Here is a 56,465-nt window from a genome sequence, read left to right as displayed (position 1 = left end):
GGCGGGCGTGCCGGTGCACTGCCTGGGCGGCGCGCCGGGGCGGCGCTGGCCGCTGCGGCTGCGGGCGCTGCTGGCGGAGCGCCGCTACGACCTGGTGCACACCCACATGCCGGTGCCGGCGGTCGCGGCGCGGCTGCTGCGGCCCGGCGGCGGGCGGCGGCCGCGGCTGGTGCACACCGAGCACAACCTGTGGGAGCGCTACCGGCTGCCGACCCGGTGGGCGAACGCGCTCACGTACGGACGCAACGACGCGGTGATCGCGGTGTCGCACGCGGTGGCGGCGGGGGTCGGGCGGCGCCGGGCGGGCGAGTGGCTGTCGGTGGTGCACCACGGCCCCGATCTGGGCGACGCGCCGTCCGACCCGGCGGCGCGGCGCGCGGCGCGGGCCGAACTGGGGCTGCCGGACGGCGCGCTGGTGGTCGGCACGGTCGGCAACCTGACGGCGAAGAAGGACCAGGCGACGCTGCTGGCGGCGTTCGCGCTGCTGCGCGGGCGGGAGCCGGACGCCCGGCTGGTGCTGGTCGGTTCGGGCCCGCTGGAGGCCGAGTTGAGGGCGCGGGCGGGGGCGGGCGTGCTGTTCGCGGGCATGCGCGCGGACGTGCCGGCGCTGCTGCCGGGCTGGGACGTGTTCTGTCTGAGCTCGCGCCAGGAGGGCCTGCCGGTGGCGCTGATGGAGGCGATGGCCTCGGGCCTGCCGTCGGTGGTGACGGAGGTCGGCGGCATGCCGGAGATCCTGGACGACGGCGTGCAGGGCCGGCTGGTGCCGCCGGGCGATCCGGAGCGGCTGGCGGCGGCGCTGGGCGAGTTGGCCGATCCGGTCCTGCGGGAGCGGATGGGCGCGGCGGCCCGGGCGCGGTCGGAGTCCTTCGACGTGGCGGGCGCGCAGCGGGCGATCGAGCGGGTGTACGCGCGGGTCCTGGCGAACTGAACCGACTGGTGGGGCGGAGCACGACGTGGGTGGTGGACTGGCGTACCGGCGGCTGGAGCCGGCGGACGTTCCGGCGGTGCTGGAGCTGTTGACGGCTTCGCTGGCGGGCGGCCCGACCGGGCGGCGCAGCGCGGAGTTCTTCGACTGGAAGCACCGGGCGAACCCGTTCGGGTCGAGTCCGGGCCTGGTCGCGGTGGCGGACGACGGGCGGATCGCGGGGGTGCGGCTGTTCCTGCGCTGGTCCTGGCGCGGGGAGGGCGGCCGCGAGGTGCGGGCGGTGCGGCCGGTGGACACCGCGACGCACCCCGACTTCCGGGGGCGCGGGATCTTCCGCCGGCTGACCACCGAGCTGCTCGAACAGGTGCGGGGCGAGGCCGAGTTGGTGTTCAACACGCCGAACGGCAACAGCCTGCCCGGCTACCTGAGGATGGGCTGGCGGGAGCTGGGCCGCGTCCCGGTGGCGCTGCGGGTGGCCCGGCCGGTGTCGTTCGCCCGGGGCGCCCGGGCGGCGCTGTCCCGCCGGCCCGGGCCCCCGGGGCCGCCGCGCTGCGAACTGCCTCCCGCCGCCGAGTGGTTGGCCGCGCCGGACGCCCGGTGGGCGGAGCAGCTCGCGGGGCTGCTGGCCGAGCGGGAGCGGGCGGACGCGGCCGATCCCCGGCTGCACACGGTGCGCACCGCCGGCTACCTGGCCTGGCGGTACGGGGCCGCGCCGGGCCTGGACTACCGGGTGGCGAGCGTCGAACGGGGCGGCGAGCTGGTCGGGTTGGCGTTCGGGCGGCCGCGGCGGCGCGGCCCGCTGGCGGAGTTCACGCTGGCCGAGCTGATCGTCCGCCCGGGCGACCGGGCCGCGGCGGCGCAGCTGCTGCGCGTCGCGGCGTCCTCCGGCTGCGACCACGCCGCCACCCACCTCTCCCCCGGCACCGAGGCGGCCGCGGCCGGCCTGCGGGCGGGTTGCGTGCGGGCGCCGCGCACCGGCATGGTGCTGGCCGCCCGCACCCCGGCCGGCCCGCTGCCGGCCGGACGCACCCTCGCCGACTGGCGGTTCAGCCTCGGCGACCTGGAGGTCTTCTGATGGCGCCCCTGCTCGCCGCCCGCGCGCGCCGCCGCTCCCGTCCGTCCGCCCGGCTGCGCGGGGCGCTGCGGCGCGGCCGGCCGGCGGCGCTGGCCTGGGTGCTGGTGCTGGGCTACGTGACGGTGTTCGTGCTGGCGATGGTGCACACCTCGTACGACACCTGGGGGGCGCTGCTGGTGGCGCCCGCGCTGATGGCGGTCGGGACGCCGATCCTGGCCAGGGTCGCGGCGGGCAACCCGGAGCGCGGGGTGTTCAAGCTGCTGGTGGTGGCGATGGCGGCGAAGCTGGCCTGCGCCTTCCCCCGGTACCTGATGGCGTTCGTGCTGTACGGCGGCGCGGCGGACGCCAAGATGTACCACCGGAAGGGCTCCGAGCTGGCCCGGTACCTGACCACGACGGACTTCTCGGCCGGGCTCCACTACGACCTGGGGATGAAGGTCGCGGGCACCGGTTTCGTCATCATCGTCACCGGGGTGGTGTACGCGGTGACCGGGCCGACCCTGGTGGGCGGTTTCCTGGTGTTCTCCTGGCTGGGCTTCTGGGGGCTGCTGTTCTTCTGGCGGGCGCTGCAGATCGCCTTCCCGGAGGCGGACTCGCGGCGCTACGCGAAGCTGGTGTTCTTCCTGCCCTCGCTGCTGTTCTGGCCGTCCAGCATCGGCAAGGACGCCTGGATGATGTTCTGCCTGGGCCTGACCGCGTACGGGGTGGCCCGGTTGCTGGAGCGGCGGTTCGGGGCGTTCGCGTGCATCGCGCTGGGTTCGCTGGGCACGGCGATGGTGCGGCCGCACGTGACGGTGCTGGCGGGCGCGGGCCTGAGCGTGGCGTACCTGCTGCGCAAGCGGCCGCGGCAGGTGTCGGCGCTGGGGCCGCTGCGGACGGTGCTGACGGCGGCGGTGCTGGCGGTGGGCGTGATGCTGATGCTGCAGCAGGTGTCGACCTTCTTCGGCACCACCGGCACCGGCGGGGACGCGGTCAACCAGGTGCTGTCGGAGACCTCGCGGCGGACCTCGCAGGGCGATTCGGTGATCAACGCGGCGGCCGCGGACGAGCCGGCGCCCGCGTTCAGCCTGAACCCGGTGAAGCTGCCGGTGTCGGTGGTGAGCGTGCTGTTCCGACCGTTCCCGTTCGAGGCGTCGAACGTCCAGAACCTGATCCAGTCGGTGGAGTGCTTCGCGCTGCTGGTGATGTTCGTCCGGGCCTGGCCGCAGCTGGCGCGGATCCCGAAGCTGTTCCTGCGGCGCTCGTACGTCGCCTTCACGGTGGTGTACACGCTGCTGTTCTGCTGGGCGTTCTCGACCATCAACAACATGGGCATCCTGTCGCGCGAGCGGGTGCAGGTGCTGCCGCTGGTGCTGGTGCTGCTGGCGATCCCCCGGCCGGCGGCCGGCCGGGTGCGGCGCCGCCGCGCGCCCGTGTGGCGGGCCCAGCCCGGCCAGTGGGGCGCCGCCCGGACCGGGCCCGAACTTCCGGTCGCCGTCGGCGCTCCGGATCCGTCACGAACCCAGGGGGGCTCGACCTCATGACGACCGACCAGAACCGCCCCGCCGCCCTCGGCGGCGCGCCCGCCTTCCCCGACGGCCTGCCGCTGACCCGGGTCGAGGTGCCCGACCGGGAGGGGCTGCTCGGGCGGCTCGGCGAGGTGCTGGACTCCGGGATGCTCACCAACGGGCCGCTGGTGCGGCAACTGGAGGAGCGCGCCGCCGAGTTGATGGAGGTGCCGCACGTGGTGGCGGTGTCCAACTGCACGGCCGGGCTGATGCTGGTGCTGCAGGCCGCGGGGGTGGGCGGACGGCGGCCGGTGCTGATGCCGGGCTTCACCTTCTCGGCGACCGCGCACGCCGCGCACTGGGCGGGCGGCAGCCCGCTGTTCGCGGAGGCCAGGGAGCAGGACATCACGCTCGACCCGGCCGACGCGGAGGCCCGGCTGAAGGCCGCCGACTCCCCCGCCGCGGTGATGGCCACCCATGTGTACGGCACGCCCTGCCAGACCGAGGAGCTGGGGCGGATCGCCGACGCGGCCGGGGTGCCGCTGGTGTACGACGCGGCGCACGGCCTGGGCTCGAAGCGGCGCGGCGTGCCGGTGGGCAACTTCGGCCTGGCCGAGGTGTTCTCGATGAGCCCGACGAAGGTCGCGGTGGCCGGCGAGGGCGGCCTGGTCGCCACCCGGGACGCCGCGCTGGCGCAGACCCTGCGCACCGCCCGCGACTACGGCAACCCGGGCGACTACGACACCCTGTTCCCGGGCCTGAACGCCCGGATGAGCGAGCTGCACGCGGCCGTCGGCCTGACCTGGCTGGCCGGCCTGCCCGAGCGGGTGGCCCACCGGGGCGCGCTGGTCGCCGAGTTCGCCCGGGTCGTCGCCGGCGTCCCGGGCCTGCGGCTGGCGCTGCCGGAGGAGGGCGACACCTCGACCTTCAAGGACCTCACGCTGATCCTGGACGCCGACGCCTTCGGCCTGGACAACCGGCGGCTGGCCGCCGCGCTGAAGGCCGAGGGCATCGACACCCGCCGCTACTTCTTCCCGCCCGTCAACCGGCAGCGCGCGTACGCCCACCTCGGGCAGGCGGAGGAGCTGCCGCGCACCGACCGGCTGGCGGCCTCGGTGCTGACCGTCCCGCTGTGGTCGCACATGGACGCCGCGACGGTCCGCCGGGTCGCCGACGCGGTGGTGCGTGTCCAGCCCTTCGCGGCGGAGGTCGCAGCCGCGCTCGGGCGCGTCTGAGCGATCCTCGCAAGGCGGTTCGGCCGTTAGTCGGATCAGGTGAACTCGGTTGGACCGCAGGGAGGTTGGACCGCCAGGATGGCCGTCATGTTCAAGGGATTCCGTAGCTTCCTGCTGCGCGGCAACGTCGTCGACCTCGCGGTCGGCATCGTCATCGGCGCGGCCTTCACGGCCGTCGTCACCGGTTTCGTCGCGGCCTTCCTGACCCCGCTGATCGGCATCGCCTCCGGCGCGGTCGGCGACTTCAGCAAGGAGTCGTTCACCGCGGCCGGCGTCACCTTCCCCTACGGCGCGTTCCTCCAGGCCCTGATCAGCTTCGTGCTGGTCGCCGCGGTGATCTACTTCGCCGTCGTGATGCCCGTCGGCAAGCTGCAGAACCGTTTCAACCCGGTCAAGGACACCCCGGTGGCCAAGGCCGACTGCCCCGAGTGCCTCAGCACCGTCCCGGCCGCGGCGACCCGCTGCGCCCACTGCACCAGCGAGTTGGCCGGCCGCCCGGGCTTCCCCGCCCAGGCCGCCGCCGCGTCCGCCCGCTGAGGCGCCCTCCCGCACCGCTCCCCGGCCCGGACGGCTCCCCGCCGCCCGGGCCGGAACCCGTTCCCGGCCGCGCCTCCCGGCGGCCGCCACGGCGGTCTGGACCACCACCGGCTTAACGGAACCTTGGCGGAGCCTTTCCCCCGACCGATCGGCGGCTTTTGTCCGGCACCGGGTGAGCGGGTGGTGCACGGACGATGGAGCCGGGATGACCGAAACGAACCCTCGTTTCGCCCGGATCTGCCCGGCAATGCCCGATTCGAGCGAGCGAAGAGTCTGTAAACAGTTGAACTCCAGGCCGCTCCGCTCTCCTCAGCAGGCACGTTGTGGGCTTACGGTATGCCCCATGACCTCGCCCCGCTCCTACGACGGAGTCGGCTACCCCCCTCCGTCCTTCTCCTCCGGCACGCCCATCTACGACAGCCTGGTCGCAGAACGCGGCATCCCGCAGATCGCACCGATCAACGTGCCCCCGGCCCTCCCGGCCCCCTCCTGGTCCTCCGCCTACGGCAGCGGTTTCGGCACCGGCTTCGACTCCCCCCAGTCGAACCTGCCCGCCCTGCCCCCGGCCCGTCTCGCGCTGGGCCCCGGCCCGAGCAGCACCCCGGCCCCGGCCCCGTACGTCCCGGCCCAGCCCGGCTACGGACACGTCCCGGCCCAGCCGCAGCACGGCTACGCCGCCGCGCCGCAGGGCTTCCTGCCCACCCAGCGCCCGACCGGCCAGTTCCAGCCGCAGCCGCAGCCGCAGCCCGCCCAGGCGTACCCCGCGCCGCAGGCCCCCGGCAACGGCTTCGCCACCGCCCCGCAGAGCTTCACGCCGACCTTCAACTCGCAGCAGTTCGGCGCCCAACCGGCCCCGCAGCAGCAGTCGTTCGGCGACCAGTCCTTCGGCGGCAACAACCTGCGCCCGGCGGCGGCCCCGCAGCAGTACCCGCAGTACCGGCAGTACCCGCAGGCCGGCTGAGAACCCCTCCCCGGGGGGCAAGGTCACCACGCAACGACGCGTTTCATCCCCCACACCGCCCGCCCGCGCACCCCGCCCGGGCGGGCGCACCGCATCGCCTGCACCGCACCGCGCTCCACCCCACCACCCGCTCCACCCCACCACCCGCTCCACCGCACCGCCCGCTTCCCCGCCTCCCGGCTCCCCGCCGGGGCGCGGGGAAGCGCCGTACCGGGCCCGGCCGTTCGCCTGGCAGGATGGTGGGCATGCCGAGTCTCGCCTCCCTCCACCTGTACCCGGTCAAGTCGATGTACCGGCTCAGCCCGCCGTCCGCCGCGGTGCAGCCCTGGGGCCTGGCCGGCGACCGCCGCTGGATGCTGGTCGGCCCCGACGGCACCGCCCTCACCCAGCGCGACGAGCCCTCGATCGGGCGGTTCCGCCCCGCCCCGTCCGCCGACGGCACCTCGCTCACCCTCACCGGCCCGGACGGCGCCGTCCACACCCTGGCCGTACCGGCGTCGGCCGCCGGCGCCCCCGAGGCCGTCGTCAGCGTCTTCGGCACGAGCTTCTCCGCCGTCGAGACCGGCAAGGAGACCTCCGCCTGGCTGGCCGAGCGGCTGCCCGCGAAGCTCGGCGAGATCCGCCTGGTGCACCTGGACCGCCCGGCCACCAGCCGCCCGATCGACCCGGAGTACGCCGCCCCCGGCGAGACGGTCTCGATGGCGGACGGCTTCCCGCTGCTGCTCACCACCACCGGCTCGCTGGACGAGCTGAACGCCCGGATCGCCGCCGACCACCCCGATGACCCGGTCAAGGGCGCACCCCTGCCGATGGAGCGCTTCCGCCCCAACCTGGTGGTCTCCGGCACCGCCGCCTGGGCCGAGGACGGCTGGCGCCGGATCCGGGTCGGCGGCCTGGAGTTCCGGGTGGTCAAGCCGTGCGGGCGCTGCGTGGTGACCACCACCGACCAGGAGAGCGGCGAGCGGCGCGGCCCGGAGCCGCTGCGGGCGCTGGGCCGGCACCACCGCCTCGGCCGGAAGCTGGTGTTCGGCCAGAACCTGGTGCCGGTCCGCGCCACCGGCGCGGAGGTGCTGGGGACGCTGTCGGTGGGGGACGGGGTGGAGGTGCTGGAGGAGGTCCCGGCGCCGCTGCCGGACCACCGCTGACCGGGTCCGGCCCGGGCCCGGTCAGCTCCGCGCACCCGGAACCACCCCCGGCCCCGGTCGTTGAACCGGGCGCCGGACCCGGACGGCGGTCCGCCGGGTCCGCCCCGCGCGCTACGGTGGGGCCGATCGCGCAGCGTCTCGGCGTAACGACGTAACCGACGAAGGCGGGGATGACAGATCGCCATGGGTGAGCTCAGGGTCCGGGTCACGCAGGACAGCGCCTCGCGTTGGCGCCGTCGCGGCGGGGAGTACGCGACGCTCCGCGAGGCCCTGGAGGTCGCCGAGCCCGGCGACACCCTGACGGTGCGCGCGGGGACGTTCCGCGAGGCGGTGCTGGTCGACAAGCCGGTGACGCTGGTCGCCGAGCAGGGGCCGGGCAGCGTGCGGATCTCGCCGCCGGAGAGCGCCGTGCGCGGCGGCACCGCGCTGACCGTGACCGCGGCGGCGACCGTCCGCGGCCTGGTCGTGGAGGGCTCGGACCGCTCGGCCCCGGCGGTGCTGCTGGCGGGCGCGGACGGCGCGGTGCTGGCCGACTGCCGGGTGGAGACCTCGTCCTCGGTGGGCGTGGAGCTGACCGACGGCGCCCGCGCCCGGTTGGTGAACTGCGTGGTGGAGAACCCGTCCGGCCTGGGGGTGCGGCTGCGCGCCCAGGCGCAGGCCGAGCTGGTGGACTGCGAGGTGGTCTCGGCCGGACAGAGCGGGCTGGCGGTGCTGGCGGGCTCGCGGCTGCGCGCGGAGCGGGTGAAGGTCCGCCGGGCCGGCGGGGCGGGCGTCCTGCTGGCGGACCCGGGGACGCTGGCGGAACTGACCGGCTGCGAGGTCTCCGAGGTGCGCGGCTCGGGCGTGCAGGCCGAGGCGCAGGCGGTGGGCCGGCTGACCGACTGCGCGGTGCACCGGGTCTCCGGCAACGGCCTGAGCCTGGACACCGGCGCCGAACTGGAACTGACCTCCTGCCGGGTGCACGAGGTGCCGGAGAACGCGGCGGACCTGCGCGGCGGGGCGAAGCTGACGCTGCGCCAGGTGACGGTGCAGGGCTTCGGCCGGGGCGCGCTGTCGATCTGGGACAACGGGACGAAGGTGCTCGCCGAGGGCTGCCGCTTCCACTCCGCGCAGGGCGACTACCCGGCGCTGTGGGTGAGCGACGGCGCGGCCCTGGAGCTGGCCGACTGCTCGCTGGACGACCTCCCGGACGCGCTGTTCGTCCTCGACCAGGGCTCCTCGGCGGCCGTCCGGGACTGCTCGTTCACCAACATCCGCTCCTCGGCGGTCTCGGTCAGCGGCGGCGCCGCCGCCGACCTGTCGGGCTGCCGGATCCAGGGCGCGGGCACCGGCCTGTGGTTCCGCGACCACGGCTCGGGCGGCCTGCTCACCGACTGCGAGATCGCGGACGTGGCGACCGGCGTGATCGTCACCAAGGGCGCCGATCCGGTGCTGCGCGAGTGCACGGTGCGCGGCGCGAGCGAGGCCGGGGTGTACGTGTCGGCGCAGGGGCGCGGCGAGTTCGACGCGGTGCGGGTCTCGCAGGGCGGCGGCTTCGGCTTCCACGTGATCGACGGCTGCCGGACGAAGCTGGTGCGCTGCCGGGCCGAGCGCAACGCCCGGGCGGGCTTCGAGTTCTCCGAGCCGGGCCCGGTCGCCGAGGGCTGCACCTCGGACGACGCGGCGCCGCTGCCGGCCCTCCCGTCCGTCCCCGCCCCCGTCCCCGGGCCCGCCGCGCCCCCGCTCGCCGCCCTCGTCCCCGCCACCCGCGTCCCCGCCGTCCAGACCACCGCGCCCGCGCTGCCCGCCGCCGCCGTGATCGGCCCGATCCCGGACTGCCGCCCGGCGGAGGTGGCGCTGGCCGAACTGGACGCGCTGGTCGGTCTGGCCACCGTCAAGCAGGAGGTGCGCACCCTGATCGACCTGATCTCGGTGGGCCGGGCCCGGGAGCGGGCCGGCCTCAAGGCGCCCTCGCCGCGCCGCCACCTGGTCTTCACCGGCGCCCCCGGCACCGGCAAGACCACGGTGGCCCGGCTGTACGGCGAGATCCTGGCCTCGCTGGGCGTCCTGCAGCGCGGCCACCTGGTCGAGGTGGCCCGGATGGACCTGGTCGGCGAGCACATCGGCTCCACCGCGATCCGCACCGCCGCCGCCTTCGACCGGGCCCGCGGCGGCGTGCTGTTCATCGACGAGGCGTACGCGCTCGCCCCCGAGGACGGCGGCCGGGACTTCGGCCGGGAGGCGATCGACACCCTGGTCAAGCTGATGGAGGACCACCGGGACGCGGTGGTGGTCATCGTGGCCGGCTACACCGCCGAGATGGAGCGCTTCCTGGCCGCCAACCCCGGCCTGTCCTCGCGCTTCTCGCGGACCGTCACCTTCCCCGACTACACCGCCGACGAGCTCCTCGACATCGCCCGGGCGCAGGCCGCCGAGCACGAGTACCGGCTCTCCGACGCCACCGAGTCCGCGCTGCTCACCCACTTCACGTCCATCGACCGCTCGGTCGGCTTCGGCAACGGCCGCACCGCCCGCCAGGTCTTCGAGACCATGGTCGAACGACACGCCTCCCGGGTCGCCCAGCTGCCCTCCCCCACCACCGAGGACCTCCAACTCCTGGTCCCCGCCGACCTGCCGGGCGCGTAGGCCGTCGGGCCTAGGGCCGGGCCGGCAGTTCGAACCAGACCTTCCGGCCCGAGGTCTCGTGTTCGGCGCCCCACCGGTCGGCGAGCCTGCTCAGCAGCAGCAGGCCCCGGCCGGATCCCTCCTCCGCGAGCGGGTCGACCTCCGCCAGGACGGGCAGGACGCGGTGGTCGTCGGTGATCTCGACCAGTAGCCGGTCGGTCCACACGAGGCGCACGGAGACCGGCCCGGTCACCAGCGCCACCGCGTCGGCGACCAGCCCGCCGATCAGCAGCTCCGCCGTGTCGGCAAGGAACTCCAGCCCCCAGGAGGAGAGTTCGTCCCGCACCTGGCGGCGCAGCCGCGGCACCTCGTCAGCCCGGGGGAGCATCGCGAAGTAGGCCTCCTCCGTCCGTGGGGCGCCGTCGAACGCGGCGACCAGCACGGCGAGGTCGTCCCGCCGCTCCACCGCGCCGGGCGCTTCGAGGACGAAGTCGCGGAGCTGCTCGGGCGACCACCCCGCGCCGGTCGACTTGGCGCAGTGGTCGGCCAGTTCGACCTGGCGTCCGGTGCACAGCACCAGCGCGGAGCCGTCCGGCACCTCGATGGTGTGGGCGGTGAACGGGACGCCGCCGACGCCGATCGGGGCTCCGGCGGGCAGTTCGACCTCCGCGGAGCCGCCGCCGGGGTGCAGCAGGACGGGCGGCAGGTGCCCGGCCGTGGCGAGTTCGCAGGTGCGGGCGACCGGGTCGTAGACCGCGTACAGGCAGGTGGCGAGGTGGTCGTCGCCCAGGCGCCGGGCCAGGTCGTCCAGGTGCCGCAGCAGCTGGGCGGGGGGCACGTCCAGCAGGGTGAAGGCCTGCACGCCGGCCCGGAGCCGGCTCATCGCCTGGACGGCGGGCAGGCCGTGGCCCAGGACGGCACCGACCACCAGGGCGATCCGGTTGCCGCGCAGCGGGATGGCGTCGACCCAGTCGCCGCCGGCCCCGTCCCGGTGCCAGCCCGGCCGGAAGCGGTGCGCCAGCCGCACCCAGGGCGTGTCCGGCAGGGTGTCGGGGATCATCGACCGCTGGAGCGCCCGCGCCAGCCGGGCCTCGGCCCGGTGCAGCCGGGCGCTGTCGAGCAGCAGCGCCCCGCGTTCCGCCAGTCCGGCCAGCAGCTCGCGCTCGGCCCGCCCGTACGCCGCCCGGTCCGCACCGCCGAGCAGCCGCAGTACGCCGAACACCTCGCCCCGGACGGCCAACGGCACGGTCAGCACGGTCTGTCCGGCCGAGTCGGTGTGCACCGGCACACCCTCCCGCAGGGCGCGCTCCACCTGTTCGCGCGGCAGGGCGACCTGGCCGCGGGCGGGGCCGTCGAGCGGTTCCCCGGCGGCGGCGATCCGGTGCAGGATGACGGCGTCGGGGGTCCAGCCGTCCGGGGAGTCCTCGTCCTCGACGAACGCGGTCCGCACCTCGACGGCGGCCGAGGCGGCCCAGCCGGGGACGAACGCCGCACACAGCTCGGCGGCGGTGGTCTCCGGGTCGGCCCCGGTGCCGACCGTCCGGGCGAACTCCCGGGCGAGCACGGCGGCGGGCGAATCCAGCCCCGCCCGGTAGCTGAACTCCCTTTCGTGGCGGGCTTGTTGGGCGGCCATGGCGGCCTCGGCGGCGAGCAGCCTGGCCTCCAGCCGGACGCACTGCTCCTCGGCGTCGTGGCGCAACGCCTGGGCGCGGACGAGTTCGGCCCGCAACAGGTCCAACTCGCGTTTCAGCAGCCGCAGTTCCTCCCGGGCGAACTCGGCGCCGCTCCCGTCCGACCAGCGCTCCACATCGCCGGGGCCGCTCCCGTAGCGGGCGGCCGCCCGGTCGGCCTCCAGCTGCCGGTAGCGCTGTTCGGCCTGCGCGGCCTGGGCCTCGGTGGCCTCCAGCGAGCGCAGCAGGTGCCGTTCCCGGACGCCCGCCAACTGGAGTTCGCGCTCGGCCGCGCCGAGCCGGTCACGCAGCTCCTCCACCTCGTGCCGGGCCGCGTTGCGCACCCGCAACGCGGCCATCCGCAGCCGGTGGGCGTGCTCCTGGACGTCCGGCGCGACCGACCGGCCGGTGGTTTCGGCGACTTGGCACAGCAGCTCGTCGACGAAGTCCTTCGGGGCGATCCGGGCCCCGCTCAGGTAGCGCGAGACGCTGCCCTTGTCGCGGTTGCAACGGGCGGCGTACCGGGTGATCGAGAGGCCGCCGAAGGTCTGGAACAGCTGGTTCAGGAAGGCGGTGAAGGCCGCCACCTCCGGCTCCCCGCCCGGCAGTTCGAGTGTCATCACCCTCCTCCCCCGTTGCCGGGCATCGGCAATCCGTTGCGTCTGGCGCAACACCCGGCCCACCTCGAAGAGTAGGGGGAACCCGCAACGACCCGCAGCGAAAGGCCCCTTGATGTTCACCGAAGCCGTCCGCGCCCTGGCCGCCTGCCAGCGCCCGGTCATCGTCGCCCTGGCCCTGCTGCCCGTCACCCTGGTGACGGCGGCCTGCCTGCCCGCCGTCCTGCTGCTGCCCGCCTTCCCGGGCGGCGTCCGCCGGCTGACCACCCTGCTGGCCCAGCTCCGGCGCTGGACCGAGACCGTCCTGACCCGGGCCTAGGCAGTTCCTTCCGGAAGGGGGACGCGGGCACGGCCCCTGCCCCGCCGGCCGGCCGTCGCCGCGTTCCCCGCGGCGCCCACCCGGGCGGGCGCGGTTCATGCCGGGCGCGCGGCGGCGGTCCGACGGTCCGTCAGTCGGGTGTCGTGCCCCAGGACCCGGCGCAGGACCGGGCCCAGGTGCCGTTGCTCGCCGGCCTCGGCCCGCCAGGCGACGAAGCCGTCCGGGCGGGCCAGCAGTGCGCCGCCCGCCGGGATCTGCGGCAGGGTGACCGGGTGGACGGGCAGGCCGAGCGCGTCCGCGGCCCGCTGCCAGCTCCCGCCGTCCTCCGCGCCGGCCTCGGTGAAGAGGGTGAAGCGGGCGCCGACCAGGTCGAGGGTGGAGACGCCGTCGGCGACCCAGGCGTGCGGGAGCCGGGAGCCGGGAGCGCCGTCGAGGTCGAGGGCGACGTCCTCGGTGGAGGGCAGCGCGGGGACGGGGCCGGCCACGGCGGCGGAGTCGTAGCGGTAGCCGATCTGGACCACCTCGGCGGCCAGCGCTCCGGCCTCCGCCCTGGCCGCGGCGCCGGCCGGGCCCCGGTTCCAGTGCAGGGCGGGGTCGGTGAGGCGCAGCACGCTCTGCCGCAGGGCGGTCTCGGCGACCGGGCGGCGCTCGTCCTGGTAGCTGTCCAGCAGGGCGGGGCCGGCCTCGCCGCGCAGCACCGCGGCCAGTTTCCAGGCCAGGTTGTGGGCGTCGGCGATGCCGGTGTTCATGCCGAAGGCGCCGAGCGGGGGCACCGCGTGGGCGGCGTCGCCGACCAGGAACACCCGGCCCTCGCGGAAGCGGTCGGCGATCAGTGCGCGCACCCGCCAGGGCAGCCGGCTGAGGACCTCCACCTCCAGGTCCGGCCCGGCACCCAGGACGGCCCGGATGTGGTCGGCGTCCGTCTCGGTGCCGGCCCCGGTGTGCAGGACCCACTCGTACCGGCCGTCGAGGGTGACCAGCGTGCCGCGGGTGCGGCCCGCGCCGAGCTCGGCGGCGATGAAGCGGTGCGGGCCGAGGAGGTGCTCCAGGTCGGCCCGGAAGAGCGTGTTGACGAGCGGTTCGCCGAGGTCGCCGGGGCCGCCGAGACCGATGCCCAGGGCGGTGCGGACGGTGCTGCGGACGCCGTCGGCGGCGATCAGGTGGTCGGCACGGACGGTGCGGCCGTCGGAGAGGCGGGCGGTGACGCCGTCCGCGTCCTGCGTGAAGGAGAGCAGTTCGACGCCGTACTCGACCCGGGCGCCGCGTTCGCGGGCGGCGGGCAGCAGGACGGAGTCCAGTCGGTTCTGCGGGCAGGTGCCGCGCAGCCGGGCGGGCGTCCAGGCGCGGTCGCCCTCCGCCCGGGAGGATCGGGCCCGGACGGCCGGGCGGTCGGGGAGGCCGGCGGCGGCCAGCGTGGTGGCGGTGATCCTGCCGAGGTTGCCGGCCGTCATGTCGACGGCGACCTCGTCCACGGCCCGGTCGAGGCCGAACTCGCGCAGGATCTCGACGGTGCGCACGCCCACGCCGGTGGCGCGGGGGTGGATCTGCGGGCCCTGGAGCCGTTCTACGGCCAGGACGTCGACGCCCCGGGCGGCCAGGAAGACGGCGGCGCTCAGGCCGACCGTTCCGGCGCCGGCGACCAGGACCTGGGCGGAGACGTACTGCGGCATGGTTGCCCCCTTGATTCGGGAACAGCGTTCCCTAAGTTGGGAACACTGTACCCACACGGCTAGCATGAGCGCCATGGCCATCGAGGAACCGTCGCAACAAGCAAGCCCGGACGGGGACGCGCCCGCCGCGCTGGTCTGGAACCGGCCCGCGCGCGCACCCCGCCGCCGGGCGCTCACCGTCCACCGGATCGTGGAAGCGTCCGTCGCGCTCGCCGACGCGGAGGGCCTGGACGCGCTGTCGATGCGCCGGGTCGCCGCCGAAGTCCCCACCGGCACCACCTCGCTCTACCGCCAGGTCGCGAGCCGCGGCGAACTGCTGGAACTGATGACCGACGCCGTCCTCGGCGAAGTCCCGCCCGCCCCCCTCACCGGCGACTGGCGCACCGACCTGCACGCCCTCGCCACCGGCCAGCGCGCCGCCCTGCTCCGCCACGACTGGCTCGGCGCCGTGATGTCCACCCGCCCCGCCCTGGGCCCCAACTCCCTGCGCCGCATCGACCGCACCCTCGCCGCCGCCACCGCCCTCACCCGCGGTGACATCACCCTGGCCGGCGAGGCCGTCTCGATCATCGGCGACTACGTCGCCGGCCACGCCGCCCGCGAGGTCGCCGAACGCGAGACCCTCCGCCGCACCGGCACCACCGAAGAACAGTGGCGCGCCTCCCTCGGCCCCTACCTCCACCGCGTCATCGCCTCCGGCGAGTACCCAGCCTTCACCCGCCGCGTGGTCGAGGCCGCGGAGCGCAGCTTCGACGAACTCTTCGCCGCCGGCCTGGAGACCGTCCTCGACGGCCTGGCGGCGCGCTACGGCAACTGACGGCGGGAGCGCGGCCGGGGGCTCACCCGTGGACGTCGAGGGCCGCCGCCAGGCGGTCGCGGAGGGCGGTGAGCAGCGGCAGCAGGGCCCGGGCGAGCAGGACGGGGGCGGTCGGGTTGGTCGCCGCCAGCGCCTCGGGCCGCCGCCCGACGGCCACCACCCGCGCCGCGTGCCCTGCTCGGCGAAGGCCCGTGCCGTCGCCCGTCCGATGCCGCTGCCCGCTCCGGCGACCAGGGCCACCCGCTGTCCGTTCGCCATGCGGTGGTCCCGGAACCCTGCCGCCGGCGTCGGGGTCGAGCCGGCGGGGTCAGACCAGGCGGCCGCCGCCGTCCACGTGCAGGACGGTGCCGGTGACGTACGGGTTGTCGATGGCGTGCAGGACGGCCTTGACCAGGTCGTCGGGGGTGCCGACGCGGCGGGCGGGGTTGCGGGCGGCGACGGCGGCCAGGAAGGCGTCCTTGTCGGCACCGAGCCCGTCCCAGGAGCCGGTGTCGACGATGCCCGGGGAGATCGCGTTGACCCGGACGGGGGCGATCTCCACGGCGAGGGCCTGCACCAGGAAGGCCAGGGCGCCGTTGGTGGTCGCCATCACGGTGCGGGCGGGGGCGGGGCGCCAGGCGGCGACGCCGGAGAAGAAGGTGAGCGAACCGCCCTCGGCGATCTGCCCGGCCAGGTGCTTGGCGAGCAGCAGCGGCCCGATCACCTTGGCGTCGAACGCCCTTCGCACGTCGGCGAGTTCCAATTCGGCGAGCGGCCCGTTCGCGGGAAGTCCGGCGGTGGACACCAAGTGGTCGAAGCGTCCGAGCCGGTCGGCCAGCGCCTTGACGGAGGACTCCTCGGTGAGGTCGACGGGCAGCACGGTGGACGGGCCGGCCAGTTCGGCGGCGGTCAGCTCCAGCTTGCGCGGGTCGGGCCCGGCCAGGACCAGTTCCGCCCCGGCGGCGGAGGCCGCGCGGGCGAGGTGCCGGCCGGTGCGGGACCCGGCGCCGACGACGACCAGGCGGCGGCCGGACAGCGATCCGGGCTGCGACCCGGGCTGCGACCCGGACGGGGATTCGGGCAGGGATTCGGACACGGTGGTTCTCCTCGCTCGTCGGGCACGGCCGGAGCGTTCCCGGCCTCGGCACCACCCTGCTCCGACCTGCGCCGATAGGTCCAAGGCTTGTTTTCGACCCAACCGATAAAATCCGTGCATGGCGACGTTGCGACAGCTCGAGTACCTGGTCACCGTGGTCGACACCGGCTCGTTCACCCGGGCCGCCGAACGGCTGCACGTCACCCAGCCCGCGCTGTCGCACCAAGTCCGGGCGCTGGAGGCATCGTTGGGCGGGCCGCTGCTGGAGCGCCTGCCGCGCGCCGTCCGGCTCACCCCGCTCGGCCGGGCCGTCCTCCCGCACGCCCGGGCCACCCTCGCCGACGCCGGACGCCTGCACGCGGCGGCCCGCCGCGCGGCCGGCCTGGAGGAGGGCGAACTGGAGGTCGCCACCGTCCACTCGGTGGCGCTCGGCCTGCTGCCCCCGGTACTGCGGGCCTGGCGGGCCCGGTACCCGGGGGTGCCGGTCCGGCTGCGTGAGTACCCGCACGCGCGGCTGCTGCGGGACGCGGCGGCGGCCGGCCGGGCCGATCTCGCGGTGGGCCCGTCGCCGGACGGATGGGACGGCCCGGTACGGGAGTTGGGCGTCGAGGAGTTCGCCCTCGTACTGCCCCCGGACGACCCGCTGGCCGGCGCCCCGGACGGCGCCCTCCCGCTCGCCGCGCTCGCGGACCGCGACTGGGTGCACTACGCCCCCGGGCACGGCCTGGCCGAAGTCCTGGACGCCGCCTGCGCCCGGGCCGGCTTCCTCCCCCGCGCGGCCGTCCGCACCGAACAGACCTCCGCCGCACCCGTCCTGGCCGCGGCGGGCCTCGGCCCGGCCCTCGTCCCCGCGACCGTCCTGCCACCCGCGCTGGACGCCGCCGTCCTGCGCCAAGGCCAAGTACATCCAGTACGAGGCCTTCCACCCGGCACGCCGAGAGCACGCACCAGACGCCGCGGGGCCGCGACGGGAGTTTGAAGACGGGCCCTAGCGCCCGTTCCAGAAGTGGATCAAGGTCGTGCGATGATCACGTTCCATGGCCCGGGGAGATCTGACGGACACCCAGCGGGCAGTACTGGAACCGCTGCTGCCGCAGGGCGTCAAGCCCGGTCGGCCGCCGGCGCACACCGAGCGGCAGCTGACCGACGGCATACGGTTCCGCACCCGCACGGGCATGCCGTGGAGGGGCCTTCCCGAGCGCTACGGGCCGTGGGGGACGGTGTACGGGCTGTTCCGCCGCCGGCGGCGCGACGGCACGTGGCACCGGGCCCTCGAACAGCTCCAGGCCGGGCCGACGCGAAGGGCCTGATCACCTGGGACATCTGCGTCGACTCCACGATCGCCCGCGTCCACCAGCACGCGGCCGGTGCCCCCAAGAGGGGGACCTGCAGGTCGAGCCGCCCGGCGGGGTCTTCACCGAGCCCGACGACCACGGGCTCGGGCGCTCCCGCGGTGGACTGACCACCAAGGTCCACCTGGCGGTCGAGCAGGCCCAGGAGCCGATGCCGCTCGTGATCACGGCCGGACAGTGCGGCGACTCCCCGCAGTTCCAGGTCGTCCCGGGCCGCATCCGCGTGCCACGTCTCGGCCCGGGACGGCCGCGCACCCGGCCGGACAAGGTCCGCGCCGACAAGGACGACTACAAGCAGCGGCACGCCGTCGAGTGCGGCCTCAACCGCCTCAACCGCCTCAAGCGCCACCGCGCGGTGGCCACGAGGTACGACGAACCCGCCGTCCGCTACGAAGCGACCGTGCTGGTAGCAGCCCTCAACGAGTGGCGGCGACCAGCACGATCACCGCATCACTACTCAGTCTTCGGCCACTCCCATCCGAGCTGGAGGAAGAGGCCGAGGCGGTCACTCACGGCACGGATCTCGATGATCTTGCCCTCCGCGAGGGTGAAGATCCAGATCGCCTCGTTCTCGAAGCTCCGGCCGGTTGGCTCGGGCATGCGCGGGTGGGTTCCATCGTGGACTCCACGCTGAGTGACGCGAGCGACCACCTGGTCGCCCTCGCCGATCAATTCGTCCACATGGACCGTGAGCGGCTCGAACGCGACCAACTGCTGACGAAGACCCTCGAATGCGGCGCCCGGTTCGTCGACCTCCCCATGGATGATCTTGTTGTGGTCCACGACGTTGTGCGCCATGAACCGGGGAAGGTCCGCGAGCCGACGGTCGCTGACCGCTTCGAAGAAGCCCAGAACGACCTTCTTGTTGTGATCCACCACTGGCACCCCCGTCTAATCGATTGTCAGCCACCGGATCCTAATCACCTCGATCCACGGGCCCGTCAGCGCGTTCGTGGCCAGGACTTCCGCAGCAGGCCCTAGCGCCGCGCGCCGCGTCGGAGGGGGTCCCTCCCGGAGGCCCCGGAGGCCCCGGAGGCGAAACCGCCCGGCCGCCGGTACCGGAAGCTGTCAGAATCCCCGGATGGAGATCCGTCGCGTCACTCAGGCCGAAGCCGTCCACGCCGCCGGGCACCTGTTCGACACCGTCCCGGAACGGGAGGCGACCGCACGGTTCCTGGCGGACGAGCGCCATCACCTCCTGATCGCCTACGTGGACGACGCCCCGGCGGGGATGGTCACCGGCGTCGAGATGACGCACCCGGACAAGGGGACCGAGATGTTCCTGTACGAGCTGGGCGTGGACGAGTCGTTCCGCGGGCGGGGCATCGGCCGGGCGCTGGTGTCGGCCCTCGCTGACCTGTCGCGCGAACGGGGCTGCTACGGCCTGTGGACGCTCACGGACGGGGACAACGTCGCGGCACGGACGACGTACCGCCGCGCCGAAGGCGTCCCGGAGCCGGGACAGACGGTCTTCACCTGGGTGTTCGACGAGGCGTAGACCGGGACGCCCCCGGGGCCGGCCGGTCCGGGTTCAGGGCAGGGGCTGGTAGAACGGGCGGTCGGGTGCGAGGTTGCGCGAACACACCGTCACGTCCTCACCCCTGAGGTACGCCAGCAGCCATTCGCCGAACGTCATCTCGTGGAGCGTCCAGGCCGGACTGTCGAACTCCTGGACCACGACGCGCCAGGGCGACGAGGGACCGTCGGGAACGCGGAGGAAAACCGCCTCCCCCGTCGTGGCCGTCGCCACCGGCATCAACTCCCCGGGGCCCGGACCCACCGGAGCGGGCAGGAACTCCGCCATGTCCTCCTCCCGCCACATCTCGAGATCCCCCCTGATGGTCTCCCCCAGGCTGTGCAGGAGGTGACCGGCGGGGTGCTTCACGTACAGCTGCCGGTTGATCTCGATCGAGCCGTAGGCGTCCACGATCTCGCGGAAGTCCGCGGGGAACCCGACACCGAACTCCCGCTCCATCTCGGCCCACGGCGCCGGGTCCGACCAGTTGAACCGGGGTTCGCCCAACAGGGCTTCGACCTCCGAAAGCGTTGCCACCACCACGCCCCTCCCACCGGGTTCCGGGCGCCCCGGCCGGGGCCCCCGCCCCGGTAGCCTACGAGCCGCTCCCCCGCCCCGGCGGTGCGGAGCGGCCGGGCGGTCCGGGGGCGGTCACTCGTGTTCGGGGCGCTCGGGGCTCTCGATGTCGCGCCCTCCGCCGTCCACTTCGCTCCAGACCAGTTCGCGGGCGGTGCCGTGGTCGCGGGGCGGCGGGGAGTAGCCGTGCCCCCAGCGGTCGCCGAGGGCGAGCGCCGCCAGGACGGCCCGGTGGTCGCCGGAACCGCCCGCACCGTCGGGCCGGTTGATCGCGAGGGTGATCCGGTAACCGGTGGGGGTCGTGGTCAACCGGGCCTCCCCACCGCCGGCTTGCGAGAGCCGCTCGGCGATCTCCCACGCCCGCCGCCGTGACGCGCCGCTCACGAGGCGGCGTCCGGTGTCGGCCGGCCCTCGGGGCCGAGCTCGGGGAACGCCGTCCGGACGACGGCGGGGAACTCACCGCGGAACAGGGCCAGTTCGAGCAGTGACTCGGCGAGCTGCTGCGCCCACGGCAGCCCGACGCACCCCAGCGCGATCCCGGACGCCTCCGGCGGGACGTCGGGACGGTAGACCGGCGAGAGCCCCGGCGGCGGGTCGAGCCGGGCCGCCCGGAACGCCCGCTCCAACGAGTCCGCCGCCCGCTCGGAGTCGGCGAACCCCCCGCGCAGGAACCGCCGCAGGACCTCGGCGGTCACCAACGGCTCTCCGGTGTACAGCACGTGCTTCCCCTTTCGGATGGGTGGTGGAACGCGGTCACACCGCGTCGACGGGGACGCCCTCGGCGGCGGCGGTGCAACGCGGGCAGGCACAGGCCGGCCAGGTGAGCGCCGAGACCAGGGGCAGGACCTGTTCTTCGTCCGAGACGCGGAACGAGACCGGCACCCGGCTTCCGTCGGGCCGCAACCGGTAGACGCGGATCGTCAACCTGGCGGTGGAGCTGGGGTGTTGCTGGTCGGGCACGGCGGTGACCTCGCAGGTGACTGTGCGGGGAGGGACGGGGGCAGGGGCTCGCTCACGCCCCGGGGCACGCCACCCCTGGCCCTGTTTAATGACGCACGCTCACTCACAGGAGTGAGACCTTCCCGGCCGACGCCACCTGCCCACCGCTCCAACCTCCATGAATCCGGGAGCAGTTCTGCTGGTCAGCACTGGTAACGACGGGTCCTTCCGCCCCGACACGCACGGGGCACGGGAATACCGGCGCGCCATGGATCGATTCCACTCCGTAACGCGACGGCTACCGGGAGCGCCCACTGTCCTCTAAGCTTCGAGGCCGTTCAACCTGTCCCCAGCGGTTCGTTTGGTAGGTCGAATCACCGTGAACAAGAAGGAACTTGACCCCGAGGCGTCGCCGTCGGACGGGATCGGGGCACTGCTTCGCACGTCACGAGAGCAGCGGGAGTGGACGCAGGAGCACCTCGCGTCGCTGGTCGGCTGCACGTCGTCGTACATCTCGGCGGTAGAGCACGGCCGGAGAAAACCAAGTCAACGCGTCGCAACAGCACTTGACTGGGCGTTCGGATCCGGCGAGCAGTTCCTCAAGGGGCGGACCACGACAGGCCAGCAGGCACTGTTCGAGGGCTTCCCCGAGCTGGTGCGCAACGAGTCGAAGGCAACGACGATTCGGGTGTACGAGGTCAGTGTCATTCCGAGCCTGCTCCGCACCCACGACTACGAACGCGCATACCAAGCGGGGCCTGTACTGCGCGGTATCGCGACACAGGAACAGGCCGACGAACGGAGCGAGGCGCTGTTCCGTAGACAGCGGGATCTCGATCGGACACCGGCGCCGTTCTATCAGGCGGTGATCGACGAGGGGGCGCTACGGCGACCGGTCGGTGGCCGAGACGTCATGGCGGCTCAGCTCCTCCACTTGGAGGCCATGGCCTCCCGTCCTCGCTTCAGGATCCAGGTAGCACCGTTCTCCGCCCCCGAGGCAAGGTCGTTCACTCTCCCGGTCGTGTTGCTGACCATGCCGAACAGGTCCGTCATCGGCTACAGCGAGACACAGCGCCGCGGCTACCTCGAACGCGATCTGGAGACGCTGGAGGAGTGGATCAGTGAGTACGATTACCTCCAAGGCGAAGCATTGTCCCGGGCTGCGAGTATCGAGTTCATTCGCGAGGTACGGAGAGGCTTTGAACATGGATGACCTGCGCGACGCCACTTGGCGCAAGAGCTCCCATAGCGCCAATGGCGGCAACTGCGTCGAGGTCTCGGACAACTTCCCCGCCGCCGTCCCCGTCCGCGACTCCAAGGACCCGCACGGCCCCGCCCTGGTCTTCCCCGCCGCCGCGTGGTCGGCCTTCGTGACCGCCGTCCGCAACGGCGGACTCGACGCCTCGGCTTGAAACCGACGCTGGAGTCCAGGGGCGCGCCGCCGGCCTCCACCGCCCGCCAGGCGTCCCGGCAGGCATCCTCCGGAGGGGGTTGCGGCGTGGCGTCCGGTGTTCGGCCGTGGGAGGGTGCGCGAATGCCGATGTGGTTGCTCGATGTTGGCTTGACGCTGTTGCTCGTGCTGGGTGAGGCCCTGGCCGTCGCCGCGTGGTTCCTCCACGGCAGCTTCGAGGTCTGCCAGGGCAAGCGCCGGACCATGCCGTGGCCCGGGGTCGCGGTGAGGCTGGCGGGAGTCGCGGCCTTCCTGGCCGGGACGGCGATCGGGCTGTTGCACCTGGGCCTGCCCGTCGCCGCGAACGTCCAGAGCCTGCTGGCCGTCGTCGTCGCGCTGCTGCTCGCGACGGGGCTGGTGGGCACCTTCTGGCGCTGAGCGGCGGGGCGGCTCCGCCGGGGGCCCGGTGGTCGGGGGGAGGGCGGCTGAGGGCCCCGTGGGGGTGGCAGACTGGCGGTCGGGGGTGATCGCGTGCGGATCGGCGTGCTGGGGCCGTTGGAGGTCCGGGGGGCGGAGGTCGCGGGGGTGCGGCTGCGCGGGCTGCTGGTGCGCCTGGTGGTGGGTGCGGGGCGGGTGGTGTCGGCCGAGCGGCTGGTGGCGGACCTGTGGGGGGAGGCGCCGCCGGCGGTGCCGGGGAACGCGTTGCAGACGCTGGTGTCGCGGCTGCGGGCGCTGGGCGGGCGGGACGTGGTGGTGGCGGGGTCGGGCGGCTACCGGCTGGGGGTGGGGGCGGGCGAGGTGGACGCGGTGGAGTTCGAGCGGCTGCTGGAGGTGGCGCGCGGCCTGGCCGCACCGGCGGAGCGGGTCGCGGTGCTGCGGCGGGCGCTGGAGCTGTGGCGCGGCCCGGCGCTCGCGGAGTTCGCCGACGCCGAGTTCGCGGGGCCGGCGGCCCGGCGCTGGGAGGAGTTGCGCCTGACGGCCGTCGAGGACCGGCTGGAGGCCGAGTTGGCGCTGGGACGGGGCCGGGAACTGGTGGCCGGGTTGGAGGAGTTGGTGGCCGCGCACCCGCTGCGCGAGCGCCTGCACGGCCAGTTGATGCGGGCCCTGGCGGCGGCGGGCCGGCCGGCGGCCGCGCTGGAGCGGTACGAGGAGACCCGTCGCGGTCTGGCCGAGCGGCTCGGGGTGGACCCCTCCCCCGAGCTGTCCGCGCTCCATCTCTCGCTGCTGCGCGGCGAGTTCGCCCCGGCACCGGAGCCCTCGCCGAAGCTGTCGGCGGAACGGCCCTCACCGCGGCCCGCGCCGCGCCGCTCCAACCTGCCGCTGGCGCTGACCAGTTTCGTCGGCCGCGAGCGGGAGTGCGCCACCGTCCGCGAACTGCTGGGATCCACCAGGCTGGTGACGCTGACCGGGCCGGGCGGGGCGGGCAAGACCCGGCTCGCGGTGGAGGTCGCGGCGGGGCTGGCGGCGGACTTCCCGGACGGGGTGTGGCTGGTGCCGCTGGCTCCGGTCGCCTCGCCCGCCGAGGTGCCGCAGGCGGTGCTGCAGGCGGTCGGCGTCCCGGACGCGCTGCGGGTGGGCGAGCCGTCGGCCGGTCCGGCGTCGCCGGTCGAGCGGCTGGCGGGGGCCCTGGAGCAGCGCCGGCTGCTGCTGGTGCTGGACAACTGCGAGCACCTGCTGGACGCGGCGGCCGAGTTGGCGTCCGGCCTGCTCTCGCGCGCCCCGCACGTCCGGGTGCTGGCCACCAGCCGGGAGCCGTTGGGCGTCACCGGTGAGTCGCTCTGCCCGGTGCCCTCGCTGCCGCTGCCCCCGGCGGACGACGAGACGGCGACGGCGGACGGCGAAGCGGCGGCGGCGTACCCGGCGGTGCGGCTGTTCGCGGACCGGGCCGCCGCGGTCCGCCCCGGTTTCCGGATCGACGCGTGGTCGGCGCCGCTGGTGGTGGGCATCTGCCGGGCGCTGGACGGGATCCCGCTGGCGATCGAGCTGGCGGCGGCCCGCACCCGCTCGCTGACGCTGCGGCAGGTCTCGGAGCGGCTCGGCGACCGCTTCCGGCTGCTGGCCGGCGGCGACCGGGCCGCGCTGCCCCGGCACCGGACGCTGCGGGCGGTGATCGACTGGAGCTGGGAGCTGCTGGACGCCGACGAGCGCGCGGTGCTGGCCGCGCTGTCGGTGTTCGCGGGCGGGGCGACGCCCGAGCACGCCGAACTGGTCTGCGGCCCGCAGGCCCCGGGGGCGGACGTGATCGAGGTGGTCGCCGCGCTGGTCGACAAGTCCCTGGTGCGGGTGGTCGGCGACGGCCCGGGCGGCGAGGTCCGCTACCAACTGCTGGAGACCGTGCGGGCGTACGCCGCCGAGAAGTCGGCGGCCTCCGGCGCGGCGGCCCGCACCGGGGACGCGCACGCCGCGTGCTTCCTGGCGCTGGCCGAGCGGGCCGAGCCGCAGCTGCGCGGGCCGGGGCAGGCGCGCTGGACGGCCCGGCTGACCGCGGAACGGGACGACCTGCACGCCGCGCTCGGCCACCTGGTCGCGAGCGGCGACGCGGCGGGCGCGCTGCGGCTGGCGGGCGCGCTGGTCTGGTTCTGGACCATCGGCGACCACGCGGGCGAGGCCGCCGGCTGGGCGCGCGCCGTCCGCGAGCTGGTCGGCGAGCAGGCGCCGCCCGGCCTCGCCGACGCCCACGCGCTGTGCACCGCCATCGCCGTCCTGGTGCCCGCGCTGAACGGCGAGGACGGCCCCGACCCGGCGGCCGTCCGGCGGGCCGTGGCCACCGTGCTGTCGCACCTGCCCGCCCGCCCCGCCCACCCTGTGCTGCACCTGATCGCGGCCGGTTGCGCGCTGCTGCTGGACGACCGCCCGGCCGGCCTGCGCGACCTGCGCGGCCTGCTCGACCACCCCGACCCGTGGACCAGGGCCACCGCCCACCTGGGGCTCGGCCACCTCGCCCTGGACGACGGCCGGTTGGACCAGGCCGCCGAACAACTCGACCAGAGCTACCGGCAGTTCGGCCTGATCGGCGACCGGTGGGGGCGCAACGCGGCCACCGGCGGACTGCTCGAACTCGCCCTGATCCGCGGCGACGGCCCGGAGGCCGTCCGGCTCGGCGAGGAGGCGTACCGCGCCGGCGCGGACGCCGGGTCCGACCACTGCGCCCTGGTGCTCGTCCAGTTGGGCCGGGCCCGGGCCGAGGCGGGCGACCCGGAACGCGGGCGGCAGGACGTCGAACTGGCCGTCCGCACCGCGGAGCGGCTCGGCGAGCACACCGACGCCGCCACCGGGCTGCTCGCCCTCAGCGACCTGCACCGCCGCGCCGGGGACTTCGCCGCCGCCCGCCGACCCCTGCTGCGCGCCCTGGAACTGCTCGAACCGCGCACCGAACGGGCCGAACCGCGCCGGGCGGCGGCCCTGGTGCACAGCCGGCTCGGCTGCCTCGCCGAACAGCAGCACGACCTGGACACCGCCGCCCACTGGCACGCCCGGGCCCTGGCCGTCCTCGGCGAGGACCCGCACCGCCGCACCCGGGCCGCCGCCGCCGAGGGCCTCGCCGCGTACGCCGCCGCCCGCGGCGAACACCTCCGCGCCGCGGAACTCCTCGGCACCGCCCGCACCCTCCTCGGTTACCGCCCCGCCCACGGCCCCGACACCGCCCGGGCCACCGCCGCGGCGACCGCGGCCCTGGGCCCCGCCGCCTTCGCCGCGGCCTACGGACGCGGCCGCCAGGACACCGTGCTGCGCTGGCCCTGACGCCGGGGAGGACGGCGGGAGGCGGAAGCAGGGGCCCGGTTCACACCGCGACGGGTTCCGCCGCCCGCCCGGGCCGCGCCGCCCGCCCCGGCAGGAAGACCACCGCGAGGACGGCGGTCAGCAGGGCGGTCGCGCCGGACGCCACGAGGACGAGTTCCATGCCGTGGACGAAGGCGCCGTGCGCGGAGGAGAGCAGCGCGGTGTCGTGCAGTTCGGTGGCGACGGCGGCCGCGCCGGTGACGGAGTCGCGGGCGGTCGCCGCGGCGGGTCCGGGCAGGGCGGTGACGTCGATCCGGGCCAGGTAGCCGGCGCTGAGCAGGCTGCCGAGGGCCGCGACGCCGAGGACGCCACCGACCTGCTGGAGGGTCTCCAGGACGCTGGTGCCGACGCCGGTGCGCTCCTCGGGGATGGCGGCCATCACGAGGCTGGTGGACGGCACGATCACCAGGCCGAAGCCGACTCCGACCACGGACAGCCAGAAGGCGGTGAATCCGTACCCGCTGTCCGGCGCGGCGCGGGTGCCGAGGAAGACGCCGGCGGCCAGCAGCACCAGCCCGGCGGGGACCACCGCGCGGGCGCCGATCCTCGGCACCAGGCCCTCGCTGAGCGCGGCGGACACCATCAGCCCGCCGATCAGCGGCAGGACCCGCAGTCCGGTGCCGAAGGCGTCGTAGCCCTGGACGGCTTCCAGGTACTGGGGGACGACGAAGAGGATGCCCATCACGGCGAAGTTGCCGAAGACCGCCGTCAGCGTGCCCCAGGAGAACCGGCGGTCGGCGAACAGCGCCAGGTCGACCAGCGGTTCGGCGGCGCGGCGCTGCCGCCGGACGAAGATCACCAGCAGCAGCGCGGCCGCGGCGAGCGGGCCGAGGACCGCCGGGGAGGTCCAGCCGTCGGCCGGGACCAGGATCGTGCCGTACACCAGCGCGGTGGTGCCGACCGTGCCCAGGAGCGCGCCCGCCCAGTCGAACGGGGCGGTGCGGGTGCGGGCGCGCGGGCCGTCGGCCGGGAGCAGCAGGGCGCCCGCGAGCAGGGCCGCCGCGGCCACCGGCACGTTGAACAGGAAGACCGAGCCCCACCAGAAGTGGTTGAGCAGCCAGCCGCCGACCACCGGCCCGGCGGGCATGCCCAGGGCGGCGGCGGCCGTCCAGACCGCGATGGCCCGGGGCACTTCCGCGGCGGGGAAGATCCGCGACAGCAGCGCCATCGAGACCGGCATGATCATCGCCGCGCCGAGGCCCATCGCGGTGCGCACCGCGATCACCCCGCCCGCGGAGCCGGTGAAGGCGCCCGCGAGCGAGGCGGCGCCGAACAGCGCGACGCCCGCCGTCAGCACCCGGCGGTGGCCGAGCCGGTCGCCGAGGCGGCCGACCGGGAGCATCGCCACGCTGAAGGCGAGCAGGTAGCCGCCGCTGATCCAGAGCAACTGCTCGTTGCCGGCGTCGAGTTCCCGGGCCAGCGTCGGCAGTGCCACGTTGATGACCGTCCCGTCCAGGCCGACCACCAGCACGCTCGCCACCAACGCCCCCAGTGCCCACCACCGGCGGGCCGAACGGACCGTTTCCACCACCACGACCTCCAGGACTCGTCCACTGACGACCCCACCTTCGGGGGCACCCCTGGCACGCGGCTGGCATCCGGCTGGCACGGCCCCGGCCGGCACGGCCCGGCCGGAGCGGTCCGGAGACGGCCGCCGGTTCAGAAGACCGCGGTGAACGCGTCGATGCGGGGCTGGTCGAGGTCGGGGCGCAGGCGGCCGTTGCGGGCGAGGGTGACCATGCCGTGCAGGGCGGACCAGGCGAGTTCGGTGTAGCCGCCGGGGTCGTGGCCGGCGGCCTTGGCGCTGCGGGCGGCGGGTTCGGCGATGGCGGCGAAGGCGGCGTGCAGGGGGGCGGGGGCTTCGGGGGTGCCGAAGGGGAGGGTGCTGGGGAGGGTGAAGATCGCGTCGTAGAGGGCGGGGTTGGCCTCGGCGAAGGCGAGGTAGGCGCGGGCGACGGCGGCGAACGCCTCGCGCGGGTCGGTGACGTCCGCGGCGGCGGCCCGCAGCAGGGCGGCGAGTTCGGCGCAGCCCTCGACGGCGACGGCGGCGACGATGGCGTCCTTGCCGCTGAAGTGGCTGTACAGGACGGGCTGGCTGTACTCGATGCGTTCGGCGAGGCGGCGGGTGGTGACGGCGTCCCAGCCCTCGGCCTCGGCGAGTTCGCGGGCGGCCCGGACGATCAGCTGTTCCCGTTCGGCGCGTTCGCGCGCCCGGCGTTCCTTGATAGCCATGAACGAAATCCTAGCAGCGCTAGACATTCGACGACCCGTCGGTCTAGCATCATTCTCGTCGCTAGCGCCGCTAACCAAACGGCGGCGCGCACCGCTCCGCCACACACACCGCAGGGGGAACCACCATGTCCGCGACCACCACCACCGCCACCACCGCCCCGAAGACCGCCGGCCGACTGCGCGTCAACCTCGCCACCGCGTTCACGGTCCTGGTCGCGCTGGGCATCGGCTACGTCGGCGTCAGCTACCTGCTCGCCCCGGAGAGCACCGCCTCCGGCTTCGGAATGCCGGTGTGGCCGCAGGGCGAAGCCGCCGACTTCCTCATCGTCAAGGGCTTCCGGGACATCGTCTCCGGCCTCGTCCCGCTGGCCCTGCTGCTGACCGGGCACCGCCGGGCGCTCGGCTGGGCGCTGCTCGCCGAGTCGGTCACCCCGTTCGGCGACGCGGCCACCATCCTGACCCACCACGGCAGCACCGCCACGGCCTTCGGCGTGCACTTCGCCACCGCCGCCCTCGTGGTGGTCACCGCCGCCCTGCTGCTCACCGAGCGCACCGGCAAGCGCGCCTGACCGGCCCTCAGCCCTCCGCCCAGTCGCCGCCCGCGAGGAACTCCTCGAGGGCGGCGCGGTGCGGTCGGGGGTCGATCCGCTCGGCGGCGAGCCACTCGTCCGAGTAGTACTTGTCGAGGTACCGGTCGCCCGGGTCGCAGATCAGCGTGACGACGCTGCCGCTGCGGCCCTCGCGGCGCATCTCGGCGACGATCCGCAGCGCGCTCCACAGGCCGGTGCCGGTGGAGGCGCCGGCCCTCTTGCCCAGGACGTCGGCCAGCAGGTGGGCGGCGGCGATGGAGGCCGCGTCGGGGACCTTCATCATCCGGTCGATCGCGCCGGGCACGAAGGAGGGCTCCATCCGGGGGCGGCCGATGCCCTCGATCCGGGAGCCGGTGGGGCAGTGCGCGTCCGGGTCGTGGTGCACCCAGCCCTCGAAGAAGCAGGAGTTCTCCGGGTCGGCGACGCAGATCCGGGTGTCGTACTGCATGTAGCGGACGTACCGGGCGATGGTCGCGGAGGTGCCGCCGGTGCCGGCGGTGGCGACGATCCAGGCGGGTTCGGGGTGGGGTTCCAGCCTCAGCTGGGCGAACACCGACTCGGCGATGTTGTTGTTGCCGCGCCAGTCGGTGGCCCGCTCGGCGTAGGTGAACTGGTCCATGTAGTGGCCGCCGGTCTCGGTGGCGAGCGCGGCGGCCACCGCGTAGACCTCGCCCGCGTTGTCGACCAGGTGGCACCGGCCGCCGTGGAACTCGATCAGCTCGATCTTGGCGCGGCTGGTGGTGCGGGCCATCACGGCGATGAACGGGACGCCGATCAGCTGGGCGAAGTACGCCTCGGAGACGGCGGTGGAGCCGCTGGACGCCTCGATGACCGGGGCGCCGGGCCGGATCCAGCCGTTGCACAGGCCGTACAGGAACAGCGAGCGGGCCAGCCGGTGCTTGAGGCTGCCGGTGGGGTGGGTCGACTCGTCCTTGAGGTACAGGTCGACGCCCCACTCGCCGGGCAGCGGGAAGCGCAGCAGGTGGGTGTCGGCGGAGCGGTTGGCGTCGGCCTGGACGCGGCGGACGGCCTCCTTCAGCCAGGCCCGGTACTCGGGGTCGGTCCGGTCCACGTCCTGGGTCTGATCGCTCATCGCGCCACTCTCCTCGCCACCGCCGGTGCGCCACCGAGTGTAACAGTCAACTACGATAAGTGACGGTTACGGAAGCCCCAGCTTCCCCTTATGCGTACGGGTGCGCACGGCTGTGTACGGCTGTGCACCGCTGTGCACGGACGGGGAAGCCGGGGCCGACGGGGCGTCAGTCGCTCGCCACCGCCCGCAGGACGTCCAGCCGCGCCGCCCGCGCGGCGGGCCGCAGCCCGGCCAGCGCCCCGGCCGCCAGGCCGACCAGCGCGACCACGGCCAGCCGCCCGGCGGGCAGCGCGAAGGAGCCCGTCCCGGCGGTGTCGGAGGCCCGGGTGAGCGCCCAGCCCAGCAGCGCGCCCAGGGCCAGCCCGCCGGCCGTGCCGAACGCGGCGACCAGCACCGACTCCCAGCGCACCATGGCCCGCAGCTGGGCCCGGCTCTGACCGACGGCGCGCAGCAGGCCGAGTTCGCGGGTGCGCTCGTGGACGGCCAGGGTGAGCGTGTTGGCGATGCCGAGCAGGGCGATCAGCACGGCGAGCGCGAGCAGCGCGTAGACCACCGAGAGCATCATGTCGACGCCGGAGGCGGAGCTCTCCGCGTACTCGGCCCGGGTCTGCACCTGCGGGCCGCCGTACTCCTCGGCGAGCCGCCCGATCGCGGCCTTGCCCTGCTGCACGGTGACGCCCGGCTCCAGCGCGACGGCGACCAGCGTGTCGGCGTCCTGGACGCGGTGCGGCCGCCAGGCCTCGCGGCTGATCAGGTAGTCCCCGGCGACGCCGCCGCCCTGGTAGAGGGCGCGGACGGTGAAGGTGCCGGCGGTGTCGGTGAACCGCACGGCCACCGTGCTGCCCAGCCGCCAGCCGTGCGCCCCGGCCTCGGCGCGGGAGACGGCGAGGCCGTCGGTGCCGAGGGCGGCCAGCGAGCCGTCGATCCGGCCGAGGTCGGTGACCCGGGCCAGCTCGACCGGGTCGGCGACGCCCAACTGGGTGCCGCGGCCGTCGATCCGGGCGACGCCCCGGCCGAGGCCGACGGCGGTGCGCACCTCGGGGAGGGCGGCGACGGCGGGGGCCAGCTTCGGGGAGACGCCGCTGCCGCCGGCCCCGGTGGCGGGGGCGGTGACGGCGAGGTCGCCGGCGAAGGTGCGCGAGACGGTGTCGTCCAGGGTCGCCTTGACGGAGGCGCCGAACACGGTGAACAGGGTGACCACGGCGACGCCGACCATCAGCGCGGTGGCGGTGGCGGCCGTCCGCTTGGGGTTGCGGGCGGCGTTGCGGCGGGCGAGCGCGCCGGTGGTGCCGCGCAGCCGGGGCAGCGGCGCGCCGAGCACCCGGACGGCGAGCGCGGCGGCCACCGGCCCGAGCACGACCGTCCCGGCGAGCAGCGCGAGCGCCCCGCCGACGGTCAGCGTCAGCGAGGGGCCGTGCGCGGCCCCGACGACCACGGCGGGCAGCCCGGCCGCCGTCAGCACCGCCCCGACCGCCTTGCGCACCAGCGCGCTCCGGCCCCGCGCCGAGTCGTCCACGGCGGTGTCGCGCAGGGCGGCGAGCGGGGCGGTGCGGGCGGCGCGCAGGGCCGGGGCCAGTGCGGACCCGGCGGCGACCAGGGTGCCGGTGAGCAGCGGCAGCAGGATCGTCGCGGCGTGGACCACGGTGCCGCCGGTGGGCAGGGTGAACCCGATCGCGGCGAACAGCGCCTTCAGTCCGGCGGCGACGCCGAAGCCGCCGAGCAGGCCGAGCGCGGAGGCGAGGACGCCGATCGCGAGCGCCTCGCCGAGGGTGGTGCCGAGCACCTGGCGGCGGCCGGCGCCGAGGGCGCGCAGCAGGGCGTTCTCCCGGGTCCGCTGGGCGGTGACGATGGCGAAGGTGTTGTGGATGGTGAAGGTGGCGACCAGCAGGGCGACCCCGGCGAACACCAGCAGCAGGGTGGTGAACAGGCCCAGGAAGCGCCCGGAGACGTCGGCGGTGGACTGCGCGGTGGCGTCCGCGCCGGTCAGCGCCTCCACCCCGTCCGGCAGCAACGGCTTGATCTGCTCCACGAGTTGGCGCTGGCTCAGGCGGTCGGAGCGCAGCCGGACGGTGGACACCTGCCCGGTGCCCTTCGGCGTCAGGTGGGCCTGGGCGTCGGCGAGGGTCAGCGCGGTGAAGGTGCTGGGGCCCATGCCGTCGGCGTCGGCGCCGAAGGTGGCGATGCCGACCACGGTGATCCGCACCGGGTCGGGCGTGCGCAGCACCGTGCTGTCGCCGACCTTCAGCCCGCCCGCCTTCGCCGCACCCCGGTTGATCACCGCCTCGCCGGGCGCGGCGGGGGCGCGGCCCTCGGCGAGCCGGTACGGGTTGAGCTTCGGGTCGTCGATCCAGTTCCCGGCCAGGGTGGGCGGGCCCTGCCCGCCGACCGGCTCGCCGTCGGCGCCGATCAGCTGCCCCGCGCCCTGCACGGACGGCTCGGCGGCACCGACCCCGGGCGCCGTGCGCAGCCGCGCCGTCAGCGACTCCTCCAGCGGGGCGCGGACCCCGCCGGGGACGTTGGGCACGTCCAGCACCTGCGCGCTGCGGACGACGGCGTCCGTGCCCGCGTTGGCGTCCGCGAACAGGGTGTCGAAGTTGGCCCGCAGGGTGTCGCCGAGCACCATCGTGCCGGTCAGGAACGCCACGCCCAGGACGATGGACAGCACGGTGCCCAGCAGTCGGCGCCGGTGGGCGAGCAGCGAGCGCGCCCCGATCCGCACGCTCGCGCTCACCGGGCGACCGCCTTGCCGCGGCGGCCGTCGAGGGCCTTCATCCGGTCCAGCACCCGGTCGGCGGTGGGCCGCTCCATGGTGTCGACCAGCCGGCCGTCGGCCAGGAACAGCACGGTGTCGGCGTACCCGGCGGCGGCCGGGTCGTGGGTGACCATCACCACCGACTGCCGCATGGTGTCCACGGCGGAGCGCAGCAGGCCCAGCACCTCGCCGCCACTGCGGGAGTCCAGGTTGCCGGTGGGCTCGTCGGCGAACACCACCTGCGGCCGCCCGGCCAGCGCCCGGGCGACGGCGACGCGCTGCTGCTGGCCGCCGGACAGCTGGCTCGGACGGTGGTGCAGCCGGTCGCCGAGGCCGACCACGTCGATCAGCGCGTCCAGCCACTCCCGGTCGGGGGCGGCGCCGCCGAGGTCCAGCGGCAGGGTGATGTTCTCCCGGACGGTGAGCGTCGGCAGCAGGTTGAACGCCTGGAAGACGAACCCGATCCGCTCCCGGCGCAGCAGCGTCAGCTCCCGGTCGCCGAGCCCGGACAGCTCGGTCTCCCCCAGCCAGGCCCGGCCGCCGCTCAGGGTGTCCAGACCGGCCGCGCAGTGCATGAGGGTGGACTTCCCGGAACCCGAGGGCCCCATCACCGCGGTGAACCCGGCCTCGGCGAACTCCACGCTGACGCCGTCCAGCGCCCGGACCCGGGTCTCCCCCGCGCCGTACTCCTTGACGGCGCCCTCCACCCGGGCCGCGGCCGTCACCGCTTCCCCCCGTCCTCGGTCAGGACGCCCCTGCGCTCCCGGTACTCCGCCTCGTCGATCTCCCCCTGCGCGTACCGCCGCCCCAGCACCGCCAGCGGAGCGTGCTCCCCGCCCCCGCACCACCCGCGCCGCCGCCACCCCGCCCGCCGCAGCACCGTCACCACCAGCACCACCACCAGCAGCCAGAACAGCGGGAACACCAGCACCCACGGTCCGGGCCAGTGCCCGTACCCATCGGCCAGCAACGCCACCATCACCACTCATCCCCTTCGGTCGGGACCCCGGCTCCCTGCCGGCCCCTCCACCGTCCCCCCGCCACCCCGCCCGGCGCGTCCCCCACCGGGCGGCACCCGGCCTACTCCCCCCGCACTACCCCAGCCACCCCGGCCGGACCAGGCCCGACTCGTAGGCCAGCACCACCAGTTGGGCCCGGTCCCGGGCGCCGAGCTTGACCATCGTGCGGCTGACGTGCGTCTTCGTGGTGAGCGGGCTGACCACCAGGCGGCGGGCGATGTCCTCGTTGGTCAGGCCGAGGCCGACCAGGGCGAGCACCTCGCGTTCGCGGTCGGTGAGGACGTCCAGGCGGGTGGTGGCGGGTTCCTTGGAGCGGGCGGCGAACTCGCCGATCAGGCGGCGGGTGACGCCCGGGGAGAGCAGGGCGTCGCCGGCCGCCGCGACGCGGACGGCGCGCAGCAGGTCGCCGGGTTCGGTGTCCTTGACCAGGAACCCGGCGGCGCCCGCCCGCAGGGCCTCGAAGACGTACTCGTCGAGTTCGAAGGTGGTCAGCACCACCACCCGGACGTCGGCCAGCTCGGGGTCGGCGCAGATCCGGCGGGTCGCGGCGAGTCCGTCCAGCCGGGGCATCCGGATGTCCATCAGCACCACGTCCGGCCGCAGTTCGCGGGCCAGCGCGAGGGCCTGCTCGCCGTCCTCGGCCTCGCCGACCGCCTCCAGGTCGGGCTGGGCGTCCAGCAGGGCCCGGAATCCGGCCCGGACGAGCGTCTGGTCGTCCGCCAGCAGCACCCTGATCACGTCGCGTCCCCGCTCTCCGTCACCGGCAGCCGGGCCCTGACCCGCCAGCCGCCGGCCCCGTCGGGGCCCGCCTCGATGCCGCCGCCGAGCGCGGCGGCCCGTTCCCGCATGCCGGTGAGGCCGTTGCCGCTGCCGCCCGCGTCGCCGCCGCCGGGCGGCCCGGGGTCGGTCACCGTCACCGTCAACTCGCGTCCGCTCCAGTCGAGTCCGACGGTCGCGGTGCGGGCCGTCGAGTGCCGCAGCACGTTGGTCAGGGCCTCCTGGACGATCCGGAACGCCGCGAGTTCCAGCCCCGCGCCCGTCCGCGCGGCCCGTCCGCGCCGTTCGACCGTCACCGCCAGCCCGGCGTGCCCGGCCTGTTCGACCAGTTCGTCCAGCCGCCCCAGGCCGGGCGCGGGGGTGCGCGGGGCGGCGGAGCCGGGGCCGCGCAGCGTGCCGAGCACCTGGCGGACCTCGCCGAGCGCCTCCTTGCTGGTCGCCTTGATCGTGGTGAGCGCTTCCCTGGCCTGTTCGGGGCGGGCGTCGAGCAGTTCCAGCGCGACACCGGCCTGCACGTGGATCAGCGAGATGGAGTGCGCCAGGATGTCGTGCAGTTCCCGGGCCATCCGCAGCCGCTCCTCGTCGTGGCGGCGGGCCCGCGCCTCCTCCTCGGCGGCCCGCACCGCGGCGATCCGCTCCTGCCGGAACCTGGCCAGCTCGGCGCCCGCGAAGACCAGCAGCAGCCAGGCCGTGACGCCCAGCTCCTGCCACCCCCGCACCGCGTGGTCCGAGGACCGCAGCCAGCTGTCCGGCAGCGCGTAGCTGGTCAGCAGGTGCACCAGGTAGAAGCCGCCCGCGCTGAGCCAGGCCGCCCGCCGGTGGCCGTGCCGGACGGCGGTGAAGAACGCCACCACCATCGCCAGGAACCCGGGGCCGTACGGGTACCCGGCCCACAGGTACCCGGCGGTCACCGCCGAGACCGCCGCCACCGTCGCCGCCGGCCACCGGCGCCGGAGCACCAGCAGCGCCGGGCCGAGCACCAGCAACAGGTACCCCCAGCCGTCCAGCGGCACCCGCCCGCCCTGGTGCCGCTGCGCCGCCGTCGTCCCGACCACCTGGGCCGCCGCCACCACGAGCGCCCCCGCCACCGGCCACCCGGCCTTCGCCGCCCGCACCCACGGCGGCACCCACAGCGGTCGCGATTCACCCATACCGGAAGGCTAACCACCCCCCGGCCGCCCACCATCGTCCCGCCGGAGCAGACACGCGTACTCCCCGGGGAGTACCCGCCGGGGCTGGGGGAACGGCGCGTCCGTGCTGCGCGGTGGCCCCGTCACGGCCGCCGTTCCCCGGGCCCCGGGTGCGCCCTCCCGGTGGGCTAGATCCGCACGGCCGTCCCCGTGACGCGGACGCGGCTGTCGCCCTCGGTGAGGTCGACGGTGAGGACGCCCGGGCGGCCGAGGTCCTCGCCCTGGTGGAGGGTGAGGCGGGTGGTGGGCAGGGCGCGCAGTTCGCGGAGGTAGGCGCCGAAGGCGGCGGCGGCCGCGCCGGTGACCGGGTCCTCGACGACGCCGCCGACCGGGAAGGGGTCGCGGACGTGGTAGGTGGTGGCGTCCTCCTCCCAGACCAGCTGGAGGGTGGTCAGGTCGAGGCGCCGCATCAGCGCGGCGAGCGCGTCGAAGTCGTAGTCCAGGTCGGCCAGCCGGGCCCGGCTCGCGGCGGCGAGGACGAGGTGGCGGGCGCCGGCGTAGGCGATCCGGGGCGGGAAGCGGTCGTCGAGCTCCTCCGCCCGCCAGCGCAGGGCGGCGAGCGCCTCGGCGACGTCCGGCGCGGACGCGTCCTCGGTCGAGGCGGGCACGCTGGTCAGGGTGGCCAGGTGGCCGCCGTCCTCGTCGCGCACGACCTGGACCGGCACCGGCCCGGCCACCGTGGTGAAGAGGAACTCGCCGGGGCCGTGCCGTTCGCCGAGGGCGACCGCGGCGGCGATGGTGGCGTGGCCGCAGAACGGGACTTCGGCGAGCGGGCTGAAGTAGCGGACGGCGTGGGCGCGGGGCCGGTCCGGGTCGGGGACGAGGAAGGCGGTCTCGGAGTAGCCGAGGCGGGCGGCGGCGGCGAGCTGCTGCTCGTCGGTGAGGCCGGTGGCGTCCAGGACGACGCCGGCCGGGTTGCCGCCGGCCGGGTCGGCGGTGAAGGCGGCGTAGCGCAGCGGTTCGGTCGGGGCGGCGGCGGGTGCGGTGTCGGTCATGCCTGCTGAACGGGCCGACGGGGGCCGGGGATTCCCGACGGGGCGAAAGGCCTTCCGTGGATTACCCGGTGGGTATCCGGACGAAACGGCCCCGTGGGACGGACGTTCGGGAAGGAACGCTAGACTGCCGCATCCGGCTCGTACTGCATCGAGGATAGAAAAACATGGCTGAGGCCCACCCGAAGGTTGTTGTGGTTGTTCCGACCTACAACGAACGGGAGAACCTGCCGGTCCTGGTTGGTCGGCTGGCCGACCTCGGCATGGAGAACCTCCACGTCCTGGTCGTGGACGACAACTCCCCCGACGGCACCGGCGACGTCGCGGACAAGCTGGCGGCGGACTCCGGCGGCAACGTCTCGGTGCTGCACCGCACCGAGAAGGACGGCCTGGGCCGGGCGTACATCGCCGGCATGTCGCGGGCGCTGGAGGACGGCGCCGACATCGTCGTGCAGATGGACGCCGACCTGTCGCACCCGCACACCGCGGTCCCCGCGATGGTCGAGAAGCTGACGACCACCGACGCCTCGGTGGTGCTGGGTTCGCGCTACGTGCCCGGCGGCTCGACCGCGTCGGAGTGGCCGTGGCACCGCAAGGCGCTGTCGGCGTGGGCGAACTTCTACGTCAACGCGATCCTGCGGCTGAAGGTGAAGGACGCCACCGCCGGCTTCAAGGCGTGGGAGGCCCAGGCGCTGCGCCGGGTCGACCTGCAGTCGGTGCGTTCCAACGGCTACTCGTTCCAGGTCGAGATGAACTACCGGGTGGTCAAGCAGGGCATGCGCATCGCCGAGGTGCCGATCCGCTTCGAGGAGCGGGTCGAGGGCATGTCGAAGATGAGCCTGGGCGTGCAGTTGGAGTCCGCGGTGGCCCCCTGGAAGCTGCGCTTCGGCAAGTAGGCGGTAGGGCACGGCGGTAGCGTGCCGGACGGCGCGGGTGGACGGTTCGTCCCCCCGCGCCGTTCCGTTTTCCCGGGCCGGCCCGGGCCCGGGCCCTCCGGCCGCCCGGCTCAGGGCGCCGCGACGGCCTGCGGGTCCTCCAGGTAGGGCTCCCAGGCGAGTTCGGCGGCGCCGACCAGTCCGGCGTGGACGACCTGCGCGGGGACGATCGGGATGCGTCCGCTGCGGCCCCACAGGCAGCGTTCGGCGACGACGGCGGCCAGGCGGTCGGGGGCGGCGGCGAGCAGGTCGAGGTGCAGGCCGCTGAGCACGATCCGGTCCGGGTTGAGGATGTTGACCAGTCCGGCGAGGCCGAGGCCGAGCCGGTCGACGACGTGTGCGAGGGCGTCGGCGGCCTTCGGGTCGCGGGCCAGCGCGCGGGCCTGCGGGAGCAGCGGGCGGTCGGGGTCGGGGCGGCGTCCGGCGGCGGCGAACAGCGCGTCGGTGTCGGTCTCGGCGTTGAGGCAGCCGCGGTTGCCGCAGGCGCAGGGGCGGCCGAGCGGGTCGACGGTGAGGTGGCCGACTTCGAGGGCGAGGCCGGAGCTGCCGGTGTGCAGGCGGCCGTCGATGACCAGGGCGCCGCCGACGCCGCGGTGTCCGGAGGTGACCAGCAGCAGGTGGCGGGCGCCGCGGCCGGCGCCGTGCCGGTGTTCGGCGAGCGCGGCGAGGTTGGCGTCGTTGGCCACGGCGGTGGGCGGGGCGGTGCGGGCGCGCGGGCCGAGGTCGGTGCGGGCGACGGCGGCGGCGAAGAGTTCGGCGACGGGGGTGCCGGAGGGCCAGCCGAAGTGCAGGGCGGCGAGGGCGGTGCCGTCGGGTTCGGTGACGGGGTTGGGCAGGGCGAGCGCGAAGCCGAGGACGCGGCGGCGGCTGTCGCGGGCGAGCCGGGCGCCGGTCCCGGCGACGGCGGCGAGCAGCGCGGCGGGCGAGGTGTCGGCGGGCAGCGGCAGGTGGACGGGGTCGTGGAGGCGTCCGCCGAGTCCGGCGAGGGCCGCCGAGACGCCGTCGGCGTGCAGTTGGGCGGCGAGGACGGCGGGGCCGGGGTCGGCGAGGGCGAGCCGGTGCGAGGGGCGGCCGCGACCGCCGCCGGCGGGGCGGGAGTCGACGGTGATCAGGCCGAGCGCCTCCAGTTCGCCGGTGACGGCGCCGGCGGTGGCGCGGGTGACGTCGAGGGCGCCGGTGAGCGCGGAGCGGGTGGGGGCCTGTCCGGTGTGGATCAGGCGCAGGGCCGGTCCGAGCAGGGCGCGGCCGCGGTCGGGCGCGGTCCGCCGGGGCGCGCCGGGGGGCGCTCCCCGGGTCGGCGCCGGCGACGGATTCCGACTCTGGCTCGAATTCGGGCTTGAAGGTGTGTGCGGCACTCCCCTATTCTGACTTTGTGCCGCTACTGAACAAAACAGAAGCCCGCTCCTCCCTCCTCTCCGCTGCCCCTTCGAACCCTCCGTCCGGCCGCAGCTCCTCCTGGTCGGCGGCACGCCTCGCCCTCACCGCCTTCTTCACCGTCGACGGCTTCCTGTTCGCCTCCTGGGTGGTCCGGATCCCGGACGTCCGCGCCCAGGTCTCCGCCTCGCACAGCGCGCTGGGCCTGGCCCTGCTGTGCATCTCGGCCGGCGCGGTCGCCACCATGGCCCTGATCGGACGGCTGTGCCTGCGCTACGGCTCGCGCCGGGTCACCATCGCCTCGGTCGCGGTGTTCTCGCTGGCCGTGGCGCTGCCCGCGCACACCCACTCGGTGCTCGCGCTCGGCGCGGTGCTGCTGCTGTTCGGCGCGGGCTACGGCGCGGCCAACGTGGCGATGAACAGCGCCGCGGTCGACCTGGTCGCCGAACTCCGACGGCCCGTCATGCCCAGCTTCCACGCGGGCTACAGCCTCGGCGGCCTGCTCGGCGCCGCGCTCGGCGGCCTGCTCGCGGGCCGGATCAGCGCCGCCTGGGCGCTGGCCGCGGCCGCCGCGCTCGGCCTGGCCGTGACGGCGCTGGCCGGCACCGCCCTGCTGCGCGCCCCCGCCGCCCTCCCCCGCCCCGGCGCGGGCGACGCCACCGGGAGCACCGCCGCCGAGACCGCCGCCGCCCGCCCGTCCCGGCACGCCCGGCTGCTGGTCGTCCTGCTCGGCCTGACCGCCCTGTGCACCGCGTACGGCGAGGGCGCCCTGGCGGACTGGGCCACCCTGCACCTGACCGACGACGTGCACGCCAGCACCGCGACGGCCGCCGCCGGGTACGCCTCCTTCGCCTTCGCGATGACGGCGGGCCGGCTCTCCGGCACCTGGCTGTCCGAACGGCTCGGCCAGACCAGGGTGATGCTGCTCGGCGGCCTGACCGCCTGCGCGGGCATGGCGACCGCGGCCCTGGCCCCGTCCGTCCCGCTCGCCCTGGCGGGCTTCGTCCTGGTCGGCCTCGGCCTGGCCAACGTCTTCCCGCTGGCCATCGCCCAGGCCGGGGCGGCCGCCGGGCCGCAGGGCGTGGCCACCGCCTCCACCCTCGGCTACGCGGGCATGCTGATCGGCCCCCCGGTGATCGGCTTCCTGGCCGACGCGCTCTCGCTGCCGGCCGCCCTGCTCACCGTCGCCGCCAGCTCGGCCCTGGCCGGCCTGCTCGCCCTCACCGTCCGCCGCCACCGCGCGGCCTGACGGTCCCCCTCACTGCGGAACGACGGCGGACCCGGACGCCACGCGCCCGGGTCCGCCATCGCGCCGACCGCGTTCGGCCGGGCGCCGCCCACCACCCCGGCCCGGCCCGGCCGCGCCGACGGGGCTACGTCGCGGAGGGCCGCTCGCGCTCGTCGGGCAGGCGCAGGTCCCAGCCGACCAGGGCGCGCAGTTGTTCGGCGGTGACGCCGTCGGGGACGGGGCGGGGCGCCTCGTGGCGGATGGGGGGCTGCCAGCCCTCCTCGGGGCTCCAGGTGCGGACCTGGCGGGCGGGGGCGCCGGCCACCACGGCGTAGTCGGGGACTTCGCCGGCGACCACGGAGTTGGCGGCGACCACGACGTTGCGGCCGATCCGGGCGCCGGGCAGGATCACCGCGCCGGTGCCGATCCAAGAGCCGGCGCCGATCGAGACGGGCTCGTTGCGGGGCCACTGCTTGCCGATCGGCAGCGCGGTGTCGCGGTACTCGTGGGCCTGGTCGGTGATGTAGACGCCGGGGCCGGTCCACACGTCGTCGCCGAGTTCGATCCGCTGGTGGCCGACGATGTGGCTGCCGCGGCCGATGACGCAGCCGCCGCCGATCCGGACGATCGGTTCGGGGCCGAGGTCGAGGCCGGGCAGGAAGCCGGCCGACAGGGTGACGCGTTCGCCGATGATGGAGAACGGGCCGATGGTGATCCAGCGCTCGTTGAAGACGGTGCCGAGCGGGAAGGCGAGCTTGGTGCCGTCGCCGAGTTCGCCGAACCGGTACGGGCCGGGGTTGCGGTTGCTGACCGCGCCGGCGTCCTGCGCCCAGCGCCAGCCCCGGTGCACGGCGCGCCCGGCGGCCCGGCGCGACCTCTCGCGGACGGGCCCGAGCAGCCTGCGGACGATCGACATGCGCTCACCGTAGCGGCCGGTGCGCCCCCGCGGTCCGCAACGGGACCAAATTCACACCGGCCGGTAACTTGCGTCGGAGGCCGGGGTCGGCCCGCCGGGGTCAGCGCGCCCAGGGCGCGGGGCGCTTGGCCAGGAAGGCCCGCATGCCCTCCTGGGCCTCCTCGGAGCCGAACAGCTTCGCCGACAGCGCGACCAGTTCCTCGGCGTGCCGTTCGAAGGACTCCCGGACGGCGGCGTTGGCGAGCAGTTTGGACTCGGCCAGGCCCTGCGGCGAGCAGAGCCGGACGGCGTCCAGGATCGTGCGCAGCGCGGCGGCCGAGTCGTCGGCGGCCTCGGTGACCAGGCCGATCCGGGCGGCCTCGGCGGAGTCGAAGGTCTCGCCGGTGAGGTAGTAGCGGGCGGCGGCGCGCGGGTCGAGCTTGGGGCGCAGCGGCAGCGAGATGACGGCGGGGGCGAGTCCGAGGCGGGACTCGGTGAAGGCGAAGGTGGCGTCGGGCCCGGCGACGGCGATGTCGCAGGAGCCGACCAGGCCGAGTCCGCCGGCCCGGACGTGGCCGTCGACCAGGGCGATGACGGGCTTGGGGCAGTCGACGACGGCGCGCTGCAGGGCGACCAGGCCGCGGGGCGCGGCGGTGGGGTCGTCGCCGGTGGCCTCGGAGAGGTCGGCGCCGGCGCAGAAGACCCGGCCGGTGTGGCCGAGGACGACGGCGCGGACCCCGGGGTCGGCGGCGGCGTCGGCGAGGTGCGCGGTGAGTTCGGCCATCAGCCGGGTGGAGAGGGCGTTGCGGTTGTGCGGGGAGTCGAGTTCGAGGGTGGCGACGGCGTCGGCGGTGGTGCGGCGGACGTACGGCGCTGCGGTGGTCATCTGGCCTGGCCTGCCTTCCGGCTGAGGGTGGGTCGGACGGGGCGTCGTCTGCACCCTGGCACACGGCGCCCCTACTGGCCAGTACCCGATCTTCCGGGGGCGCGGTCGCACCCCCGCCGCCGGGAGTTCCGTACACGACCTCAACTTCCTTAAGGTCTAGACCTATTGACAGTTAACGGACAACCTCGCTTGAGTGCTGGGTACACCGCTCGTTCCCCCACAAGGAGTGGCCGAATGTCCCACGCCCGCACCACCCACCAGCCGGCGCACCGCGCCCGCTCCCGCCGCGGCAAGGTCGCCGCGCTGCTGACCGGCGCGCTGGCCGCGACCGGCCTGGCCGTCATGGTGCCCACCACCTCGACCGCGGCCGCCGCCTGCGCCGCCCCGTACTCGGCGACCCAGGTCTACACCGGCGGCACGTCCGCCTCGTACAACGGGCACAACTGGAACGCCAAGTGGTGGACCCAGGGCGAGACGCCGAGCACCGGCGGCTCCGGCGTCTGGGCCGACCAGGGCGCCTGCGGCGGCGGTGGCGGCACCACCAGCCCGACCCCGTCCCAGGGCACCTGCAACCACCCGACCTGGGTGGCCGGCACCCAGTACGCCACCGGCACCGTGGTGAAGTACGCGCCCAACGGCCAGTACTACGTCGCCACGCACGACAACCCGGGCTACGACCCGACCGTCTCCACCTGGTACTGGAGCCCGTACACCTGCACCGGCGGTGGCGGCACCACCAGCCCGAGCCCGTCCACCACCACCCCCAACCCGGGCGGGTTCGTGGTCTCCGAGGCCCAGTTCAACCAGATGTTCCCGAACCGGAACCCCTTCTACACCTACTCCGGCCTGGTCAACGCGCTCAGCGCCTACCCGGCGTTCGCGGGCACCGGCTCGGACACCGTGAAGAAGCAGGAGGCGGCGGCGTTCCTCGCCAACGTCAACCACGAGACCGGCGGCCTGGTCTACGTGGTCGAGCAGAACACCGCGAACTACCCGCACTACTGCGACACCACCCAGCCGTACGGCTGCCCGGCCGGGCAGTCCGCGTACTACGGGCGCGGTCCGATCCAGCTCAGCTGGAACTTCAACTACAAGGCGGCCGGCGACGCGCTCGGCATCGACCTGCTGCACAACCCGAACCTGGTGCAGACCGACGCGGCCGTCGCCTGGAAGACCGGCATCTGGTACTGGATGACCCAGAACGGCCCGGGCACCATGACCCCGCACAACGCCATGGTCAACGGCGCCGGCTTCGGCGAGACCATCCGCTCCATCAACGGCTCGCTGGAGTGCAACGGCGGCAACCCCGCCCAGGTCCAGAGCCGGGTCAACGCGTACACCAGCTTCGCCGCGATCCTGGGCGTGCCCACCGGCTCCAACCTCAGCTGCTGACGCACCGGGAGGGGGCGGCCCCGGCCGACAGCGCGTCGACCGGGGCCGCCCCCGCGCACCCTCAGCGCCGCACCAGCGCCGTCATCCCCCAGCCCGCGGCGGCGAACAGCGCGGCCAGCAGCGCCCAGCCGAACGGGCCGTGCGCGATCACCACCGAGGTCATCAGCACCGGGCCGAGCATCAGCGCGCCCGACATGCCGGTGTTGAACACGCCCTGGTAGGCGCCGTGCGCGTCGTCCTTCGCCAGGCCGTAGCTGAGCGCCCACCCGCCCGCCTGGCTGTACACCTCGCCCAGCGCCTGGCAGGCCACCCCGCCCGCCACCAGCAGCGCCGCCGCCCAGCCCGGCACCCCGGCGGCCAGGCCCAGCACCAGGCAGGACGCCGCCACCAGCAGCGCCCCGCGCCGGAACACCCGGGCCGCCGCCCGCGGTTCCTCCGTCCCCCGGGTCGCCCGCACCTGCAGCACGATCACCAGCGCGGTGTTCACCAGCAGCCCGCCAGCCACCATCCAGCGCGGCGCGTCGGTGTCGCGCACCACCCACAGCGGCACCGCGACCTCGATCATCACGAACTGCAGGGTGACCACCCCGTTCAGACCGGTCAGCAGCAGGAACACCCGGTCGCGCAGCGCCGGGTTCGGCCCGCCCGCCGCCCGCTCGGCCTGCTCGGCGGTCCGCGCCGCGACCGGCACCAGCACCGCGTACAGCACCGCGATCGCCCCGTACGAGGCCGCGTCCACCAGCAGCGCCGCCAAGTAGACGCCCCGGGTGTCGAGTTGCAGGACGGCGGCGGCGCCCAGGGTGCCCACCGAGATGCCGATGTTGGTCACCGAACGCAGGTACGCCCGGCCCGCGACCCGCCCGTCCGTCGGCAGCACCTCGGCGAACAGCGCCCCGCGCACCGCCGCGCCGCCCCGGTCCGCGACCGCCACCAGGCAGGCCAGCAGCGCGAACACCGCCAGCCGGTCCACCAGCACGTACGCCGCCGCGCACACCGCCTGCACCGCCAGCAGCGCCACCAGCACCGGCTTCGGCCCGTACCGGTCGGACAACCGCCCGGCCGGGACGCCCGCCGCCACCCCGCACGCCCCCGCGACCGTCAGCACCAGGCCGACCGTGCCGACGCCGAAGCCCATCACCCGGGTGAAGTACACCACCCCGAGCGTCATCCCCAGGCCGCTGCCGACGGTGTTGACCAGCGTGATCGCGGACAGCCGGCGCAGCACCGGGTCCTCGGGCAGCAGCCGGGTGAACCGGCTCCGGGCAGGGGGGAGCGGCGCGGCCTGGTCGGCCGCGGGAGCGGTGGAGGTCATGCCCCGATCAGACCGGGTGCGCACGGTCCGTGGTATTGATTTAGCCCCTGCCTGAATCCTCGGCCGGGAGGAGGACGGGGGGCGGTCGTGGTACTGCGGTTCCGGCTGGGCCTGGCGGACCTGGCCGCCACGTACTTCGCCTGCTCGCCGCTCCAGGAGGCGGTGCTCAGCCTGCGGATGTGGACCCACCCGGGCCACTACCCGCACGGCGCGGCCTTCGAGGCGATGCGCCCGGCCTTCGAGGCCCTCCCGCAGGCCCCGCTGCTGCGCGCCCTGGTCGCGAGCAACAAGTACGTGCCGGACTTCCTGACGCCCCGTCCGGCCGTCCCGTTCCCCGGCTTCCGCACCGAACTCGCCCTCGTCCGGGCCTTCGACCCGGCCCGGCTCGCCGACGAACTGGCCGCCGCCTTCCTCCCGCACGACCGCGAGCTGCCGCCCCCGCTGGCCGTCCGCGCCGGCCGGCCCGCCGAGCTGGTCGCCGAGATCGCCGACGCCCTCCAGGCGTACTGGACGCACGTCCTGGAGCCCGCCTGGTGGCCGCGGGCCCGCTCGGTCCTGCACGCGGACATCGTGCACCGCGCCCGGACGCTGGCCGAACGCGGCGCGGCCGGGCTGTTCGCCGACCTCGACGAGCGGCTGCACTGGTCGGACGGGGTGCTGACGATCGACCGGGACTGGGGCAACGGCGACCACGACGTCACCGTCGACCGGCGCGGCCTGACCCTGCTGCCCACCTGCTTCGCCCGCGGCGCGCTCACCGCGATCGGCCCGGACCTCACCCCGTCCATCACCTACCTGGCCCGCGGCCAGGGCAACCTGGCCGGCCCGCCCGACCCGCCGCCCGCCCCCCACGCCCTCGAACAGCTCCTCGGCGCCCCCAAGGCCCGCCTGCTGACCCTCCTCCGGGAACCCACCGCCACCACCGAACTCGCCCGCCGCCTCGGCGTCACCCCCGGCGCCGTCAGCCAGCACCTCGCCGTCCTGCACGCCACCCGCCTGGTCACCCGCGCCCGCCACGGCCGCCTCGTCCTCTACGCCCGCAGCCCCCTCGCCGACCGCCTCCTGGGCCCGTAGGGACGCGTCCAGGAGGTCCGTGCCGCTCCGGGCCGGGAGAGCAGGATCCGCCTCCCGCCGGAGGGCGCCCGCTTCAGCAGAACGCCAGCACCGCCCCCGTCCCCACCGAGCAGCGCGCCGCCAGGCGCAGTTGCAGGCAGATGAACGCCTCGGTGCCGTAGCGCCGCCAGCCCTCCGCCGCCGGGCCGGGTCCGTCGCAGGCGTCGGCGACCTCCTCGGAGTGCGGGTCGAGGTCGTCCGGCAGGCCCAGGGCCCGGGCGAGTTCGTCCAGTTCGGCCAGCAGCCGCACCGAGGAGCCGAGCAGGCCGCCGCTCAGCTCGGAGTCGGCCAGGACGGGGGCGAAGTCCACCGGCACGTAGTAGCCCTCGCAGTCCGAGTGGTGGACCAGGTGGTCGAACGGACCGGGCGGGTCGTCCGGGACGTCCTGGTAGGCGGCCGTCAGCACCGGGTCGTCGGTGGCCCGCGCCCCGTCGTCCAGCGGTTCGGGCAGCCGCCCGCTCGCGGCGAGGTGCGCGGCGAGGCGGCGCAGCGCGTGCAGGCCCGAGTAACCCCAGATCCGCTCGCCGAAGTGCGGGCCGCTCTCCGGCTCCCGCCAGCCCGGCAGCCCTTCGCGGGCCAGCACCGCGCCGATCGCCGCGCACTCCTCGCGGAACCACTCGGCCGTGTCCTCGTCGGCGCCGATCAGCGCGCCCACCATCACATCGAGTCCCATGGCCGCGATCCTGCCACCGCCCGCCGACAGCGCCCCCGGCGCCGGCCCCGGCCCCCTCCCGAATGATCGTCAACTCCCTTTAGGTATAGACCTGTTGACGGGTTGGTCCAGTCCACCTACCCTCCTGAGTGCCGCTCCCGGCACCCCTGTACGGAATCCCCCACACCAGACAGGGAGTACCGATGCACGTCCGCTCCAGGCAATGGCTCAGGGCCCGCCTGCTGGCCCTGCTCGCCGCGCTCGCACTGCCGATAGCCCTGCTCGCCGCCACCCCCGCGCACGCCGCGGCCAAACTGACCGCCGCCTTCACCAGCGACAACTACGGGTCCTGGTGGAAGGGCACGTTCATCGTGAAGAACCCCAACGCGACGGCCGTCACCGGCTGGACGCTGGAGTTCGACCTGCCCCCGGGCGTCACGATGACGGGTACCTACAACGGCACCTCGACCACCACCGGCGGCCACGTGGTCGCCACCAACGCGTACTACAACGCGACGGTGCCGGCGAACGGCTCGACCGAGCCGTACAGCTTCTGGTTCATCGGCAACGGCCCGATCGCCGCCCCGCTCAACTGCCGCGTCAACGGCGACAAGTGCGACGGCACCCCGGACGTGCCGCCGACCGCCCCGGGCGCCCCGGCACTGGTCGACGCGACCGCGCACAGCATCTCGCTGAGCTGGACGGCCGCCTCCAGGGGCGACTTCCCGGTCGCCTCGTACGACGTGCTCAGCGGCTCGGTGGTGCTCGGCTCGGCCACCAGCACCTCCACCACGCTGACCGGCCTGACCCCGGCCACCGCGTACAGCCTCACCGTCCGGGCCAGGGACACCCGCGGCAACACCGGCCCGGCCGGCGCCGCGCTGAGCGCCGCCACCGTCGACCCGGCCAGTGACACCGTGCCGCCGACCGCGCCCGGCAACCTGCGCTCCACCGGCGTCACCAGCACCAGCGTCTCGCTGGCCTGGGACGCGGCCACCGACAACAAGCGGGTCGCCGCGTACGACGTCTACCAGGGCGGCAACCTGGTGCAGACCGTCACCGGCACCACCGCCACCGTCGGGCAGCTCTCCCCCGCCACCCCGTACGCCTTCGCGGTCAGGGCCCGGGACGCCGCCGACAACGACTCCCCCGCCTCCGGCACCCTGGACGTCACCACCGGCGACCTCGCCGGGCCCGGCAAGTACTCCCGGGTCGGCTACTTCGTGCAGTGGGGCATCTACGGCCGCCAGTACTTCGTCAAGAACCTAGAGACCTCCGGCAGCGCCGCCAAGCTCGACGTGATCAACTACGCCTTCGAGAACATCGACCCGACCAACCTGACCTGCACGGCCGGCGTCACCAAGGGCACCACCGCCGACCCGCAGGACCCCGACCAGGGCACCGGCGCCGGCGACGCCGACGCCGACTACGCCCGCCCGATGAGCGCCGCCCAGTCCGTGGACGGCGTCGCCGACGACGGCTGGTCGCCGCTGCGCGGCAACCTCAACCAGCTCAAGAAGCTGAAGGCGAAGCACCCGAACCTGAAGGTCGTGGTCTCGCTCGGCGGCTGGACGTACTCCAAGTACTTCTCCGACGCGGCCGCCACCGACGCCTCCCGCAAGAAGCTGGTCTCCTCCTGCATCGACATCTGGATCAAGGGCAACCTGCCCTCCTACAACGGCGCGGGCGGCCCCGGCACCGGCGCCGGGATCTTCGACGGCATCGACCTCGACTGGGAGTGGCCCGGCTCGCCCGACGGCCACGCCGGCAACCACTACTCCGCCAATGACAAGCAGAACCTGACCCTGCTGCTCGCCGAGTTCCGCCGCCAGCTCGACGCCCTCGGCGGCTCGCACAAGCTGCTCACCGCCTTCACCCCCGCCGACCCGGCCAAGATCGGCCAGGGCTGGGACCTCTCGCGGATCTTCCAGTACCTGGACATCGCCAACGTCCAGGGCTACGACTTCCACGGCTCCGGCAGCGACAACTCGTGGGAGCCGAACAAGACCGGCCAGCAGGCCAACCTGTACGCCGACCCCGCCGACCCGTACCCGTTCCACTTCTCGATCGAGAACGCCGTCAAGACCTACCTCGACGCCGGCGTCAACCCGCGCAAGCTCACCATCGGCTTCCCGTTCTACGGCCGCGGCTGGCAGAACGTCACCGACGGCGGCGCGCACGGCGCCTGGCAGGCCGCGGGCGGCGCCGCGCCCGGCCAGTTCGCCGAGGAGGCCGGCACCCGCGGCTACAACAACCTGATCACCTCGGTGCCCAACCTGACCGTCCACCACGACCCGGTCTCGGTCTCCACCTACGGCTACACCGGCAACGGCGGCCAGTGGTGGACCTTCGACGACACCTGGTCGATCGGCCAGAAGACCGCCTGGCTCAAGTCCAGGAACCTGCTGGGCGCGATGGTCTGGGAGATGTCCGGCGACACCCCGTCGGGCACCCTGATGAACGCCCTGGACGCCGGCCTGAAGTGACCCCCCGTCGGGGCGCGGGGCGGTCCCCCTGACCCCAACACCCCGCGCCCGCCCGAACGGACCCGCCCGGGAAGGGACTCCCCCTCCCGGGCGGATCCGCCCCCGCCGGCTACTGCCGCCCGGCGACCGCGGCCAGCTTGCGCGCCGCCCGGTGGTCCCGCATCAGCTGCGCGAACGTGGTGTGCCCCTGGGTGGTCCGGGCGAACGCCCGCCACGCCGGGTTGATCACCGACACCGCCAGGTGGAACAGGTACGGGCGCTTCTCGAACGAGGCCAGCATGACCTTCCCGGCCCGCATCTCCACCCCCAGCCCGGCCTTGATCGCGAACGCGTAGTTCAGCGCCTGCCGCCGCACGTCCGCCGCGCCGCCCGCCTCGGCCACCTGCACCGCCCACTCGCCGGCCAGCCGGCCCGAGCGCAGCGCGTACGAGATGCCCTCCCTGGTCCACGGCTCCAGCAGCCCGGCCGCGTCGCCCGCGACCAGCACCCGGCCGCGCGACAGCGGCGAGTCCTCGGCCCGGCAGCGCGTCAGGTGCCCGGACTCCACCAGCGGCTCGAAACCGGACAGGCCCAGCCGGCGGATGTACGCCGCCAGGTACTCCTTGGTCCTCTCGCCCTCGCCGCGCGCCGAGATCACCCCGACCGTCAGCGTCCCCGAGTCGGTCTTCGGGAACACCCAGCCGTAACTGCCCGGCAGCGGGCCCCAGTCCAGGTGGATCCGGCCCGCCCAGGCCCGCGACACCGACTCGGGGACGGGGATCTCCGCCTCCAGGCCCAGGTCGATCTGGTCGAAGGTGACGCCGACGTGCCGGCCGATCCGACTCGCCGAGCCGTCCGCGCCGACCACCGCCCGCGCCTCCACCTTCCGGCCGTCCGCCAGCGTCACGAACACCGTCCGGCTGTCGCCGCCCCGCTGCTCCACGCCCGTCGCGGCCACGCCGGTCACCAGCACCGCCCCGGCCTGCTCGGCGGACTGCACCAGGCGCAGGTCGAACTCGTCCCGGTTGACCAGGCCGAACAGCATCCGCTTCGAGCGCCGGGTGCGCGTCCAGCGGCCGTTCAGCGCGAAGGTCACCGCCGAGACGCGGTCCTGCAGCGGCAGTTTGAAGTCCTCCGGCAGCGCGTCCCGGGACGGGCCGATGATGCCGCCGCCGCAGGTCTTGTACCGGGGGTGCTCCGCCTTGTCGAGCAGCAGCACCCGGCGGCCCCGCGAGGCCGCCGCGTGCGCCGCCGAGGAGCCCGCCGGGCCCGCGCCGACCACCACGACGTCCCACACGCCGTCGAGCCGCGCCGCCCCGTCGTCCTGCACGTCCTGCGGGTCCGTGCCCGCGAACCCCTCCGACGCCCCGTCACCGGCGTCGTCGGTGAGGGCCAGGTCCTGAGTGCTACCCGTGTCAGTCACGGTCGCCCATCCTAATCTGCCCGTCCCCCTCCGCCGGCGTGCCCCGCCCCGCCGTCCGCGATCCCCTCCCCAGGTCAAGCCCTTGCCAAGCCCGCTCCGAACCGCTTCAGTGACCCCCATGCCCCACATCGCACTCCCCACCGACGACCCCGGCATCCGGGGCCTGCTCGCCGCCAAGCCCTCCTCCGGCCTGCGCCTGAGCGAACTCGCCGAGCAACTCCTGCGCGGCGAATCCCCGTTGAGCGTCGGCGAACGGGAGCTGATCGCCGCCTACGTCTCCTCCCTCAACCGCACCCGCTACTGCGCCGGCGCCCACGGCGCCACCGCCGCCCACCGCCTCGACGGCGACTTCGCCCTCGTCGAGGCCGTCCAGACCGACCTCGCCACCGCCCCCGTCACCGACCTGATGCGCGCCCTGCTCCACCTCGCCGCCAAGGTCGCCGACAGCGGACTGTCCGTCACCCCCGAGGACGTCGCCGCCGCGAAGGCCGCCGGCGCCGACGACGAGACCGTCCACGACACCGTCCTGATCGCCGCCGCCTTCTGCATGTACAACCGCTACGTCGACGGCCTGGCCGCCGTCACCCCCGAGGACCCCGCCGCCTACCGCGCCATCGGCGCCCACCTCGCCGCCAACGGCTACCTCTAGGTCCGGTCCGCGTCCGGAAGCCTGGCCAGGAACCGGTCCAGCTCCGGACGCGACTGGAACGAGACGTTCACCCGCAGCCGTCCCCTGTGCTGCGGCAGGCGCAGCCACAGCGTGTTCCAGGTCCGGCCGTGCCTGACCTTCGCCACCAGCCGGCCGGCCTGCTCCAGCGGCACCACCGCCACCGCCCGCCGCACCTCGCCCGTCGTCCGCGACCCCCGCAGCACGAACACCGACCTGTCCGTCACGGCGAGGTAGTAGACGTTCGTGACCAGCGGGATCGCGGGCCCGAAGAAGTACTCCAGGTACGGGGACACCTCACCGGTGCCGACCACGACCAGCCGGGGCCGCTCGGTCCGGTCCATCCGCAGTACGGCCCGTCTGGCCTCCGAGGCCAGTTCCGGCTTCCGGTCGGCCGCCTTCAGCGTCACCGTCATGGTCCCCTCCCACCGTGAGCGCGTCCGCCGCGGACGCAGGGGCAGACCCTATCCGACGTCCCCGCACGAACCGCTCCGGGGGAGCGAACCACCTTGCCGCACCGGACGGTTCGCCCCGCTCCAGCCGGTCTTCCGCCGCCGCGCCCCCAGCAGCGCCGCCCCCACCGCCAGCCCCGCGCCCGCGCCGAAGCACGCCTCGTCGACCACCCCCCGCTCGCGCCGCCGCACCCGCTCGGCCGCCCCGGCCAGCGCCGCCGCGGCCAGCAGCGCGGCGGTGCCCCTGCGGCTCTCCCGCCAGGGCCCGGCGTACTTCGCGAGCACGCCCAGCCCGGCCAGTGAGGTTCCGTACTGGAGGGCGGCGTGCAGCGGGACGCCGCCGACCCGGCGTTCCAGGACGGGCAGGGCGCGGACGCCGGCCCGGCCGTGGTGGGTGAAGGAGTCCCAGACCAGGTGGGTGGCCGCGCCGGCGGCCAACGCGCCCGCCGTCAGCGCGAGTTCGCCGGGGGTCGGGCGTCCCTCGGGCACCACGGGGTTCCAGCGCCCCGGCACCGCCGCCCGCAGGGGCTCGCGCCACAGGCCGTACCAGCCGGCCACCAGCCCGGCGCCGATCGCCACGTCGAGCGTCGGCGCGGCCCACCACCGGTGCGTCAACCCGCCGTGTCGGTAGACGCCCCGGACGAGGGACTCCGCGAAGAACGGCACGTCGGGCGCCACCGAGCCGGCGACCAGCCCGGCGGCGACCAGCGCGCCCCCGCGTCCGGCGGCCCGCAGGCCGGGCAGGACGGCGGCGGCGTGGCTGAGGGTGAACGGCATGCCCCCATCCTGCCCGCCCCGCCGCCGCGGACGCCGTCACAGCGCGGGCGCCACCCCCGTCGCGGCGGGCCGCCCGCCCTCCAGGTAGCGCAGTTCGCCGACCGCCCTGGCCTCCAGCGCGGCGACCAGCCGGCGCATCCGGGCGGGCGGCAGCATCTCGGCGGCCTCCCGGAGCGTCGCGAAGTGCCAGTCGCGCAGTTCCCCGGCGGGCAGCCGCAGCCGCAGCACCTGGGAGGGGCCGAGCCGCCCGCCGTCGTAGACCAGCCGCAGTCCGCCGCGGCCGCGGCCCGAACCGGGCTCCCAGTCGACGGCGAGCAGCCGCAGTTCCTCCGGGCGCAGCCGCAGGTCGAGTTCCTCGGCGACCTCCCGCACGCCCGCCGCGGTGGGCGGCTCCCCGCGTTCGACGACGCCGCCGGGGAACTCCCAGTGCGGCTTGTAGGCGGGGTCGACCAGCAGCACCCGGTCCCGGTCGTCGAAGAGCAGCACGGCCGCGGCCACGGTGTCCCCGTCGCCGCCCTCGCTGCGCACGATCGGGCAGCGGGTGGCGCCGCTGCGCACCAGTTCGGCGATCCGCTCGGCGCTCTGCCGCGGAGACAGCACCCCGTTGTCGACCATCCGGGCGTCGCCGGCCAGCCAGCCGCGCGCGGCCAGGTACGCGGGCAGCGCCTCGCGGGCGCGCCGGCGGAGCGCCGCGGTGGCCTCCGGGTCGCCGGGGACGTCCTCGCGGGTGGCGATCCGGGCCCGCAGAATCGTTTCGACGGGGTCGAGGACGACGTGGTGGACGGGGATGCCCCGGCCGGCGAGCGAGCCGAAGATCTCGTCGCGGTGCTCCTGGCGCAGCAGCGTGGCGGGGACGACGACCGGCCCGTCCGCCTCGGCGGCGAGCGCGGCGGCGGTCTCGGCGGTGAGCCGACGCCAGGCGGGCGACTCGGGGAAGTCCGGCGTGCCCGGCCGGGCGGCCCGCAGGGCCGGTCCCAGGGTGTCGGGGTCGAACAGCAGGCTTCCCGGCAGCAGCCGGACCAACTCCCGGCAGACGCTCGTCTTGCCCGCCCCGAACGCCCCATTGACCCAGACGATCACAAGCATCCCTGCCCCTCCTCGGCGGCCCGGCCGTGCACCGGGCGGCGCGGGGCACCGACCCCCGCGCCATCCCAGTGGTACCCACTCCCCGGCCTCCTGAAAGGGCGCTCCGCGGGGCGGGTTGCGCGCCGGAGCGCGCGCCGGAACACCGGGCGGGTCGGACGCCGGGCAGGTCGGGCCCCGGTCCGGGACGACGGGCCGGGACGACGGGCCGGGACGACGGGCCGGGACGACGGGCCGGGACGACGGGCCGGGACGACGGGCCGGGACGACGGGCCGGTCAGGCGCCGCCGTCCAGCAGCCGCTGCTTGAGCACCTTCCCCATCGCGTTGCGCGGCAGGTCGGCGACCAGCACCACCCGCCGGGGCCGCTTGTGCGCGGACAACCGCCGCGCCACGAAGTCGATCAACTCCCGCTCCCCGAGCGCCCCGTGGCCCTCCCCCGGCACCACGTACGCGACGACCGCCTGGCCGAGGTCCGGGTCGGGCGCGCCGACCACGGCGGCGTCGGCGACGCCGGGGTGGTCGCGCAGCGCGGCCTCGACCTCGCCGGCGCCGATCCGGTAGCCGCCGCTCTTGATCAGGTCGACGGAGGCCCGGCCGACGATCCGGTGGAAGCCGTCCGGTCCGATCACCGCGACGTCGCCGGTGCGGAACCAGCCGTCCGCCGTCCAGGAGGCGGCGGTGGCCTCGGGCCGCCCGAGGTAGCCGTCGAACAGGGTCGGGCCCTGCACCTGGAGTTCGCCGACGCTCTCGCCGTCGGCGGGCACCGGCCGCCCGTCCTCGCCGGCCAGCCGGGTGCGGGTGCCGGGCAGCGGCAGGCCGACGGCGCCGGGGCGGCGCTCGCCGTCGGCCCGGGTGGCGACGGTGATCAGCGTCTCGGTCATGCCGTAGCGCTCGGCGGGGGCCTGCCCGGTGAGCTGCCGCAGCCGTTCGAAGACCGGCACGGGCAGCGGCGCGCTGCCGGACACCAGCAGCCGGGCGCCGGCGAGCTCGCGGGCGGCGGCGGGGTCGGCGGCGATCCGCGACCACACGGTGGGGACGCCGAAGTACAGGCTGCCCCGGGCGGCCGCGTACCCGGCGGGGGTGGGCCGGCCGGTGTGGACGAGCCGGCTGCCGGTGCGCAGCGCGCCGAGCACGCCGAGCACGAGGCCGTGCACGTGGAACAGCGGCAGGCCGTGGACGAGGGTGTCCCCGGCGTCCCACCGCCAGGCGTCGGCGAGCGCGTCGAGGCCGGCGGCGACGGCCCGGTGCGGGATCAGCGCGCCCTTGGGGGCGCCGGTGGTGCCGGAGGTGTACAGCACGAACGCCGTCCGGTCGCCGTCCTCGGCGGCGGGCCGCCAGGCGCCGGAGGGGCGGTCCGCCAGGTCGACCGGGAGGGCCGTCAGCCCTTCGGTGTCCTCGGGCAGTCCGGTGCCGGCCAGCAGCGCGGCGCCGCTGTCGCGCAGGATGTGCGCCCGTTCCACGGGCCCGGAGTCGGGCGGCAGCGGCACCACCGGCACGCCGGCCAGCAGGCCGCCGACCACGGCGGCGACCGTCTCGGCGGTCGGCCGGGCCAGTACCGCCAGGCCGGGCGCTCCGGCCGCGCGCTCGGCCACCGCCCCGGCGGCGCCGAGCAGTTGCTCCCAGGACAGGGCGGCGCCGTCCACCGCCACCGCGTCCGCCCGGTCCCCGTACCCGCCGTCGAGTGCTGTCAGCAGTCCCATGCCGCCCGACTCTACGAGCCGGTGCCGCCGCGCGCGGCGGCACCCCGCCGAACTGGGGCGTTACCGAACCGCTCCGCGTCCTTTACCGGATCCGGTGGCCTGCCGGGGCCGCGTCCACCGCCGTCTCGGGCTATGGCAGGGCCCGGCGGCTGCCGATGGGATGGGGGCGCCCCGGCCGGACCACGCCGGGGCCCGTCTCTTCGAGGAGTCCCCTTGGGCATGCACCCCGCCACCGCGGGCACCCGACGCTCCACCGCGCTGCGGACCGCCGCGCTGCTCGTCGTCGGGGCCACCGCCCTGACCGGCGCGACCGCCACCGCCCGGTCCGCCGCGCACCTCCCGGCGTTCGAGCTGCGTCCGGCCTCGGCCGGGCGGATCGACGCGGTCGGCCGGGTCGCGCCGATGTCGACCTCGGACTGCGTCACGCAGATCGGCATCCACTGCTACTCGCCGCTGCAGTACCGCACCGCTTACCACCTGGACCCGCTCTACCGGCAGGGCGTGACCGGCAAGGGCCGCACCATCGTGATCGTGGACTCCTTCGGCTCGCCGACGATCCAGCACGACCTGGAGGTGTTCGACAAGCAGTGGGGCATCCCGGACACCCGGGTCGAGGTGGTCAAGTGGGGGGACGTCCCGGTGTTCGACCCCACCGACGGCGACCACACCGGCTGGGCCGGCGAGACCACCCTGGACGTCGAGTACGCGCACGCGATCGCCCCCGACGCGCACATCGTGCTGGTGGAGACCGGCGTCGCGGAGACCGAGGGCGTCACCGGCCTGCCCGAGATGATGGACGCCGAGAAGGCCGTCATCAAGTCGCACGACGTGGACGTCGTCTCGCAGAGCTTCGGGGCGACCGAGAACACCTTCCCGGGCTACGACGAGGGCGACTTCAAGTCGATCGAGAAGCTGCGCCACGCCTTCGAGTTCGCCGCCGCCCGGGACGTCACGGTGCTCGCCGCCTCCGGCGACAACGGCGCCACCGACGCGATGGAGAACGGCAGCGACCTGTACCCGTACAAGGTCAACTCCTGGCCCTCGGCGGACCCGCTGGTCACCTCGGTCGGCGGCACCCGGCTGACCCTCGACGACGCGGGCAACCGCACCGCGCCCGACCAGGTCTGGCACGACGACTACGGCGCGGCGGGCGGCGGCGTCTCCGGCGTCTTCGAACGCCCCTGGTACCAGGCCGCGGTGGCGAACGTGACCGGCGACCACCGCGGCACGCCCGACATCTCGATGAGCGCGGCCGTGGACGGCGCCGCCTGGACGTACGAGTCTTACGACCCGGCCCGGGTCGGCTGGCACCTGGTCGGCGGCACCAGCGAGGCCACGCCGGTCTTCTCCGGCGTCGTCGCCCTGGCGAACCAGCTGGCGGGCCACCGCCTCGGCCAGCTGAACCCCCGCCTGTACGCGCTGGCCCTGCTGCCCCAGCAGGTCAGCGGCATCACCGACGTCACCGCCGGCGACAACTCCTGGGACGCGGTGACCGGCTACCGGGCCGCCAAGGGCTACGACCTGGCCTCCGGCCTCGGCACCGTCGACGGCACCCGCTTCGTGCACGCCCTCGCGGGCCGCTGACCGCCCCCGCGCGTGACGAAGGGCGCGGCCCCCGCGGGGGTCGCGCCCTTCACCGTGCCCGGCGTGCTCAGCCCTTGCGGGCCTTCACCTCGTCGGTGAGTTGGGGCAGGACGTTGAAGAGGTCTCCGACGACGCCGTAGTCGACGAGTTCGAAGATCGGGGCTTCGGGGTCCTTGTTGACCGCGACGAT

General features: G+C 75.3%; 52 protein-coding genes and 2 pseudogenes (1 of these 54 running past the window's edge). 25 read left to right on the top strand and 29 right to left on the bottom strand.

The features are described from left to right. The 8 genes from OO48_RS27100 to OO48_RS27065 form a co-directional block, all read left to right on the top strand. Positions 1-928, top strand: partial view of a glycosyltransferase gene (locus OO48_RS27100; protein WP_033220854.1) — the 3' portion only. It extends 167 nt beyond the left edge of the window; only the last 928 of its 1,095 coding nucleotides appear in the window; its start codon lies beyond the left edge, outside the window; it ends in the stop codon at positions 926-928. 25 nt (positions 929-953) lie between these two features. Continuing rightward, the gene (locus OO48_RS27095) at positions 954-2,000 is read left to right on the top strand and encodes a GNAT family N-acetyltransferase (RefSeq protein ID WP_033220852.1); all 1,047 of its coding nucleotides are present in this window, start codon (positions 954-956) and stop codon (positions 1,998-2,000) included. Continuing rightward, positions 2,000-3,523: a hypothetical protein gene (locus OO48_RS27090; RefSeq protein ID WP_051732888.1), complete on the top strand. Its 1,524-nt coding sequence runs from the start codon at positions 2,000-2,002 to the stop codon at positions 3,521-3,523. The genes OO48_RS27095 and OO48_RS27090 overlap by 1 nt, the downstream gene beginning before the upstream one ends. Then, on the top strand, positions 3,520-4,722 hold the full coding sequence (locus OO48_RS27085; protein ID WP_033220850.1) for a DegT/DnrJ/EryC1/StrS family aminotransferase: 1,203 nt from the start codon (positions 3,520-3,522) through the stop codon (positions 4,720-4,722). The genes OO48_RS27090 and OO48_RS27085 overlap by 4 nt, the downstream gene beginning before the upstream one ends. A gap of 87 nt (positions 4,723-4,809) precedes the next feature. Continuing rightward, positions 4,810-5,259 (top strand): large conductance mechanosensitive channel protein MscL, encoded by a 450-nt coding sequence (gene mscL, locus OO48_RS27080; RefSeq protein ID WP_033220895.1) that lies wholly within the window; start codon positions 4,810-4,812, stop codon positions 5,257-5,259. Between the two features lie 343 nt (positions 5,260-5,602). Beyond that, positions 5,603-6,220: a DUF6643 family protein gene (locus tag OO48_RS27075; RefSeq protein WP_051732886.1), complete on the top strand. Its 618-nt coding sequence runs from the start codon at positions 5,603-5,605 to the stop codon at positions 6,218-6,220. 239 nt (positions 6,221-6,459) lie between these two features. Continuing rightward, positions 6,460-7,365, top strand: coding sequence for an MOSC domain-containing protein (locus OO48_RS27070; RefSeq protein WP_106970427.1), 906 nt, complete (start codon positions 6,460-6,462; stop codon positions 7,363-7,365). A 183-nt stretch (positions 7,366-7,548) separates the two neighbouring features. Beyond that, the gene (locus OO48_RS27065) at positions 7,549-9,990 is read left to right on the top strand and encodes a right-handed parallel beta-helix repeat-containing protein (RefSeq protein ID WP_033220847.1); all 2,442 of its coding nucleotides are present in this window, start codon (positions 7,549-7,551) and stop codon (positions 9,988-9,990) included. 10 nt (positions 9,991-10,000) lie between these two features. Here OO48_RS27065 and OO48_RS34585 read toward each other — a convergent pair whose 3' ends face one another. Then, the gene (locus OO48_RS34585) at positions 10,001-12,259 is read right to left on the bottom strand and encodes a PP2C family protein-serine/threonine phosphatase (RefSeq protein WP_051732885.1); all 2,259 of its coding nucleotides are present in this window, start codon (positions 12,257-12,259) and stop codon (positions 10,001-10,003) included. 112 nt (positions 12,260-12,371) lie between these two features. Between OO48_RS34585 and OO48_RS27050 the strand changes: the two genes are divergently transcribed. Then, complete coding sequence (locus tag OO48_RS27050; protein WP_033220843.1) at positions 12,372-12,575, top strand: hypothetical protein; 204 nt, start codon at positions 12,372-12,374, stop codon at positions 12,573-12,575. A gap of 95 nt (positions 12,576-12,670) precedes the next feature. On the opposite strand, the gene OO48_RS27045 is transcribed toward OO48_RS27050, so the two are convergent. Further along, positions 12,671-14,245, bottom strand: coding sequence for an FAD-dependent monooxygenase (locus OO48_RS27045; RefSeq protein WP_033220841.1), 1,575 nt, complete (start codon positions 14,243-14,245; stop codon positions 12,671-12,673). Between the two features lie 73 nt (positions 14,246-14,318). Here OO48_RS27045 and OO48_RS27040 point away from each other — a divergent pair, with 73 nt between their 5' ends. Next, positions 14,319-15,062 carry a TetR/AcrR family transcriptional regulator C-terminal domain-containing protein gene (locus OO48_RS27040; RefSeq protein ID WP_063830743.1) on the top strand — a complete coding sequence of 248 codons (744 nt, stop codon included), beginning with the start codon at positions 14,319-14,321 and terminating at the stop codon, positions 15,060-15,062. A gap of 22 nt (positions 15,063-15,084) precedes the next feature. On the opposite strand, the gene OO48_RS38595 is transcribed toward OO48_RS27040, so the two are convergent. Both OO48_RS38595 and OO48_RS27035 read right to left on the bottom strand, forming a co-directional pair. After that, positions 15,085-15,222 (bottom strand): hypothetical protein, encoded by a 138-nt coding sequence (locus OO48_RS38595; protein WP_157845546.1) that lies wholly within the window; start codon positions 15,220-15,222, stop codon positions 15,085-15,087. A 147-nt stretch (positions 15,223-15,369) separates the two neighbouring features. Next, the gene (locus tag OO48_RS27035) at positions 15,370-16,137 is read right to left on the bottom strand and encodes an SDR family oxidoreductase (RefSeq protein ID WP_245194819.1); all 768 of its coding nucleotides are present in this window, start codon (positions 16,135-16,137) and stop codon (positions 15,370-15,372) included. 118 nt (positions 16,138-16,255) lie between these two features. Between OO48_RS27035 and OO48_RS27030 the strand changes: the two genes are divergently transcribed. Both OO48_RS27030 and OO48_RS36720 read left to right on the top strand, forming a co-directional pair. Continuing rightward, positions 16,256-17,116, top strand: a complete 861-nt coding sequence (locus OO48_RS27030) for a LysR family transcriptional regulator (protein ID WP_051732883.1) — start codon at positions 16,256-16,258, stop codon at positions 17,114-17,116. Between the two features lie 58 nt (positions 17,117-17,174). Then, positions 17,175-17,928: pseudogene (locus OO48_RS36720) on the top strand (IS5 family transposase); the annotation flags it as partial. 14 nt (positions 17,929-17,942) lie between these two features. Here the strand turns inward: OO48_RS36720 and OO48_RS27020 are convergent. Further along, a complete protein-coding gene (locus OO48_RS27020) occupies positions 17,943-18,365 on the bottom strand; it encodes an ester cyclase (RefSeq protein ID WP_245194818.1) in 423 nt (140 codons plus the stop codon). 205 nt (positions 18,366-18,570) lie between these two features. Here OO48_RS27020 and OO48_RS27015 point away from each other — a divergent pair, with 205 nt between their 5' ends. Continuing rightward, positions 18,571-18,987: a GNAT family N-acetyltransferase gene (locus tag OO48_RS27015; RefSeq protein ID WP_033220838.1), complete on the top strand. Its 417-nt coding sequence runs from the start codon at positions 18,571-18,573 to the stop codon at positions 18,985-18,987. Positions 18,988-19,020: 33 nt separating this feature from the next. Here OO48_RS27015 and OO48_RS27010 read toward each other — a convergent pair whose 3' ends face one another. From OO48_RS27010 to OO48_RS38590, 4 genes are all read right to left on the bottom strand, one after another. Continuing rightward, entirely contained in the window at positions 19,021-19,548 is a 528-nt protein-coding gene (locus OO48_RS27010) for an SMI1/KNR4 family protein (protein ID WP_245194817.1), read from the bottom strand. A gap of 108 nt (positions 19,549-19,656) precedes the next feature. After that, positions 19,657-19,890 carry a hypothetical protein gene (locus OO48_RS27005; protein WP_033220836.1) on the bottom strand — a complete coding sequence of 78 codons (234 nt, stop codon included), beginning with the start codon at positions 19,888-19,890 and terminating at the stop codon, positions 19,657-19,659. A 71-nt stretch (positions 19,891-19,961) separates the two neighbouring features. Then, complete coding sequence (locus tag OO48_RS27000) at positions 19,962-20,300, bottom strand: hypothetical protein (protein WP_033220834.1); 339 nt, start codon at positions 20,298-20,300, stop codon at positions 19,962-19,964. Between the two features lie 34 nt (positions 20,301-20,334). Next, a complete protein-coding gene (locus OO48_RS38590; protein ID WP_157845545.1) occupies positions 20,335-20,541 on the bottom strand; it encodes a hypothetical protein in 207 nt (68 codons plus the stop codon). Between the two features lie 358 nt (positions 20,542-20,899). Here OO48_RS38590 and OO48_RS26995 point away from each other — a divergent pair, with 358 nt between their 5' ends. The 4 genes from OO48_RS26995 (at position 20,900) to OO48_RS39060 (ending at position 25,651) form a co-directional block, all read left to right on the top strand. Continuing rightward, the gene (locus tag OO48_RS26995) at positions 20,900-21,733 is read left to right on the top strand and encodes a helix-turn-helix domain-containing protein (RefSeq protein ID WP_033220832.1); all 834 of its coding nucleotides are present in this window, start codon (positions 20,900-20,902) and stop codon (positions 21,731-21,733) included. Further along, a complete protein-coding gene (locus OO48_RS26990; protein ID WP_033220830.1) occupies positions 21,726-21,932 on the top strand; it encodes a DUF397 domain-containing protein in 207 nt (68 codons plus the stop codon). The genes OO48_RS26995 and OO48_RS26990 overlap by 8 nt, the downstream gene beginning before the upstream one ends. A gap of 149 nt (positions 21,933-22,081) precedes the next feature. After that, entirely contained in the window at positions 22,082-22,348 is a 267-nt protein-coding gene (locus OO48_RS26985; RefSeq protein ID WP_157845544.1) for a hypothetical protein, read from the top strand. A gap of 93 nt (positions 22,349-22,441) precedes the next feature. Further along, positions 22,442-25,651, top strand: a complete 3,210-nt coding sequence (locus OO48_RS39060; RefSeq protein WP_033220826.1) for an ATP-binding protein — start codon at positions 22,442-22,444, stop codon at positions 25,649-25,651. A 40-nt stretch (positions 25,652-25,691) separates the two neighbouring features. Here the strand turns inward: OO48_RS39060 and OO48_RS26975 are convergent, their stop codons facing one another. Further along, positions 25,692-27,221, bottom strand: coding sequence for an MFS transporter (locus tag OO48_RS26975; protein WP_209439544.1), 1,530 nt, complete (start codon positions 27,219-27,221; stop codon positions 25,692-25,694). A 128-nt stretch (positions 27,222-27,349) separates the two neighbouring features. Continuing rightward, a complete protein-coding gene (locus OO48_RS26970) occupies positions 27,350-27,922 on the bottom strand; it encodes a TetR/AcrR family transcriptional regulator (protein WP_033220824.1) in 573 nt (190 codons plus the stop codon). Positions 27,923-28,047: 125 nt separating this feature from the next. Between OO48_RS26970 and OO48_RS26965 the strand changes: the two genes are divergently transcribed. Then, on the top strand, positions 28,048-28,491 hold the full coding sequence (locus OO48_RS26965) for a DUF4267 domain-containing protein (protein WP_051732879.1): 444 nt from the start codon (positions 28,048-28,050) through the stop codon (positions 28,489-28,491). A 7-nt stretch (positions 28,492-28,498) separates the two neighbouring features. Here the strand turns inward: OO48_RS26965 and cds1 are convergent, their stop codons facing one another. From cds1 to OO48_RS26930, 7 genes are all read right to left on the bottom strand, one after another. Continuing rightward, on the bottom strand, positions 28,499-29,605 hold the full coding sequence (gene cds1, locus OO48_RS26960; RefSeq protein WP_033220822.1) for an L-cysteine desulfhydrase Cds1: 1,107 nt from the start codon (positions 29,603-29,605) through the stop codon (positions 28,499-28,501). A gap of 166 nt (positions 29,606-29,771) precedes the next feature. Beyond that, complete coding sequence (locus tag OO48_RS26955; protein ID WP_033220820.1) at positions 29,772-32,336, bottom strand: ABC transporter permease; 2,565 nt, start codon at positions 32,334-32,336, stop codon at positions 29,772-29,774. Continuing rightward, positions 32,333-33,082 (bottom strand): ABC transporter ATP-binding protein, encoded by a 750-nt coding sequence (locus tag OO48_RS26950; RefSeq protein WP_033220882.1) that lies wholly within the window; start codon positions 33,080-33,082, stop codon positions 32,333-32,335. Before OO48_RS26950 ends, OO48_RS26955 begins: the two co-directional genes overlap by 4 nt. Continuing rightward, positions 33,079-33,336, bottom strand: a complete 258-nt coding sequence (locus OO48_RS40235; protein ID WP_051732892.1) for an SHOCT domain-containing protein — start codon at positions 33,334-33,336, stop codon at positions 33,079-33,081. Before OO48_RS40235 ends, OO48_RS26950 begins: the two co-directional genes overlap by 4 nt. Positions 33,337-33,451: 115 nt before the next feature. Further along, positions 33,452-34,114 (bottom strand): response regulator, encoded by a 663-nt coding sequence (locus tag OO48_RS26940; protein ID WP_033220819.1) that lies wholly within the window; start codon positions 34,112-34,114, stop codon positions 33,452-33,454. Beyond that, complete coding sequence (locus OO48_RS26935) at positions 34,111-35,304, bottom strand: sensor histidine kinase (protein ID WP_033220817.1); 1,194 nt, start codon at positions 35,302-35,304, stop codon at positions 34,111-34,113. The genes OO48_RS26940 and OO48_RS26935 overlap by 4 nt, the downstream gene beginning before the upstream one ends. 167 nt (positions 35,305-35,471) lie before the next feature. Then, positions 35,472-36,338: a PhzF family phenazine biosynthesis protein gene (locus OO48_RS26930; RefSeq protein WP_033220815.1), complete on the bottom strand. Its 867-nt coding sequence runs from the start codon at positions 36,336-36,338 to the stop codon at positions 35,472-35,474. Between the two features lie 164 nt (positions 36,339-36,502). Here OO48_RS26930 and OO48_RS26925 point away from each other — a divergent pair, with 164 nt between their 5' ends. Next, entirely contained in the window at positions 36,503-37,231 is a 729-nt protein-coding gene (locus OO48_RS26925; RefSeq protein ID WP_033220813.1) for a polyprenol monophosphomannose synthase, read from the top strand. 110 nt (positions 37,232-37,341) lie between these two features. Here OO48_RS26925 and OO48_RS26920 read toward each other — a convergent pair whose 3' ends face one another. After that, the gene (locus OO48_RS26920) at positions 37,342-38,625 is read right to left on the bottom strand and encodes an ROK family protein (protein ID WP_081952413.1); all 1,284 of its coding nucleotides are present in this window, start codon (positions 38,623-38,625) and stop codon (positions 37,342-37,344) included. A 17-nt stretch (positions 38,626-38,642) separates the two neighbouring features. Between OO48_RS26920 and OO48_RS26915 the strand changes: the two genes are divergently transcribed. Then, a complete protein-coding gene (locus tag OO48_RS26915; RefSeq protein ID WP_033220812.1) occupies positions 38,643-39,893 on the top strand; it encodes an MFS transporter in 1,251 nt (416 codons plus the stop codon). A gap of 124 nt (positions 39,894-40,017) precedes the next feature. Here OO48_RS26915 and OO48_RS26910 read toward each other — a convergent pair whose 3' ends face one another. Both OO48_RS26910 and OO48_RS26905 read right to left on the bottom strand, forming a co-directional pair. After that, on the bottom strand, positions 40,018-40,788 hold the full coding sequence (locus tag OO48_RS26910; RefSeq protein ID WP_051732877.1) for an acyltransferase: 771 nt from the start codon (positions 40,786-40,788) through the stop codon (positions 40,018-40,020). A gap of 100 nt (positions 40,789-40,888) precedes the next feature. Beyond that, the gene (locus OO48_RS26905; protein ID WP_033220811.1) at positions 40,889-41,653 is read right to left on the bottom strand and encodes an enoyl-CoA hydratase family protein; all 765 of its coding nucleotides are present in this window, start codon (positions 41,651-41,653) and stop codon (positions 40,889-40,891) included. Positions 41,654-41,887: 234 nt separating this feature from the next. Between OO48_RS26905 and OO48_RS26900 the strand changes: the two genes are divergently transcribed. Then, positions 41,888-43,045: a glycoside hydrolase family 19 protein gene (locus OO48_RS26900; protein WP_051732875.1), complete on the top strand. Its 1,158-nt coding sequence runs from the start codon at positions 41,888-41,890 to the stop codon at positions 43,043-43,045. Between the two features lie 61 nt (positions 43,046-43,106). On the opposite strand, the gene OO48_RS26895 is transcribed toward OO48_RS26900, so the two are convergent. Further along, the gene (locus tag OO48_RS26895; protein WP_051732873.1) at positions 43,107-44,357 is read right to left on the bottom strand and encodes an MFS transporter; all 1,251 of its coding nucleotides are present in this window, start codon (positions 44,355-44,357) and stop codon (positions 43,107-43,109) included. An 87-nt stretch (positions 44,358-44,444) separates the two neighbouring features. On the opposite strand from OO48_RS26895, the gene OO48_RS26890 reads away from it, so the two are divergent. Next, positions 44,445-45,431, top strand: a complete 987-nt coding sequence (locus OO48_RS26890; RefSeq protein ID WP_033220810.1) for an ArsR/SmtB family transcription factor — start codon at positions 44,445-44,447, stop codon at positions 45,429-45,431. A gap of 73 nt (positions 45,432-45,504) precedes the next feature. Here OO48_RS26890 and OO48_RS35450 read toward each other — a convergent pair whose 3' ends face one another. Then, positions 45,505-46,143 carry a hypothetical protein gene (locus OO48_RS35450; protein WP_051732870.1) on the bottom strand — a complete coding sequence of 213 codons (639 nt, stop codon included), beginning with the start codon at positions 46,141-46,143 and terminating at the stop codon, positions 45,505-45,507. Between the two features lie 182 nt (positions 46,144-46,325). On the opposite strand from OO48_RS35450, the gene OO48_RS26880 reads away from it, so the two are divergent. Next, positions 46,326-48,608 carry a glycosyl hydrolase family 18 protein gene (locus OO48_RS26880; RefSeq protein WP_033220809.1) on the top strand — a complete coding sequence of 761 codons (2,283 nt, stop codon included), beginning with the start codon at positions 46,326-46,328 and terminating at the stop codon, positions 48,606-48,608. A gap of 109 nt (positions 48,609-48,717) precedes the next feature. Here the strand turns inward: OO48_RS26880 and OO48_RS26875 are convergent, their stop codons facing one another. After that, positions 48,718-49,917, bottom strand: coding sequence for a geranylgeranyl reductase family protein (locus tag OO48_RS26875; RefSeq protein ID WP_033220863.1), 1,200 nt, complete (start codon positions 49,915-49,917; stop codon positions 48,718-48,720). A 211-nt stretch (positions 49,918-50,128) separates the two neighbouring features. On the opposite strand from OO48_RS26875, the gene OO48_RS26870 reads away from it, so the two are divergent. Then, the gene (locus OO48_RS26870) at positions 50,129-50,659 is read left to right on the top strand and encodes a carboxymuconolactone decarboxylase family protein (protein WP_033220861.1); all 531 of its coding nucleotides are present in this window, start codon (positions 50,129-50,131) and stop codon (positions 50,657-50,659) included. On the opposite strand, the gene OO48_RS26865 is transcribed toward OO48_RS26870, so the two are convergent. The 4 genes from OO48_RS26865 to OO48_RS26850 all read right to left on the bottom strand — a co-directional run bounded on the left by OO48_RS26865 (position 50,656) and on the right by OO48_RS26850 (position 54,691). Then, the gene (locus OO48_RS26865) at positions 50,656-51,093 is read right to left on the bottom strand and encodes a hypothetical protein (RefSeq protein WP_033220808.1); all 438 of its coding nucleotides are present in this window, start codon (positions 51,091-51,093) and stop codon (positions 50,656-50,658) included. The two genes, OO48_RS26870 and OO48_RS26865, sit on opposite strands and share 4 nt — an antisense overlap. 48 nt (positions 51,094-51,141) lie before the next feature. Further along, positions 51,142-51,906 carry a DUF4184 family protein gene (locus OO48_RS26860; protein ID WP_051732867.1) on the bottom strand — a complete coding sequence of 255 codons (765 nt, stop codon included), beginning with the start codon at positions 51,904-51,906 and terminating at the stop codon, positions 51,142-51,144. A 36-nt stretch (positions 51,907-51,942) separates the two neighbouring features. Continuing rightward, positions 51,943-52,986, bottom strand: coding sequence for an NUDIX hydrolase (locus OO48_RS26855; protein WP_033220806.1), 1,044 nt, complete (start codon positions 52,984-52,986; stop codon positions 51,943-51,945). 280 nt (positions 52,987-53,266) lie between these two features. Next, positions 53,267-54,691, bottom strand: coding sequence for an acyl-CoA synthetase (locus OO48_RS26850; protein ID WP_033220805.1), 1,425 nt, complete (start codon positions 54,689-54,691; stop codon positions 53,267-53,269). 219 nt (positions 54,692-54,910) lie between these two features. Here OO48_RS26850 and OO48_RS26845 point away from each other — a divergent pair, with 219 nt between their 5' ends. Continuing rightward, on the top strand, positions 54,911-56,275 hold the full coding sequence (locus OO48_RS26845) for a S53 family peptidase (RefSeq protein ID WP_033220804.1): 1,365 nt from the start codon (positions 54,911-54,913) through the stop codon (positions 56,273-56,275). Between the two features lie 67 nt (positions 56,276-56,342). Here OO48_RS26845 and OO48_RS36715 read toward each other — a convergent pair. Beyond that, positions 56,343-56,465 (bottom strand): annotated as a pseudogene (locus OO48_RS36715) (electron transfer flavoprotein subunit alpha/FixB family protein); the annotation flags it as partial.

The organism is Kitasatospora phosalacinea (assembly GCF_000716545.1).
Classification (GTDB): domain Bacteria; phylum Actinomycetota; class Actinomycetes; order Streptomycetales; family Streptomycetaceae; genus Kitasatospora; species Kitasatospora phosalacinea.
Note: the sequence above shows the minus strand (reverse complement) of the source record. Positions and strands in the feature narration are given on the sequence as shown.

Bases quoted from the DNA above. Each gene is read 5' to 3' on its own strand.
- OO48_RS26910 (WP_051732877.1), bottom strand. From the start codon at position 40,788: ATGTCGATCGTCCGCAGGCTGCTCGGGCCCGTCCGCGAGAGGTCGCGC.
- OO48_RS27085 (WP_033220850.1), top strand. From the start codon at position 3,520: ATGACGACCGACCAGAACCGCCCCGCCGCCCTCGGCGGCGCGCCCGCC.
- mscL (WP_033220895.1), top strand. From the start codon at position 4,810: ATGTTCAAGGGATTCCGTAGCTTCCTGCTGCGCGGCAACGTCGTCGAC.
- OO48_RS26930 (WP_033220815.1), bottom strand. From the start codon at position 36,338: ATGACCGACACCGCACCCGCCGCCGCCCCGACCGAACCGCTGCGCTAC.
- OO48_RS26870 (WP_033220861.1), top strand. From the start codon at position 50,129: ATGCCCCACATCGCACTCCCCACCGACGACCCCGGCATCCGGGGCCTG.
- OO48_RS26935 (WP_033220817.1), bottom strand. From the start codon at position 35,304: ATGGGTGAATCGCGACCGCTGTGGGTGCCGCCGTGGGTGCGGGCGGCG.
- OO48_RS35450 (WP_051732870.1), bottom strand. From the start codon at position 46,143: ATGGGACTCGATGTGATGGTGGGCGCGCTGATCGGCGCCGACGAGGAC.
- OO48_RS27065 (WP_033220847.1), top strand. From the start codon at position 7,549: ATGGGTGAGCTCAGGGTCCGGGTCACGCAGGACAGCGCCTCGCGTTGG.
- OO48_RS26850 (WP_033220805.1), bottom strand. From the start codon at position 54,691: ATGGGACTGCTGACAGCACTCGACGGCGGGTACGGGGACCGGGCGGAC.
- OO48_RS26845 (WP_033220804.1), top strand. From the start codon at position 54,911: ATGCACCCCGCCACCGCGGGCACCCGACGCTCCACCGCGCTGCGGACC.
- OO48_RS26900 (WP_051732875.1), top strand. From the start codon at position 41,888: ATGTCCCACGCCCGCACCACCCACCAGCCGGCGCACCGCGCCCGCTCC.
- OO48_RS26880 (WP_033220809.1), top strand. From the start codon at position 46,326: ATGCACGTCCGCTCCAGGCAATGGCTCAGGGCCCGCCTGCTGGCCCTG.
- OO48_RS40235 (WP_051732892.1), bottom strand. From the start codon at position 33,336: ATGGTGGCGTTGCTGGCCGATGGGTACGGGCACTGGCCCGGACCGTGG.
- OO48_RS27040 (WP_063830743.1), top strand. From the start codon at position 14,319: ATGGCCATCGAGGAACCGTCGCAACAAGCAAGCCCGGACGGGGACGCG.
- OO48_RS27045 (WP_033220841.1), bottom strand. From the start codon at position 14,245: ATGCCGCAGTACGTCTCCGCCCAGGTCCTGGTCGCCGGCGCCGGAACG.
- OO48_RS26965 (WP_051732879.1), top strand. From the start codon at position 28,048: ATGTCCGCGACCACCACCACCGCCACCACCGCCCCGAAGACCGCCGGC.
- OO48_RS26970 (WP_033220824.1), bottom strand. From the start codon at position 27,922: ATGGCTATCAAGGAACGCCGGGCGCGCGAACGCGCCGAACGGGAACAG.
- OO48_RS34585 (WP_051732885.1), bottom strand. From the start codon at position 12,259: ATGACACTCGAACTGCCGGGCGGGGAGCCGGAGGTGGCGGCCTTCACC.
- OO48_RS26865 (WP_033220808.1), bottom strand. From the start codon at position 51,093: ATGACGGTGACGCTGAAGGCGGCCGACCGGAAGCCGGAACTGGCCTCG.
- cds1 (WP_033220822.1), bottom strand. From the start codon at position 29,605: ATGAGCGATCAGACCCAGGACGTGGACCGGACCGACCCCGAGTACCGG.
- OO48_RS26925 (WP_033220813.1), top strand. From the start codon at position 36,503: ATGGCTGAGGCCCACCCGAAGGTTGTTGTGGTTGTTCCGACCTACAAC.
- OO48_RS26895 (WP_051732873.1), bottom strand. From the start codon at position 44,357: ATGACCTCCACCGCTCCCGCGGCCGACCAGGCCGCGCCGCTCCCCCCT.
- OO48_RS27015 (WP_033220838.1), top strand. From the start codon at position 18,571: ATGGAGATCCGTCGCGTCACTCAGGCCGAAGCCGTCCACGCCGCCGGG.
- OO48_RS27075 (WP_051732886.1), top strand. From the start codon at position 5,603: ATGACCTCGCCCCGCTCCTACGACGGAGTCGGCTACCCCCCTCCGTCC.
- OO48_RS26860 (WP_051732867.1), bottom strand. From the start codon at position 51,906: ATGCCGTTCACCCTCAGCCACGCCGCCGCCGTCCTGCCCGGCCTGCGG.
- OO48_RS26905 (WP_033220811.1), bottom strand. From the start codon at position 41,653: ATGACCACCGCAGCGCCGTACGTCCGCCGCACCACCGCCGACGCCGTC.
- OO48_RS27030 (WP_051732883.1), top strand. From the start codon at position 16,256: ATGGCGACGTTGCGACAGCTCGAGTACCTGGTCACCGTGGTCGACACC.
- OO48_RS26990 (WP_033220830.1), top strand. From the start codon at position 21,726: ATGGATGACCTGCGCGACGCCACTTGGCGCAAGAGCTCCCATAGCGCC.
- OO48_RS27050 (WP_033220843.1), top strand. From the start codon at position 12,372: ATGTTCACCGAAGCCGTCCGCGCCCTGGCCGCCTGCCAGCGCCCGGTC.
- OO48_RS27090 (WP_051732888.1), top strand. From the start codon at position 2,000: ATGGCGCCCCTGCTCGCCGCCCGCGCGCGCCGCCGCTCCCGTCCGTCC.